Below are 57671 nucleotides of genomic sequence, written 5' to 3'. Positions count from 1 at the left end.
CCAGCACCGCGGCACAGGCGAGCAGGAACTGAAGGCGCCCGATGCCGTGACCCGCGTCCAGCGGCAGCAGTCCGGATCCGGCCACCGCCACGTTGGGCAGGGCACCGAGGCCCAGTGCGACGGCCGACCCCCGGTCGTCGTACACCCGGGCCCGTACCGCGGCGAGGGTGACGAGCAGGATGCCGGCGACGGCGCCGAGGATGCCGGGCAGGCCGTGCATGTCGTGGCCCGGCCGGGTGATCCACAGCATGAAGGCGAGCAGCGCCGGCAGGACGCCGCCGGCGATCAGGCCGGCGCCGCGGGTGAGGCTCTCGTTCCACAGCGTGCTGTCGCGGGAGACGGCGGAGGCGACCGCGTCGGAGACGTCGTCGTAGACCGCGGGCGGCAGGGAGTCGGCGAACGGGCGCAGGCTCAGCAGCTCGCCGTCGAGGACGCCCTGTGCGGCGAAGCTGCGCGCGCTCTCCAGCACGGAGCCGTCGCGGCGCACCAGGTGGTAGCCGACGGGGGCGCCCTCGGCCGGGCTCTGCGCGGACAGCCGCAGCACCTCGGGGTACAGGTCGGCGACCGGGACGTCGTCGGGCAGGGCCACGTCGACGCGGCTGTCGGGGGCGACGATGGTGACGCGGCAGAAACCGAGTTCCGACCGGACGGTGGACTGTGCCGCCAGGCCCGGACCGCCGGGACCGGCGCCCGTCATCGAGGACACCATGCTCACCTGCTTCTCCCCCTCACGGGTCGTGGGCCCCTTGTCCCCGCACGGGCCAAGGCCGCCTGTCCGGCCACCACTTCCTCGCCTGCCCGCGATCCGGCCGCCGCTGCCGGGCCGGCCGCTGCCACCCGTGGGTGCGTGCGGTCCGCGTACCGCCCGCCCGGGGCGTCCTTCGACGGTTTGCGGCAGGCCGTGTCCCGCCGGCCGGACGGCGGGACGACGACCCGCCGTTCGAAAACCGGGCAGCTGGCCCGGGGCCACCGGGCGTCCCACCTGCCCCGCTTTCGACGGCGAGTTCGCGTCTGCGCAGGCATGCGGAGTACACCCTACCGTCCGCACACCCGGTCATATGTCAGTAGGATCAGGCGGCAGTCGGCGTCCGTCCGACACCACACAGGGCGCCTGCCGACTTCCGCATCCGGCACGGAATGGACGAGCAGTGAGCCAGATCATCGTCAAGCGCCCATCGCGGGTTCTGCCGTCGGAAGTGCCGACGGAGGAGATCGAGCTACAGCCGCCGCCCGAGCTGCCCCGGGGCCAGCAGGAGGGCGCGCTCATGCAGCTGCTGCCCATGCTCGGCATGGGCGGTTCCGTGGTGTTCTACTTCATGCCCACCACCCAGCCCTTCATGAAGGTGATGGGTGGCGTGATGGTGGCGTCGTCGGTGGCCATGGCGATCGCGATGATCGTCCGCTACCGCCGCGGCACCCAGGGCGAACTGGCGGGCATGCGCCGCGACTACCTGCTCTATCTCGCCCAGACCCGGCAGGCCGTGCGGGAGACCGCGCGTGCGCAGCGCGACGCGCAGTACTACCTGCACCCCTCCCCGGAACAGCTGTGGGCGCTGGTCGCCGAGGGCAGCAGGGTGTGGGAACGGCGGCCCGCCGACGAGGACTTCGCGCAGGTCCGCATCGGGCTCGGCCCGCAGTCCCTGGCCTCCCCGCTGATCGCGCCGCAGACCAAGCCGGTGGAGCAGCTCGAGCCCCTCACCGCGGATGCCATGCAGCGCTTCCTCGCGCTGCACAGCACTCTGGACGCGCTGCCCATGGCGGTCTCGCTGCGCGCCTTCTACCACCTGACCATCAGCGGCGACCCTGACTCGGCGCGCGCCACCGCGCGTGCCCTGGCGGCCTCGCTCGCCTCGCTGCACTCGCCCGAGGACCTGATGATCGCGGTGGCGGCCGGGCGGAACGCGACGGCCGAGTGGGACTGGGCGAAGTGGCTGCCGCACACCCAGCTCGCCGGCTTCACGGACGGCGCCGGCAGCCGGCGGTTGATCTCCACCGACACGATGGAGATCGAGGAGTTGCTGGCCGCCCGTCTCGACGGCCGGCCCCGCTTCCATCCGGCCGGTGCGCCGCTGCCGGAGCAGCCGCACATCGTCGTCATCCTGGACGGTGTCTCCCTGCTGCCGGTCTCCCGGCTGGCGTCGCCGGAGGGTCTCCAGGGCGTGACGGTGGTCGAGGTCGTGGCCGGCGAGTTGTCCGGTGCGCGCGGCGGCCTGTCGGTCGTGGTGCACCCGCAGTCGGTCCGCCTGGAGTCGGACGACGGCCTGGTCTACGAGGGCTCTCCCGACCTGATGTCCTACCCGGCGGCCGAGGCGCTGGGCCGCCAGCTCGCCCCGCTGCGGGTGGCCACCGGTGCCGACGACGACGAGCCCCTGCTGGCCAACCTGGAGTTCACCGACCTGCTGGGCCTCGGCGACCCGGCCTCGGTGGACACCAAGCGCACCTGGCGCCCGCGGGCCCTGGCGGAGCGGCTGAGGGTGCCCATCGGGCTCGGTGAGGACGGCCGCCCGGTGATGCTCGACCTGAAGGAGGCCGCCCAGGAGGGCATGGGCCCGCACGGGCTGTGCGTCGGCGCCACCGGGTCCGGCAAGTCGGAGCTGCTGCGCACCCTGGTGCTCGGCCTTGCGGTCACCCACTCGTCGGAGACGTTGAACTTCGTGCTCGCGGACTTCAAGGGTGGTGCGACCTTCGCCGGCATGGCGCAGATGCCGCACGTCGCCGCGGTGATCACCAACCTGGCGGACGACCTGACCCTGGTCGACCGCATGGGCGACTCGATCCGCGGTGAGCTCAACCGCCGCCAGGAGATGCTGCGGGACGCCGGCAACTACGCGAACATCCACGACTACGAGAAGGCCCGCGCCGCGGGTGCCCCGCTCCAGCCCGTTCCGTCGCTGGTGCTCGTCATCGACGAGTTCAGCGAGCTGCTGACCGCCAAGCCCGACTTCATCGAGATGTTCGTGCAGATCGGCCGTATCGGCCGGTCGCTCGGCGTGCACCTGCTGCTCGCCTCGCAGCGCCTGGAGGAGGGCCGGCTGCGCGGCCTGGAGACGTACCTGTCCTACCGGGTGGGTCTGCGGACCTTCTCGGCCGCCGAGTCCCGCGCCGCGCTCGGCGTCCCCGACGCGTACCACCTGCCCAACGTGCCCGGTTCCGGCTACCTGAAGTTCGGTACCGACGAGATGGTGCGGTTCAAGGCGGCGTACGTCTCCGGGGTGTACCGCTCGGGCGCCGAGCAGGTGGTGCAGGGCGGGCCGGTGCCGATCGACCGGCGGCCGGTGCTGTTCACCGCGGCGCCGGTGCCCGTGCGCTACCTCGAACAGCCTCGGCAGGAGGAGGCGGCCCCCGAGCGCGACCCGGCCTCCGACGCGCTCGCCGACACCGTTCTCGACGTGATCGTGCGCCGGTTGGAGGCGCAGGGTCCGGCGGCGCACCAGGTGTGGCTGCCGCCGCTGGACAGCCCGCCGCCGCTGGACGCCCTGCTGCCCGGTCTGACGCCGGTGCAGGGCCGCGGCCTGACCCAGCCGGGCTACGAGGGCGCCGGCCGGCTCGTCGTCCCCGCCGGCCTGGTGGACAAGCCGTACGAGCAGCGCCGTGACCCGCTCTGGCTGGACTTCTCGGGCGCGGCCGGCCACATGCAGCTCATCGGCGGTCCGCAGTCCGGCAAGTCGACCCTGCTGCGCACCATCATCGCCTCCTTCGCCCTCACCCACACCCCGCACGAGGTGCAGTTCTACGGGCTCGACTTCGGCGGTGGCGGCATGTCGGCGGTCGCCGGCCTGCCGCACGTCGGCGGGGTCGCCTCCCGTCTCGACCCGGAGAAGGTGCGGCGCACCGTCTCCGAGGTGTACGGGGTGCTGACCGGCCGCGAGGAGTACTTCCGGGCCACCGGCATCAGCTCCATAGCGGAGTACCGCACCCGGCGTGCCCGTGGCGAGATCTCGGTGACCGACCAGCCGTTCGGCGATGTCTTCCTGATCATCGACGGCTGGGGGAACTTCCGCTCCGACTACGAGCCCCTGGAGGACTTCGTCCTCGACATCGCGGCTCGCGGGCTCGGCTACGGGATCCACCTGATCCTGTCCGCGTCCCGTTCGATGGAGGTCCGCTCCAACCTGAAGGACCAGCTCGGCAACCGGCTGGAGCTGCGGCTGGGTGACCCGATGGACTCCGAGTTCGACCGCAAGGCCGCGGCGAACGTGCCGACCGGGGTGCCGGGCCGTGGCCAGTCACCGCAGAAGCTGCACTTCATGGCGGCGGTGCCGCGGATCGACGGGCTGACCTCCGACACCGAGCTCGCCGAGGCCACCACCTCGCTGGCCGCCGAGGTCGCCCGGCACTGGACGGTGCCCGGGGCGCCCGAGGTACGGCTGCTGCCGCGCGAGTTCTCCGCGGCGGAGCTGCCCGCCGGCCATCTGCACCCCGAGCGCGGTGTCGCCTTCGCCCTCGACGAGAACAACCTGGCGCCGGTCTTCGTCGACTTCGACCAGGACCCGTTCCTCGTCGTCTACGGCGAGAGCGAGTCGGGCAAGTCGAACCTGCTGCGGTTGCTGATCAAGCAGCTCTGCGAGCGCTACACGGGCGACGCCTGCAAGTTCTTCGTCGTCGACAACCGCCGTGCCCTGCTGGACGTCACACCGCACACGCACCTGGCCGAGTACGTGCCCATGTCGAACGCGATGGGCCACCACGTGCAGGCCCTGGTGGACCTGATGCAGCGCCGCACCCCCACGGCCGAGGTCACCGCCGAGCAGCTGCGCACCCGTAGCTGGTGGCGCGGCCCGACGGTGTTCGTGGTGGTCGACGACTACGACCTGGTCTCCACCTCCAGCGGCAACCCGCTGTCCGAACTCACCGAGCTGCTGCCGTTCGCCCGCGACGTCGGGGTCCGGTTCATCATCGCCCGCAGCTCGGCGGGTGCCGGACGGGCCACCTACGAGCCGTTCATCCAGCGCATGACGGAGCTCGGCTCCCAGGGCCTGGTGCTCGCGGGCGACCCCAGCGAGGGTGACCTGCTGGGCGGCGTCCGCCCCCGGCCGATGCCGGCGGGACGCGGCATCTTCGTCTCGCGTCGCCGCGGCAAGCCGCTGGTTCAGATCGGCCTGCTGCCCCAGCAGCACTGAGAGTGCTCGTTCTCGTCGCCACTGCCCCGGTTCGGCGAACCGGGGCAGTGGCCACTTTTCGGACTCCACCGCACTCGCTCGGGTGTCGGGGAACCGTACGCGGCCCGGCGCAGTCTTGGATTCGTGCGGCCCTGGCCCAACCAGCCCCCTTACCGGGAGCATTGGTAGGTTGACGGCTGCCTCGCGCATTCTGAGGCTAATCGGCTGAGCATAAGATTTGCGCCAGGTGGCGAACGCGGGGGACGACGGGAGCCGCGGAGGTCCACCGGGTGCGCAGTGACGAGGGTGACAACGGGGAAGGGGTTGCGGGATGGCGTGGGACGAGTGGGAGCAGTTGAAGGCGGACGCCGCCGGTAAACAATCGGCGCACATGGAGCTGAACCAGCTGCCGAGCGAGCCCGGCGCCGGCCCGCCACCGCAGGGCGACCTCGAGGTCAGCCAGAAGGACCTGGCGGCAGTCGGTGATGCCGCCTACCGGCTGTACAACGACTTCCACAAGTACAGCGACCACGCCCGCGGTGCCTCGCAGGCCGCCGCCGGCGGCCTTCAGCAGGAGGGCTTCGCCATCGGTGGCGCCCTCGACCATGTCGCCTCGCACTGGATCGACCAGTGCCAGACGCTGCTGGACGCCTGCGCGCACATCTCCAACCACCTCGACTACACGAAGAACGCACACGCCGGCGACGAGATCTACATCGCCGGCACCATCAGCAGCATTTCCCAGCTCGACCACGGCTTCGACGAGAGGAAGGGCTGATGGACCTCGACGCGCTGCGCTTTGCTAAGTTCGGCAAGCTCGGAGACGCGATCTCCGACTGGGACGAGATGATGAAGAAGCTCCAGACGATCAGTCGGGACGCGGACACCAATCTCAAGGGGAAGGCGCACAAGGCCAAGTGGGCCGGTGTGAACGCCACGGTGTCCCGCGACTTCATCGACAAGACCGCCGGCGAGTTCGACGACGCCCACACCCAGGCGAGCACCATCCACGCCATCCTCAAGGACACCCACGGGGAGCTGACGAGCTACCAGAAGCAGCTCACGGACGCCATCGACCGCGGCCTGAAGAAGAACCTCACGGTGATGGACACCGGCGACGGCGGCTTCACCGTGACGATGAACATCCACCCCGACCGCGCCGCCAAGGGCACCAAGGTCCCCGAGCACAGCCAGCAGGACGTCGACGACCTCCGCGACGAGGTGCAGCGGATCCTGAAGGGCGCCACCACCAGCGACACCACCGCGGCCAAGGCGCTGAAGCTCATCGTCGACCAGGCCAAGTACGGATTCTCGGACGCCAACTACAAGAACCGTGACGACGCGGCCAAGGCCATCAAGGCGGCGGACGACATGGCCAAGCTGATGAAGAAGGATCCGCACAAGCTCAGCAACACCGAGCTGACCCAGCTCAACAGCTACCTGAAGCAGTACGGAAAGGACCCGCTCTTCGCCGAGGAGCTGGCCACCAGCGTCGGCCCGAAGAAGACCCTCGAGTTCTACGCGGGCATCGCCGACCCGTACCAGGGCCAGGGCTTGGGCACCGACCCGAAGGCACGCCTGGAACTGGCGAAGCAGCTCCAGAAGAACCTGGGCATCACGCTCGGCACCGCGACGATCTCCGACTCTGCGAACATGCAGAAGTGGGAGAACGACATGATCAAGCTGGGTCCCGAGCGTCTCGAGATCGACGACGCGGGCAATCCGTACGGCTTCCAGGTCATGAGCGCCCTCATGCGCAACGGCGACTACGACGACGACTTCCTCAATTCGTACGGCAACAAGCTCATCGACCTCGACAAGAAGGTCAACGGCGATGGGCAGATGAACTACTGGATCAACAACGCCAACATGGACACGGACCTGAACTTCTATGGCAAGGGCGACCGTGGCCGTGACCCGATGACCGGATTCCTCGAAGCGCTCGGGCACAATCCGGACGCGTCGACGGAGTTCTTCGCGCAGCCCGACAACGACCCCAATCACCCCATGAAGCAGAGCGACTCGGCGCTCAACGACCACCTGAAGTACCTGACCAAGGAACGCCACTGGTGGTCAGACGACCCCCAGACGGACCACGGCTACATGGCCGGCCAGGACGCACTGGGCCACGCACTGGAATCGGCCACCACCGGCTACTCGTTCGACCACAAGGGCCCCCTCAGCCCCGGTGACGGTGACCGCCGCAACGCCGACATGGCGGGCGTCATGGAGCAGGTCTCGTACATCTACGGTGGCGAGGACGGGCCGAAGATGCTCAAGGACCACCCGGAGCTCGGCGACAGCCTGGGCAAGATGGCGGCCAGCTACATCGACGACATCGACTACAGCATGTCGGGCATCGGCGACCACGGCAGGGACGCCGCCAACTTCCCCGCGCAGTACGCGGGCCGCGCGGACTTCGGCAACCAGGGAGCCATCAACTTCCTGAGCGTCCTCGGCCAGAACGAGGACTCGCACAGGATCACGTCGGGGGCACAGCACATCTACACGCTGAGCCTGCTCCAGCAGAATCCCCCCACGGACCAGGAGCACTACGACCGTGGCCGGGACGCGCTGATGATGGAGGCCGAGACACGCGGCGTGCTGGACCACTCCCGGGTCGCTCAGGCGGCAGCCGACATCGGCGCCAAGGCCGACGACGCCAACAAGAGCCTCAGCCTGAAGACGGACTGGATCAAGTGGGGCGTCGGCACGGTCATCGGCGGCGGCGTAGCGCTCATTCCGGGCGGTGAGGGAGCGGGCGCCGCCCTCGTCCCGCTCGCCGCGAACACGGCGGGCTCCGCGGTGCAGCAGTTCATCACCGGGGGCATCGACAACGCGGCCGAGGGCTACCAGGACGACCCGGCCCACCAGTCGCAGATGACGAGCCAGGAGTACTACAACAAGGGCGCGGACGCGCTGGGCAAGGACTACGACTACTACTTCAAGGGCCACGGCGAGAAGGCCGACTACGACGACATCACAGGCGACCTGCGCGACAAGTACCTCGCCACCGGTTCCAATGAGGACCAGTTCCGTGGTCGCGGGCCGGCCAAGGACTGAGGGAGCCATGCGTCATTCGCCTTCTGCCGGTTCTGCCGGTTCTGCCGGGCTCGAGCCCGGCACCGCGCCCGAGCGCGTACACCACCGTCGGCGCCGACGTCTGGTGACGCGTTCGGTGGCCGCGGCGGCGACGATCGCGGCCCTGGCCGGTCTGTCGGCATGCTCGGACGACAAGGACGACAGCCCGGACGCGTCGGCCACACCGGCCGGCCGGATCTGCGACGGCGCCCTGGACGAGCCCGCGGTGGCGGCGCTCAAGCGGCTCGGCGGAACCGACGCGTTCGAGGAACTCACCGGAAAGACCGCCGGGGGGCAGCCCAACCGGTTCTCCCTCAGCAGGGCCGCGGCACACCTGCATGACGGCACGGAACTCCGCAGCAGATGCACCGTGTACGTGCCGGGCGACAACAGCGGCGCCCCGCTGGTCCAGCTGGACTTCCAGGCTGCCGACAAGCCCCCCACCAGGTCCGGGGTCGAGAAGGCGGATCCGGACAAGCAGCGCACCTACTATCCGCTGGGCGCCTACGCCGCCACCACCGAGGAGAACTCCACCGTCCTGTACTTCGCCTGCCCGACCAAGGGCAAGGACGGCACGAAGCCGTATGTGGACGCCGGCGTCTTCAGCTCCGCAAACCAGCTGAAGGGCCACTCCACCAGCAAGGACAGGATGGTCATCCTCAATTCCGTGGCACGCCACCTGGCGGAGAAGCTCGGCTGCGCGGACAAGGCACAGCTACCGTCGACGGTCCCCGACGGCGAGTCCGTGACACCGTAGACATCCAGCCCGGGCGCATACGCCCCCGGGACCGCGACGCCAGGTACCCCCCGAGCCGTCTCCACGGCTCGGGGGCACCTGCTTTCCCGCTTCTCCCGCGCGGTCCCGCGTTTGCGAGTTCCCGAGTTCCCACGCTCCGCTGGGTCGCCTCAGTCTTCGGAGTTCTGGCGGAAGTACGCCCAGACGCAGATGCCGATGAGGACGATGACCAGCAGGATGATCCAGCCCCAGGAGTCCCCGCCCCCGCCACCGGACGAGCCGTAACCGGTGTGGGAGTGGTAGTGGTAGTGAGAGCCGCCATGAGACCCGCCGCGGTACGCGGGCATGGCGAGCGTGAGTGCGTGATCGAAGCGCATGGGCCGACACCCTAGTGACGGGTCCCCGCCGGCGGATACGCCCATGACGGCCCACGACGGGAGTGTGACAATACCGTGGCGCACCGGCCGAAAGGACCGAAACGGCCGAACATGATCGGCCGATCGGACGAGCCCAGTAGGCTGACCGGGCAACACGATCCGAACAGGGTGAAAGGTGGCCGCCCCATGGCCGACGCTCGGAACGAGGCGCGGGACGAGGCGCACGACGCGCAGCACCCAGCCCGGGACACGGAGAGCGAAGCGGAGCTCAAGGCCCGCAAGGAACGCGAGAAGAACGAGCTCTACGCGCTGGACATCTCCGACGTCGAATGGCACAGCGCCCCCGGCACCGAGGAGCACAAGGAGCGCGTCGAGATCGCCTACCTCCCCGACGGCGCCGTCGCCATGCGTTCCAGCATCGACCCGGACACCGTCCTGCGGTACACCGAAGCCGAGTGGAACGCCTTCGTGCTGGGCGCGCGTGACGGCGAGTTCGACCTGGAGCCGGCCCCGCACAACGGGGGGATGGCGGCGCAGTAGTCGAGCGCCGGCGGTGCTGTGCCCCGGTCCGCTCCGGCGGGTCGGGGCACTCTCCTGGCCGGCCGGGGTCTCGTCCTCAGAACACCGACATGACGAACAACGTGTGGTCGTTCATGAAGAAGACACGGTTTCCGTCGGCGGCCATGGCGGTGTACTGGGACTCGTCGAAGGTGTACGACCCCACCTCTTCGCCGTTCTCCACATGGCCGGCACGCAGCCGGGGCTTCCCGTCGTCCATGTACTCGCTGTCCACCCACCAGACCCCGTCGCCCTGGCAGAGCATGGGGCTGGTGCCTGACCGGTCGTTCTCCCACACGGTCTTGCCGTCCATCGTGCTCAGCCGCGAGGGAGCCTTGGTGTTCGTGGCATAGATCCCGAGCCCCGACAGAACGGGCGCCCCCCACACCTGGGGCTCGTCATCCGACCAGTGGAAGGCCTTGTGGCTCCACAGCCTGGTGCCGTCACTGAGGTTGCTGACGCTCAGCGTCAGGCCGTTGAGGCACACCGTGTCGCCGATGATGACGGGTCGCACCACGGTGGCCGACTGCTCCTGGCGATCCCACGCATGGCGTCCGTTGGCGGTGTCCACCGCCAGGACGTTGCCGTCGTCGCTTCCCATGACCAGCCGGCCCTTGCCCACCGCGGCCGAGGGCCCCAGCTTCTCCCGGAAGCCCGCCGGCACCTGAGCCGTCCAGCGGATCCGGGCGTCGGAGCGCCGCACGCTGCGCAGCCGGCCGTCCTTCGTCACCAGGTAGACGGCGGTCGCGTCGGCCGCCAACAGGGTCGCCGCCTCGGCGTCGCAGGTCCACTTGGGCTCGCCGGTGGACGCCACGTAGGTGCGGAGCGTGCCGTGCGCGTCGACGGCAGCGACCAGCCGGTCCGACAGGGAGAGGTAGCCGCCTTTCACCCGGGCCTCGCGTGCGGTCCAGCGGAGGTCGCCCTTCCGCACGTCGTACGCCGCGATGCCGCCGTCCATCGACCCGAAGACGACGACGTCGCGCACCGGCAACAAGGCCGGCGAGTCGGTGTCGGCCTTGTCGGCCGCCCACAGCACCTTCGGCTCCCAGTACTCCTCATCCGCGCCGTCCTTGCTGATGGTTTCCTTCCGCGCCATCGGTGTCCTCGCTGCGGGCGGGATGGCGAACGGGTCACTGGACGGCTTTCGGAGGTACAGCCAGCCGGCCGTGCCTCCGGCGGCCAGGACCGTGCCCGAAGCGGCCAGGCCGGTGAGCAGCCGGCGTCGTGACACCCCCTGCCGGGTGCCACCGACGTCCGTCGTGAGCGTGGTGAGCGTGGTGAGCTGCCGTACCTGCTCCTCGCGTTCCTTGATGGCGGCCGCCACCGGGCCGCGCCGCCAGGCCCGGTCGGCGCCGCGCGGCGCGGCGCAGGCGGACACGATCTGGGCGGGTGCGGGCCGCGCCGCCGGGTCCCCGGCCAGGCACGGTGCCACGAGCGGCTGCAACGGCGCCGGCAGACCGTCGAGCCGCGGCGCGCCGTGCACCACCTCGTACTGCACCGCGGCCACATGGGGCCCTTCGTACGCGGGCCGGCCGCTGCCCGCGTACACCAGGACCGCGCCCAGCGAGAACACGTCGGCGGACGGGGTGACACGCTGTCCCAGCACCTGTTCCGGGGCTCCGTAGCCGGGGCTGACCGGCGCCTGCCCCGTGGTGGTGAGGGTGAGGCCGTGCTCGGGGCGGGCGATGCCGAAGTCGATGATGCGGGGACCGCCGGCGGTCAGGACGATGTTCGCCGGTTTCAGGTCACGGTGGATGAAGCCGGCGGCGTGGATGTCGATCAGGGTGCGCGCGATGGCCACGGCGAGCGCGCGTACGGCCACCTCGTCGAAGGGCCCGTGTGCATCGACGGTCTCGTCGAGGGTGAGGCCGGCCAGGTACTCGGTCGCGATCCAGGGCCGGCCGCCCTCGGTCTGCGCGCCCAGCACCATGGCGACGCCCTTGCTGCGCACGGCCTGCGCCGCATGCGCCTCCCGCACGAAGCGCTGCGCGAGATGGGTGTCATGGGAGAGTTCGGGCCGTAGCACCTTCACCGCCGCGATGACGCCGGCGGAGTCCCGGCCGACGTACACCTTGCCCATGCCGCCTTCGCCGAGCACGCCGAACAGACGGTACGGGCCGAGACGGAGCGGGTCTCCGGGGCCTAGCGGATTCATGGCTGGGGGCTTTCTGCCGACGTCATTGGAGAAGGATGCCGCTGATGCCGTCATCGGTCACGGCGAAGATCACCTGGCGCAGAGCATCGACGAAGATGCGGTTGCCGGCGTTGATGTACGTGAACGCGGCGGTGCGGGACGCCAGGCTGATGGCCTTCAGGTCCAGACCCCGCTTGCAGTAGGCGTAACGGGCCCCGACGGCGGGCGGGGAGGTGAGGTCGGCCTTTTCCGCGTCACCGTCCTTCTCGGCCCACAGCCGCTTTCCGCTGCGGGCGTCGACCGCGATGAGGCCCACACCCTGCTCCAGGGCGTAGACGACCCCGTCCACCACGGCCGGTGGGCCGAACAACGCGCCGTCGTGCAGCGGGTGGACGGCCCAGTCGTCATGCCCGTCGCTCAGGCGCAGCGCCCGCAGGGTGCCGCGCCACACGTAGAAGTGCGTGCCGTCGACCGCGAGCGGAACGGTCTGAAGGTCCAGGTCCAGCTTCTTGTCCCACCGGACGTTCCCCGTGCGGGTATCGCGTATCACGCCGTGCACGGCGTCGTCCTCGTCCCGCTGAAGCAGAACGAGGTGCTTGCCGATCACCCGAGAGCTGACGAAGCGCATCTTCTGGGTCTGGTCCACCCCGCGGGGTGGCAGTGGCTTGGACCACGCTCGCTTTCCCGACGCGGTGTCCACGGCCTGGAGGGTCCAGTCCGGACCGGCGTAGTTGTTCGAGGAGTAGGTGCCCCGTCCGGCTGCCAGGTACAGCACGCCCTCGGCCGCACAGAGCACCTGGTTCTCGTTGAGGTTGCCGTTGAGGTCGTGGAAACGGGCGATGGGCTTGTCCGAGCCGTCCGGGAGCAGGCTGGCGAGGGCAAGCGGCGAGACGTCGTCGTCGCTGAACTCCGCCATCCGGTAGACGGCGCCGCCGGCCGCGGCTACCTCCCAGGAGTAGGCCCCCTCGTCGGCCTCGAACTTCAGGCGCCCGGTCTTGGCCTCGTATCCCTTGAGTCCGCCGTCTGCGACCAGCACCGTGTGTTTGACGCTGATGGGCGTCACCCATTCGGTCTCGTCCCTGCTCGGGTGCTCGAAACTCTGTGACCATTGCGGATTGCGCCGCTCCTGGGTCGGCGCCTCCACCGCGGGTTCCTCTTCCTGCCGGCCCCACTCGCGCCACCCCCACACCCCCGCCCCGGCCAGCGCCGCCGCGCCCCCGAGGCCGGCGCCCAGGGTCAGCATGCGGCGCCGGGTCGTCCGGCCGGCGGCAGGCGCGGGTGCAGCTGCTGGGGCCGTCTCGTCCTCCGGCGGCGGGAGACGCTGCGGCACGGTCTGCCAGACCTCGCTCGCCCGCCGGCCGATGTCGGCGAGCACGGCGTCGGGAAGGTGATCGGCGAACGCGCCGTCGCCGTCGTGCAGTTCGGCCGCCAGTTGGGAGGTCGTGGGGCGGTGTGCCGGGTCCTTGGCGAGGCAGCGGGCCAGGACCGGGGCGAGGGCGGGCGGCACGCGGCTCAGCTCCGGTTCCTGGTAGCGGACCCGGTACAGCAGGTCGGCCGCCTGACCGTAACCGAAGGGTCCGGCGCCGGTGGCGGCGAACACCAGCACACCGGCAAGCGCGAAGACGTCTCCCGCGGGGGTGTGTTCCTGCCCGGTGGCCTGCTCCGGCGACATGAACGCCGGCGTGCCGACCGCGGAGCCGGTGTAGGTGAGCCGCTCGTCGCCGATGGCCCGTGCGATGCCGAAGTCGATGACCTTCGGCCCGTACGCGGTGACCATGATGTTGGACGGTTTGAGGTCTCGGTGCACGACGTCGGAGCGGTGCAACTGGCCGAGGGCCATGCACAGCGCGGCGCCGAGCGCCCGCACCGAGGGCTCGGCCAGCGGCCCCGCCAGCTCCACGGCGTCGTCCAGTGGCGGCCCGAGCACGTACTCGGTGGCCAGCCACGGTGTCTCCGCGAGCGGATCGGCGTCGACGACCTGCGCACCGAACTGCCCACCGATGACGCGCGCCGCGTCGGACTCGAGCCGGAACCGGGTACGGAACGCTGGTTCGGAGGCGATCCGCGCGTGCATGGTCTTCAACGCAACGGTGCGGCCGCCGGGCGAGCGCGCCAGGTAGACGGTGCCCATGCCGCCGCTGCCGAGCCGCGCGATGAGCCGGTACGCCCCCAGGGCCTGGGGGTCGTCGTGGGTGAGGGGCGTGGGCATGGGGGTGTCGGCTCTTGAGTGGTGGGTTTTTTGAAGTTCAGTACTGCCGCTGGGCGGGAGTGGCCTGGGGAGGCGTCCCGTACGGAGGCATCTGGTGGGCAGGGGTGGGGGGCGGCGGGGTGGATGCCGGTCCCTGGCCCGGCTGGGATGACGCGGCCTGGGGGATGCCTCCGGAGGCGGACGGGGGCGGCCACGCCTGCTGCGGCTGGGCCGTTACAGGGATCTCAGCGGCGAGCACCGCGGCTGACTGGTGGGCGAGGGCCGCGACGACTCGGGCGGGCAGCCAGCCGGGGCCCAGCAGGGCGGTGGCGCGACCGGCGGTCGTGGCGTGCGGGTCCAGCACGGTGGCGCCATGTGGTACCGCCCCGGCCTGCGCCGATGGCGTCTCGGCGGCGGAGGCCAGGACATCGAGCAACTCCCGCGGCATGGGCCGGTTCGTGGGGTCCTGGGACAGGCACTTCAGGATGACGGGGCGCAGGGCAGGCGGCAGGGCATCCGGATCCGGGTTCGTGTGACCCGTGGACGCATAGGCGAGGGTCGCGCCGAGCGCGTAGACGTCACCCAGCGGGCGCGGTCGACCTCCGGCGGCCTGCTCGGGCGGCAGGGTGCCGGAGTCGAGCCCGCGAAGACCAGTGCGTGACGTGCCATCAGGTGCGGCGGCACGTACCGAGCCGAAGCAACCGAGTCGTGGTCCGTCGGCGGCAAGCAGCACGGCGGAGGGCGAGACACCCGCGTGGGTCAGGTTCTGCCCATGGCCGATGTGCAGCGTCTCGGCCAGCGCCAGGCCGACGGCTCGAACGGTGTGCTCGGGCAGCGGTCCGCCGTGGACGCGGAGGGCGGTGGGAAGCGGCAGCACGGGAAGGTACGGGCGCGCGTGCCAGGGTTCCTCGCCAGGGCCGGCGACTTCGGTGGTCGGCAGGGCCCAGGTGCCGAGGTGGTAGCGGGCGGCCTCGGCCTCGATCATGAAGGCTTGTGGGTCGGCACCGTCGAGCGGAGTGCTGACCAGCATCGTCCGTTCGCCGTCCACGCTCCGTGCGATGAACCGCCGCTCGGGCACGGCCGCTGCGAAGGCTCGGTCGTCCAGCCGGGTGATCACCGTGTACGGGCCGGCTTGGCGCGCGGCGCGATCGGAGCCGGTGGAGGGCTGAACGGGCCCGGGAGGAGGTGGAGTGTGAGGGGTGTTCCCTGCGGAGGCCATGGCGCCCGGGTTCGGCACGCCGGGGTACGGCGTGTCTGCCCCCTGGGGCGTGTGCATGGACAAGAGATCTCCGCGGGATCGCCGACTTCAGGCTGCCTGACCTGCTTGGGAGCAGCGCAGAAGGTGGGGTGGGGTGGGCATCTCCCGTGCATGCCCACCCCAGTGCGACGTGCTGTGCCTGTCAGGTGAAGTAGCTGGCGGCCTTCTTGTCGCCGCCGCGGTAGTCACCACCGGCGTTGTGGACGAGGCGGGTGATGTCGGCCAGCGCCTTGTGGATGACCTGGGCGTCCTTGTCCCACGCCTGCTGCACTTCCCGGTACGTGGTGTGGGCGTCGCCCTCCCACCCCTGGGCGGCGGCGTGCACGGCCGACCGGATGTCGTGCAGGTCCTGCTCGAGCTTGTTGGCCTGGTTGCCGAGCTCGGTGGCCATCGCGTCGAGGCCGCCGTACTTCACCGCAAGTTCATCGTAATGCGGGTTCGCCATGGTGATCGATCTCCTTGAAGTTCTTGCTAAGTCGCAGGCGAGAAAACGCGCCCCGTCAGTAGCTGCTGAGGGCCGACGTCTGGTTGCCCAGCCCCGGGTCGATGGACTTCATGTCCGCGAGGATCTTGTCTTCGGAGTCGTTCTTGATGTTCCGGGTGGCGTTGATGGCGTCCAGGAACTTCGCGAGCGTCTTGCCCATGTGGACCAGGCTCTCGTTGATCTCTTCCTGCTTCTTGCCGAACGCGTTGGCTCCGAGGCCGACCCAGTGCGCCTCGAGCTGGTCGATGGTGCCCTGGAGGCGCTTGACCTGGCCCTTGATGGAGTCGTACTTCTCGACGATGTGCTGCTCGAGCTTGATGAGGTGTTGATCTGAGACCTTCTGGCCGCCTGCCATGACTGGCCTTCCCTTCGTGAGCCTCTTGCTGTCTGTGCTGCGGTCTTTTCAGTTGTCGAGCACTTCTGGCCCTTGTGGTGGGGCTGGGAAGCGCACAGTCCGGCTATCTCGTCCTACCGGACGCCGGGCCTCGATCGGCACGTCGCCCGTGCCGCTCACCCGGCCCGCCGCCTGGTGAAGGCGAACACCGCACCGCCGATCACCACTACGGCGGCCACCGCACCGATGATGGTCCACAGCTGTCCGTTGCCACCGGAGTCATCCTTGTCCGAGGCGGCCGCGGAGGTCTGCCCTCCGGACTTGTCCGACGGCGTTTTGTCACCTGGAGCTTGGGACGCGTCCCCGGGCTCCGAGGTTGCAGTGGAGGCGGTCGGGGTCTTCTTGTTGGTGATGGGGTCGACGTCGGCGGGGCCCGGATCACCCTCCCCATGCAGGAGGTTACGCGTGGGGCGGGCGAATCCGTAACCGAGATACTCGCTCGGATCGTTCTTCGCCCAGCTGCGCCCAGCAGTGTCGATCATGACGCGCAGGACCTGATTGGCGGTCCAGTCCGGGTGGGCGGACCAGATGAGGGCTGCGGAGGCGGAGGCTAGGGCGGTGGCCTGGCTGGTGCCTTGCGTATCGGGGCAGTACTTCGCGAGGGTTTTGTCGCACCACGTGGGTACCTCGACGCCGGGGGCGGCAAGATCGACGGTGGAATTGTGCTCGGAGAACTTACCGACAGTGCCATTCTTGTCGACTGCGGCTACACCTACGACGCCATGAAGGGCGGCGGGATATTCCTCTTTGGTCTTGCCTTCATTCCCCACAGCCGCGAAAAGCAATTTCCCTTTACCGAGTGCGTATTTAACCGCAGCCGCCACATCGTCGTAGTAGTATGGAGATCCGAACGACATATTGATGATGCGGGCATCGCTGTCTGCAGCTGCTCTAATGCCTTTCTCGCTATCATCGGTACTTTTAGTATCACTCTCTCCGGCAGAGTGGCCACTAACGCGATAGGGGATGATCTTGGCGCCTGGCGCCAGGCCTTTGATTCCCCCGCCTTTACCAGATCCGGCGATGAGCTCTGCCATCGAAGTCCCATGCCCAGAGGTGTCGTCGTTGGCATCTCCCGACTGCGGCGTAACGTCCCTACCAGGGAGGAGACGGCCCTGAAGGGACGGCGTCTCAGAGACACCACTGTCGACCACCGCAACAGTGATCCCCTTGCCGGTGCTGACCTTCCAGATCTGGTCGGCACTCATGGCATCCAGGTACCACTGCTGCGACTGGATGTCCTGAGCCACCGCCGCAGGAGCGAATCCTGCAAGTGCGATAGCCCAGGCACCCAGCGCAGCCGCTATGGAGCCCGAAGTCCATCCTCTGCGCCCTCGGATCCGCACAGCCGAACTGGCGCTTCGGTCGGTGCCTGACTTCATGCCTCTGTACATCCTCGCTCGAAGGGCCTATTCGGTCGCTGGTGGTGCGTGCGGTGTCTCGTGTTGGGTCGTGTGCTCAGCACCATTGACGTCCTGATGTTGCGGACGTTCGGTCGCCCTTTCGGGGTGATGGCGGTCGGCAGCGTGGTTTTGCTCTCCATTACCACGTACCAGCCCGGATCCACCCTGCGTGAACCCGGCCCGCTCTCCCTTGGGACCTGTAGTGCGCTCCGTTGGGGCCCCGACAACTCCCTCGGGTGCACCCGGTGCGGGCCGCACGGACGGCGTCTTGGGGCTCGCGGGTTTCTGAGCGCCGATCACGCCGCGCTGTCCCAGCTTGCCCCCGGTCCCCGAGGTACGACCACCGTTTTGCTGCTGGCCACCGATGACGGTGCCACGAGGCACACGGGAGGTCGCTCCGGGTGTCTGGCTGTTGGGCCGGCCACCCACGACGCCGCCCTTGCGGACCGCGCCTGCCTGCGATGACTTCGCCGGACCCGCGGCCCGCGGGGTGCCACCAGAAACAGCACGGCCCATGGGCATGCGACCGGTCGTGCCACCACGCCCCGTGGCCCGTGCCTGACTGGTCAGTCCACGCCCCATCGGGTTATTGGTGGTACCGCGTGCTGTGGGGTTGACATTTCGGTTTCCCGAAATCGCCTCACGGCCCATCGGTCCCGGGGTCTTACCGAATGCCTTCGGAGGGGTGCCGTTCTGACTCGTGTTCAGCGGCCCCGGCCCGGTGGTAAACGGATTCACCGGGTTGGTCTGTCCGTGCGAGGGTGAAATCGGCCCAGGGTCCGTCACGGTTGGTGGGGCCTGCGTGAGCGGCGGAGGGGCGCTGTCGATCTCCGTGCTCACATTTTGGTGTGGCAGGTCAGAGATCGTCCCATGTGCCTTCAGATCAGGACGGTCGCCTCCGTGAGCGACAGCGTGGCCATGGGCACTTGAATCCGGTACGCCACCCTCCCGTTCGAGTGTGCCGGTGTTGGTACGGCCGGTCCCCCCGGTGTCTTTCCAACCACCCACCGGCTGAGGAATCCCCGGATCCTTCATCGGCGTAAACGTAGGCGGGTCCTTCGGCATCGAAGTGGCCGCAACCGTATAGAAGGAGGCCAGCCGATTCACCTGATTGATGGCCTCTTGGCGGTGGCCCTCGACCTTGACCGCCTCGTCGTACTCGGGGTTCCCCTCGACCCGCTTGTGCTCGGGAATCTCCTCGACGGTCTTCTTGTGCGCCCGGGTGTCCGGCGGGGGCATGGAGCCTTTGACCGAGGACAGGCCCGAGCCGGCGACGTGGAGTTGGGTACCGGCCTTACTGGCGTAGTCGGACAGCTTGTGAGCGTTCGAGACGAGCTCACCAGCCCATTTGCCGAAACTCCTGCCGCCCTCACCGTCCCAGTCGACGTTGGCGACGTGCCCGCGGAGTTCCTCGGCGGCGTCGCTGATGGCGTCGCGCGCATCCCAGAGTGCCTGACCCGCACGCGTGAGGTGACCCGGGTCGGCATGCTCGACGAGGTCGATCAACTCGTTGAGCTTGCGTCCTTCGAAATCAGTCGGACCGTTCTTCCCGTTAGGGACACGAAACGGATCGCCCAACCCGGGAAAGAACGCGTGGAGGAGGCCGCGCACGGCAGCTTCCTGACCGGCATCCTTGTTCGTCTTCGCGACTTCGCCGGCCGCGTCCTTGGACGCCTTTGCACTCCGGTCATCGGTGACCTTCGCGTGGTGCGGGCCGTGCGGACCGTGGTTACCGTGAAGGCTCATGACATCGTGTCCTTGGGCTTGCCGGCATTCTTGGACTTGTTGCCAGCGCCGTGATCATCCTCAGTGTTCATCTTCTGGATCTGCGTCTGCAACGCGTGGAACCGCCGGCGCTGATCGTCATCCAGGTTGTCGTAGCCGATGTCCGCGCCGTGCACCGCGATACCCATGGCTTCGATCTGGAGACCGAGCATCTTGGAGAGGTGCTTCAGTTCCTCGTGAACCCTGGCGTACTGGGTGTAGAGGTGGTCCGCCTCATGGAACTCGCCAGCACCCTTGAGGGCGGTGGGAGGCAGTTCGTGCTGGGCGACCTGCTTCGCGCTCCCCGGTGACCCGTCAAGCTTGTCGAGGACACCGTCGACCCGCTTCTTGAAGGTCTTCAGCGCCCCCGCTCCGCGCCTCAGATCGCTCGCTTCGGACATCGGGTCTTCCCTCCCCGTCTCCCCTGCCTCTGCTCGACTACCCCTCGCCGAACCGGCGACAGCCACGGCTCACCGCGTCTTTATTACTTTAGTCTTGCCCCAGAGGCGGGCCAACTGATCTATGTACTAGCTCAGTTACGAATCAACCAAGATCACATCGTTCAGTGCCGCTTTGCCCCGTTTTCCACCCCGAACTCAGCGGCGAGAGCCAATAGTGCCACGCCGCTCACAGGGCGGTGGCCAACCCCCCGTCAAGTCTTCACAACCGGAGCCCGGTCCACTGTCAACGGCAGCTCGCCGCGGCCCGAAATCTCACTCCTGCCCCCGCACCCTGCGCCTGCGTCGCCGCGCGTCTCGGACCGCCACTCCCGTGCCGGACAGGACGGCGACCGCTATCACCGCGCTCAGGGCGACGTACGTCCCCAGGCGGGCGGAGCGCTCGGCCTCGGTCTCGCCGATGTGGAGGGGGGCGGGCTCGGGGGCCTGGGCGTTGGTGAGGCCTTGGTGGGAGACGGGCTTCTCGATCGGGTGGTCGTCTTCCGTCAGGGCGCGCACCGGGTCGACGACGCCCCAGCCGACGTTGATGTTCCAGCCGTTGGTGGTGCGGTCCGCGGTCTGTTCGATCTGGGCGATGATCTCCTTGGGGGTCCAGTCCCTGTGCTTGGCCACGATGAGCGCGGCGACGCCGGAGACGTAGGGTGCGGAGAAGCTCGTGCCGTCGTCGGAGCAGTGGCCCTTGCCCGGGACCGTCGACACCATGTCCACGCCGGGGGCCGCGACGCCCAGTTCGCCGCTGCGTTGGGAGAACAGCGCGCGTTCGTTGTTGCGATCCGACGCGCCCACCGCGAGGACGCCCGGGTAGGAGGCTGGGTACGTCTTCTCCTTCCCGGTCTTGGCGCCGTTGTTGCCGGCCGAGGCGACGACCACGACACCGTGCCGGATGGCGTCCTCGACTGCGTTCTCCAGGCTGGGTGCGGGTTTGACGCCGCCCGCGGTGTCCTGGGAGATGTTGATGACGTCGGCCTTCTTCTGCACCGCGTACGCGATGGCATCGGCCAACAGCTCCGCCTTGCCGTGGCCCTCGGCGTCGTTCTGTTTGATCGGGATGATCGTGGCTTCCCGCGCCAGGCCCACGAAGCCGGTGCCCTTGGCGCGGCGGGCGGCGATGATGCCCGCGGCCTTGGTGCCATGGCCGACGGTGTCGGTGGTGCCATGTTCGTTGCCGCGGTCCTGGATGGCCTCGCCCTTGTCGTCCTTCTTGGGCAGGAAGTTGTTGCCCGCCGCGACGTCGACGGCGCCTTTCAGCTGTTTGTTCTTCGTGTCCACGCCGGTGTCGATGACCGCGACGCGGACCCCTTTGCCGGTGGACTGCGCCCAGAGCTCGTCCAGCAGCACCCGTTGGAGGGACCACGGCGTACCCGGGTACATGTCGTTGTCCGGGAAGGAGTTGCACTCACCGGCCGCGACCGCCGGTGTACCGGTGGCGGTGAGCAGGCCGGCGGTCGCGACCGTGGCGAGCAGTGCGGCAGCGGCGGTGCGTGCGTACGAGGACACGCGGGCGCGCCGGGGGCGCGGGCGGTGCGCTGCTGGAGGTGTCCGTCGCGTGGCGGTCATGGGTGTCACCTCACGAGCCCTGCGGTTGGCAGGCGGCGGCGGTCGACAGTCCGGGGCCGGTCGGCAGGAACCTGGACCAGACGTCGGGGATGGGGTCCGGCTTGACGTTCTCGTAGCCGAGCCGCTGCCTGGCCTCCTGGCTCTGCTGCTCCTTGTTCTTGCTCGTCCCGCCGACGCATGAGCCCTCCGTGGAGCTGTCGCCGTTGGCCTGGAGCACATAGCGGAGACCGGTGTCGGTGACGAGGAAGACGGGGCCGCTCGTGGGGTTCGAGCCCGTGAACTCACGGAACAGCTGGCCGGACCCGGGGGTGACGTAGGCGCTGCTCGAACCCGTCGGGAGCGCTGCGGGGAACGCGGTACCCGCCCAGGTGCTCAGGGTCATGGCGCCGCTGTTGCCGTCAACCGAGCGAAGCACGTTGCAGATGGTGTTGGTGGCACCGGACTGGGCCCCGGAGTCGTTCACCCGCTTGGGCTGGTTCTCGGGCCACTTCTTGTCGCCACCGTACGGGGTGGTGCTGGCGGTGATGGCGCCACGGTTGACCGAACGGGGCTGCCCGTTGGGATTCACGGACACCAGCGCCGAGTCACCCAGCAACAGTTGCGCCATGAAGTCCGACACGGGCGCCACCGACGAGCGCAGCACCACGTAGAACTGGTCCGCGCCCGCCACCGAAGCCTTCAGTACGGTGCCCACCTTGCTGGCGTCCTCGTCGAGCTGCCCGCCGACGTTGGCGGGCATGCCGGCGCCCTCGATGGTCGGATAGCCGATCTTGTCGCCCAGGTGGAGGGTGGCCAGCCATTCCTTCGACACCTGCTGGGGTTGCGGGTTCTCGCCCAGCAGGGAGCTGAGCATTCCCTGCTCGTCGTCGAGCGGATACGCCCAGCCGCGGGCGTCGACCAGGTAGAGGATCTTGTCCGGCCCCTGGACGTACAGCACTTCACCGCCCTTCAACCGTCCGCTGGCGTCGATGCGCCGGTAGCCCTTGTCGCTGGACGCGAAGACGAAGGCGGCCTTCTGGATGCTGGTGCCGGACTCCTTGCCGGCGGGGCGCTGGCAGACCGCCCAGCGCTTGTCCTTCTTCGCCTCGTCCTTGTCGGGCAGCCGGTCCGGGGCGTAAGGGATGCCGATGGTCACGCCGTGCGGGATGTCGCCGTTGTCCAGCACGGACTCGTCGACCTTGATGACCTCGCCCTTGTCGGGGTCCAGGAGGAGCTTCGCCGAGGCCATGTTCAGGACGGGGTGGAGCTGGACCTTGCCGTCGGTCTTCAGGACGACGTAGCGCGTGGTGGAGTCGCTGGCGATGATCACCTTCTCGCCAGGGGTGTCCCAGTCCTGCGGGGCGGTCGGCTTGATCATGCCCCAGGCGCCGAAGGCGGCCAGGATGACCACCGCGATGATGACGCTGGGGACCACGGATCGCAGCGGTCGCGGGGCGTTCTCCTCGGAGCCGGTGGCCGAGGGCTGCACGAAGGCGGCGAGCATGCGGCGCTTCGCGAAGGTGTAGGCGTTGAGTTCATCCCGTCGTGATGCCATCTGCGTCCGCCGCTCCCCCTTGCTCCCTTGACGCCGCCCGAACCCCGGGCGGGCGCCGGGTTGCTGCCGCCCCGTCTTGGTTGTCGGACCCGACCCCTACTATGCCTGTTGAGTGATCGCTCGTGGGACGCGGGTAGGCTGCAGATCGGGAAACCGCCTGCCCGCAGGGGCGTATCGAGGGATACGGACGGAATTCGGGGGTTTGAGCAGTGACTTCCGCTACGCGGGCACGGCCCCGGTCGAGGTCCCGGTCCGGTGCGCCGTCCGGTTCGGGGCAGCAGGGCCACCGGCAGGCGTCGTCGTCCGCGGACGATCGCGGCCCCACGTCCGTCTCGTTCCGTCTCACCAGCCGTTCCGGGCAGTTCATCTCGTTCCGCCTCCAGCAGTTGGTGCTGTTGGAGACGGCCGCGGCCATCCTGCTCGGAGCCTGGGTCACCAAGAACTATCTGGTGATGGCGCCGGGCGTGGTCGTCGCCGGGGTGCTGGTACTGCTGGCGGTGGCCAGGCGCCGCGGCCGTTCGCTTCCGGAGTGGCTCGGCACGGCCCGCGCCCTGCGCGCCCGCCGGCACCACGCGGCGAACTCGTCGATACCGCCCGGCACCGAGCCCGGTTTCGCCCCCGCACTGGAGTGCGACCCGGCGTTGCGCACCTACGCCTACGGCGGTCAGGACCGGCGCCCGGTCGGCCTGGTCGGTGACGGCACCTTCCTGACGGCCGTCCTCCAGGTCGAGTCCGACGCGACCGCGCTGCGCAATGAGCGCGACCGTCGCCCGCTGCCCCTGAAGCTGGTCCGCGAGGCGCTCGACGTCGACGACATCCATCTGGAGTCGGCGCAGATCGTGCTGCACACCCAGCCGGCACCCGCGCTGCACCTCCCCCAGGAGTCCGTGGCGGTCAGCAACTACGCGCCCCTCCAGGCGCAGACCGGTGCGCCCGCGGTCCGGATCACCTGGATCGCCCTCAAGCTGGATCCGGAGCTGTGCCCCGAGGCCGTGGCCGCGCGCGGTGGCGGCCTCGTCGGGGCGCAGAAGTGCGTGGTGCGTTCGGCGGACCAGCTGGCCAGCCGGCTGACCGGCGAGGGGTTCCGCGCGACGCTGCTCACCGAGGAAGAACTGACGGCCGCCGTCGCGACCTCCGCCTGCGCCAACCCGATGGTCACCGCGCAGGCCGGGCGTGCGGAAGCACCGCAGCGCAGGACCGAGGAGACCAGCCGCACCTGGCGCTGCGACAACCGCAGGCACACCACCTACTGGATACGCCGCTGGCCCCACCTCGACCGCTCGGGCGCCGCGTCGCTGCCGCAGCTGGTCGCCCTCATCACCGCCGTCCCGGCACTGGCCACGACGTTCAGCATCACCCTGGGCCGCGGCGAGCACCAGGGCATGACGGTGCGCGGCTTCGTGCGGGTGACCGGACGCGGCGACACCGAGCTGGTCTCCGCGCGCCGCAAGCTCCAGCAGGCCGCCCGGCACACCCGGACGGGCCTGGTGCGGCTCGACCGCGAGCAGTTGCCCGGTGTGCTCGCCACCATGCCGCTGGGAGGCACCCGCTGATGGCCATGACCACACCTCCGGGCGCCCCCGGGATGCCGGGCGGCGTGAGCGGCCGGCCGGTGAACGCGGCCCATTCGGGCATGCCGGGGCCGGGTGTGCCCGGGCAGGGCGGCATGGGTGTCCCGCTCGGGGCGGCGGCCCAGGGTGGTGCCGTGGCACCGAGGGGCCTCCGGGGGCGGATGCGGGCCGGATTCGGTCTGATGGGGCCGCGGCACGGCCGGCACGCGGTGTCCGCCGAGGACCTGGACGCGCTGTCGCTGCCCGTCGGCGACGACGGCGTGGTGATAGGGGTCGACGCCCAGTCCCGCCCCGCCGTCCTCGGACTGCACCGTCCCACGCCGTACGACATCTTGCTGATCGGCGGCCTGTGGACGGCCCAGGTGATCGCGCTACGGGCGGCCGCGACCGGTGCCCGGGTCGCCGTGGAGACCGGCCGCGCCCCGGAGTGGGCGACCCTCGCGCAGGCCGCAGGCGGTGCACAGCAGTGCATCACCCTGCATGACGTCGGTCGGGTGCCGCCGCTTGGCCCGTCAGCGGGCAGTCCCGTTCTCGTCCTGCGCGACTGCGGCATGCAGCCGCCGCGCGGGCGCGTGGTGTCGGGCCCCTGGCAGTCCGTGCTGACCCTGCTGCCCTACATGAGTCCGGTGGCGCCCCGGCTGATGCGCCAGTGCCGGCTGGTGGGCGTCCAGCGGCTGTCGCCGCAGGAGGCGGCCCAGCTCGGGCGGCGGCTGGCGCTGCCCCGGGCGGACGTGGACTCCCTGCCGACCCTCGCCGACGGCGTCACCCTGTGGTGCGCCGGCCGGGACCGGCAGTACGTGATGACCCAGGCCACCGACGCCGAGACCGGACTGCTGGGCATGCCCCGGCGGATGGACCGGCCGTAAGTCCGGGCGAGCAGACGGGACGGCGCACGGCAGGGCCATCTGTGCGGCGGTCAGCCCATGACAGTGCGGCGGTCGGCGCCGCGCGGTGAAGACCCTGTACGGAAAGTGCGACCGCACGTCATGCGAACGAATGTCTGACCCTGGTAGCGGAGTGCCGCATCCGCTCTGCGAACGCACCGCGCAGGAGCACGCCTACGATCCGACCGGGTATGTAAAGGCAAGTCCGGATTGACATGCCCGACAGGGGCAGTCCGGCTATAAAGGGGCATACGCGCTGACGTCATCAACACAACGAAGGATGGGGCGACTTCGTCCGGCCCATCCGGATCTCGTCCCACCTGGTGCGGAGTATGTCGCTCCGGTCTGGCCGTGGTATCGAGCGGACGGCCATATGCAGGTCCGCGGACGGGCCTGCCCCCGAGGCCGTTCTGATGATTAGGCTGGGTCCTGGGTGCGACTGAAGAATCCGTGAGCGAGCGGTGGCATCCAGGGGGAGCCGTGCGGGGCCGGACGGTCTGGGACACGGTGGAGTGGCCACGGTCGGCTCAGGTCGTCCGCGGGCAGCTTCAAACGACCTCGGACCAGCGGACCACTGAGACCGGCCGGGCAACCGCGGCGGCCGAGGCGGCCGACGAGGAAGCGGTCGCCCGACACGGCACGAGGGTGCTCGACCACACCAGGAGGAATTGTGAGCAGCGATCGGGACGGTATGCGCGGGGGCTGGGAGACACCCGACGACGACCAGTCCGACGCCGAGTCCGCCTTCGAGGCGACGGGAGAGTTCACCATCGACTACGCCCCGCCCGCCTGGTACACGCAGAACGCCTCCGGCAGTTCGCAGGACGTGTCCTACGCCCCGGGCTCGACGCCCCCGCCTGCTGCCCCCGTCCCTCCGGTCGGCTCGGCGCCTCCCCCCGCACCGACCGGCGAGCCGGTGGACCAGCTGCGGCTGCCCGAGAACAGCGGCTTCGAGCCCCGCTGGGGAGCGCCGGGCGCCGACGCCGGGCAGGCCCCAGGGGCGGGCTACGGCCCCGGCCAAGGACAGGGATACGGGTCCGGCGCGGCGGGCGGCTACGGCCAGGGGGCGCAGGGCGGGGCTGACCCCAGCTCAGGCGCCCCGGCCACTCCGGACTACGGCGGGTCTGCATGGGCGAACGCGGCTCCGGCAGGCGGCCCCGGTGCCGCGGCACCTCCTGGCAGCGGGTACGACTCCGGTGCAGGCGGCGGGTACGGCTCGGGGTACGACGGCGCTTCCGGTGCCGGTCAGGGCGCGGGTCAGGGCGCCAGCCAGGGCGCGGGTCAAGGCGCCGGTCATGGTGGCGGTCCTGGTGCCGGATACGGCACGGAGCAGGCGCCCGGTGCCGGTTCCGGATTCGATCAGACCGGGGGCGCGCCCCCGGGTGACGGCTCCGGGAACGCAGGTGCGGGTGCGGGTGCGCCTAATGCTTCCGGTGCGCCCGGTGCCGGCTTCGATGCCTCCGATGCCTCCGATGCCTCCGATGCCTCCGCGGCCGGGACGGACGACTCCTGGCGTGGTAGCAGCGATGTCGAGAGCAGCACGACGATGCGGTTCTCCTCGGTGGCCCTCCGGCGTCAGCTCGCCGAACTCGCCGCGCAGCACGGCAACACGGCGCAGGAGGACGGCTCCACCGCGGACCCCGAAGCGCCACGGCCCCTTCCCGGCGTGGTCCCTGCCGACGGGTCCGGAAGCGCCGATGCTGCCCGCTCCGGCGAGGCGGCGAACGGCACCCTGAGCGGCGCGGAGTCCCCGTACGGCGGCGAGAGCGACGAGGGCTTCGGCGCGGGCGAATCCTCCGAAGAGGCCTCGTCTGCCGCGGAGACCTCCCCGGAAGACGCCGTCCCCTCCGACGACGAGCACTCGAGCTGGTCGCTGGGCAAGCCCGGAGCGGGCGACGCACCATCCGGCACGGACACAGACGGGGACGGCTTCCCCGGCACGGAACAGGGCGCCGAGGACACGGCCCGAGGCGGTGACGGCACGTCCGGTGACGGCGCGGACGACGACGGGCAGCGGGCGGCGTTCGGCACCGAGGACTCGGGCGACCCGACGGCCCACGCCGACGACGGCGGACCGACCGACGGCACGCGTGACACCGACGACGCGGCCGAGCACGCACACGCGGACGCCGGCACCGACGGCGTCCCGGCCGGGGCATCGGACGTGGGCACCGACACCGACACGGACGGCGGCCCCCAGGACGCGGTCGCGCACGGCGACATGGCCGGCGGCAGCACGCCCCAGGCCGCCTCGGAGGGCGGGCAGGGCTTCCCCTCCCCCTGGGCGCCCGGCGCACAGGCCGGGCTTCCGCCGCTGCCCGACGCGTTCCAGCCGGCCACCCCCGCCGAGGGCACACCGCAGCCCGCACCGCCCGCGTCGGCGCAGCCGGCGACGTCGTACCAGTTGCAGGCGCCCCTCCCCCCGCAGCAGCCCGGCGCACAGCAGCCGGCACCGCCCGCGTGGCCCGGTCAGGATCCGGCGTCGGGCGGCCCGCAGGGTCCGGCCCCAGGCCAGGGCGGAACGCCCGGCACCCCGCAGGGCGGCTACGGCTTCCCCCAGGGCCAGGGCCAGGGGCCCACACCCCCTCAGACCCCGGACCAGCAGGGCGGCTACGGCTTCCCGCCAGCAGGCACGCCAGCACAGCCGGGCGGCTACGGCTTCCCCCAGCAAGGCGCCCAAGGACAGCAAGGCAGCTACGGCTTCCCCCAGGGCCAGAGCCAGGGCCAGGGGCCCACACCCCCTCAGGCCCCGGACCAGCAGGGCGGCTACGGCTTCCCGCCAGCAGGCACGCCAGCACAGCCGGGCGGCTACGGCTTCCCTCAGGGAGGGGCCCAGGGACAGCAGGGCGGCTACGGCTTCCCGCAGCCCCCCGTGCCCGGGCAGCCGGACCCCAGGAACCCCGCCCCCGGGGCGCCCCACCTGCCCGTACCGGCACAGCCGGCGGCGGGTCAGCAGCCTCCGGCACCAGGGCAAGGAGGGCCCCAGGGCCAGCCGCCCGGGCCGGGCGGCCAGGGTGGCCTGCCTCCGCAGGCGACACCGGGCCAACCGCCGACGATGCCGGGCCAGCCCGGCGCCTTCCCGCCCGGCGGACCGCAGGGCCCCGGCGCGCCGGGTCAGGCCTCGGGAGCACCCCAGGGACCGGGCGGCGCGCAGGGCCCCGGCGCACCGTTCGCGCCGCAGGGACCGGGCGGACCGCAGGGACCCGGCGGACCGCAGGGACCCGGCGGGCCGCAGGACCCCGCACACCCGCAGGGACCGGGGGCGCCGGGCGCACCGCAGTTCCCGGGTGCGCCGCAGGGCATGGGCGCCCCCGGCACGCAGGCACCGGCCGGCCCGCCCGCCGGGCAGCCGGGCGCGCCGGGGCAACCGGGCGCCCCGGGCCAGCCGGGTGTGCCGTATCCGCAGACCATGCAGCACGACCAGCGGCAGCCCACCAACCCGGGTGCGCCGCTCGGGTACACCGCGGCGGTCGAGCTCTCCTCCGACCGGCTGGTGAACGCCAAGCGGCAGAAGGCCAAGAGTTCGCGGCCGGCCGCGGGCGGCGGGCGGTTCAAGCTCGGTGGCAAGAAGGAGGAGGCGGAGCGGCTGCGGAAGCTCGAGCTGATCCGCACCCCGGTGCTGTCGTGCTACCGGATCGCGGTGATCAGCCTCAAGGGCGGGGTCGGCAAGACGACCACGACCACGGCCCTCGGCTCCACGCTGGCCATCGAGCGGCAGGACAAGATCCTCGCCATCGACGCCAACCCGGACGCCGGCACGCTCGGCCGCCGGGTGCGGCGCGAGACCGGCGCCACGATCCGTGACCTGGTCCAGGCGATTCCGTACCTCAACAACTACATGGACATCCGGCGGTTCACCTCGCAGGCGCCGTCCGGTCTGGAGATCATCGCCAACGACGTCGACCCCGCCGTCTCGACGACCTTCAACGACGAGGACTACCGGCGCGCCATCGATGTGCTCGGACAGCAGTACCCGGTCATCCTGACCGACTCGGGCACCGGTCTGCTGTACAGCGCGATGCGCGGGGTCCTGGACCTGGCCGATCAGCTGATCATCATCTCCACGCCGTCCGTGGACGGTGCGAGCAGCGCGTCGACGACGCTCGACTGGCTGTCCGCGCACGGGTACGCGGAGCTGGTGCGACGCTCGATCACGGTGATCTCCGGGGTCCGCGAGACCGGCAAGATGATCAAGGTCGAGGACATCGTCGGCCACTTCGAGACCCGCTGCCGCGGGGTGATCGTCGTCCCGTTCGACGAGCACCTGTCGGCGGGCGCCGAGGTCGACCTCGACATGATGCGGCCCAAGGTGCGCGAGGCGTACTTCAACCTGGCCGCGATGGTGGCGGAGGACTTCGCGCGGCACCAGCAGTCGCACGGCCTGTGGACGGCGGACGGCAACCCTCCGCCGCAGGTGGCACCGCCCATGCCGGGGCAGCAGATGCCCGGTCAGCCGATGCCCGGGCAGCCTATGCCGGGTCAGCCGATGCCCGGCCAGCCGGCTCCGGGGCAGCCGGGAATGCCTCCCCCCGGACAGCCCGGAGGGTGGCAGGCGCAGGCGCAACCACAGCCGCCGGGCGGCGGAGCACCGGGGCACCCCGCACAAGGGACGCCCGGACCAGGCGCGCCCGGGCAGGGCATCCCCGGGCAAGGCGTTCCCGGCCAGGGCATCCCCGGCCAGGGCATCCCCGGACAGGGGACCCCCGCACAGGGCGTTCCCGGGATGCCGCCCGGACCCGGGGCACCCGCAGGGCCCCCGCAGCCGAACGGACTGCCCCAGGGCTGGACCCAGAGGTAGCGGCAACCCACCTCACGACCACCCACGACGAACAACCACAACCACCCGGCCGACCAAGGCCCACCACCGCACCCCAGACCGCGCCACACGCCGGCGCGATCTGGGGTGCTCCCGTCCCGGCCCCCGCTGGCCGAAAGTCGCATCCCGCTCGAATACCGCGGAAGCGGCCTGGTCGGTGATCTGGGCGGTGTCGGCCGCCATGACCGCGTCCGTGGCCGTCAGGCTCTGGCCTGGCAGTTTTCAGTGGTCTTGACCAATGCGTGAGAAATCCGGTTCAACTCGTTATTTCCGCAGGCCACATGGGGTCCGTGGGACGTTGACTCGTACTGACTCGCGCTGATAAACACACTCATCTACCCAGCTGGCGCACCATGATCAAAAAGCCATCTCTGCGCGAGCGACGAGGCGAGGTCGGACCCATGGACAGACAAGATCAGCACGGCCGGCGCTGGCCCGGCCGACCCCTCTACAGCCGCGTATCGGCCCGGGCCCTCGCGCGCGCGGCCCGGCGCACCGCCCGGTGGGTGACCCGGCGCGCCGACTCTCCGGGCGCCCGTGACGCCGCGCCACTGGCCGGGCGTCCCGCGCCCCGCCGCCGTATCCAGGTGGTGCTGGCCGCCGGCGCCGGCGCCCTGGCGATGACCGCCGGTCTTGCGACCCCGCTGAACCCCGCCCCGCAGACGGCGACGGCGGCGTCCTCCGGCGGCTCGAAGACCCTCACCGTCGCGGTCGACCAGAGCGTCGACTCGCTCAGCCCGTTCCTGGCGGTGCGCCTGGTCAGTACGAGCATCCACCGGCTGACGTACGAGTACCTGACGAACTACGACGCGAAGGACGCGCACGCCATCCCGGGCCTGGCCACCAGCTGGAAGCCCTCGTCGGACAAGCTGACCTGGACCTACACGATCCGCAAGAACGCCAAGTGGTCCGACGGCAAGCCGGTCACCGCCGAGGACGCGGCCTGGACGTACACCAAGATGATGACGGACCCGGGCGCCGCCACGGCCAACGGCTCCTACGTCGGCAACTTCAAGAAGGTGACCGCACCCAGCCCGACGCAGCTGGTCATCCAGCTGAAGAAGCCGCAGGCCACGATGGAGGCCATCGACGTACCCATCGTGCCCAAGCACGTCTGGGAGAAGGTCAAGGACTTCACCAAGTTCAACAACGACAAGTCCTTCCCCATCGTCGGTGACGGGCCGTTCATCATCACGGACTTCAAGCCCGACAGGTACCTGAAGCTCAAGGCCAACAAGGACTTCTGGCGCGGTGCCCCCAAGTTCGACCAGTTGATCTTCAAGTACTACAAGGACAACGACGCGGCCGTCGAGGCACTGCGCAAGGGCGAGGTCTCCTTCGTCCAGGGGCTGACCCCGGCGCAGGCCACCTCCCTGGGCAGCGCGGAGAACATCAAGGTCAACGACGCCCCGGGCCGCCGCTTCTACGCGCTGGCCACCAACCCCGGCGCCCAGGCGAAGAACGGCAAGAAGTTCGGCAACGGCGACCCCTCGCTGCTCGACGAGCGGGTGCGACACGCGCTCTTCCTCGCCATCGACCGCAAGACCATCCTCGACAAGGTCTTCCAGGGCCACGCGGTCATGGGCGAGGGCTACATCCCGCCGCGGTTCTCCACGTACTACTGGAAGCCGTCCGCCGGTCAGGCGATGGGGTACGACCCCAAGGAGGCGGCGAAGCTGCTGGACGAGGCGGGCTACAAGAAGAACGCCCAGGGCAAGCGCGTCGGCAAGGACGGCAAGCCCCTGAACTACCGCCTCCTGTGCCATGCCACCGACCCCGAGGACAAGGCCAGCGCCAAGTACATGAAGGAGTGGTACGGCGACCTCGGCATCGGCCTCACCGTCGACTGCCTGGACAACGTCACCGACCCCTGGCTCGCCGGTGAGTACGACCTGGCCTTCGACGGCTGGTCGGTCAACCCCGACCCGGACTTCGTCCTGTCGATACACACCTGCAACGCGCTGCCGGCGACTCCCAAGGACACCGGTCAGACGGACAACTTCATCTGCGACAAGAAGTACGACGACCTGTACGCCAAGCAGCTCGCCGAGTACGACGCGGGCAAGCGGGCCGACCTCGTCAAGCAGATGGAGTCGCGGCTCTACGACACCGGGTACATGAACGTCATGGCGTACCCGAACGCCGTCGAGGCCTACCGCACCGACCAGATCAAGTCGATCACCACCATGCCGTCGGCCGCGGGCAACATCTACGGCCAGGACGGTTACTGGAGCTGGTGGTCGGCGACCCCGGCCGACGCCGGCGACTCCTCGGACTCGTCCAGCTCCACCGGGGTGATCATCGGAATCGTCGTGGCCGTCGTCGTGGTCGCGGGCATCGGCGGGTTCGTCATGCTGCGCCGCCGCTCCACCGCGGAAGACCGCGAATAGCGGTCGCCCCTTCGCGTCCCCGCCTTCCCCGCCGCCCCGAGGGCGTGTGGGAGGGCGGGGACGCGCGTAACGTCAGGACAGAACGCGACACAGGGGCCCGCGATCCGGCCCCGGGAGAGCACGGTATGGCAGCTGACAGCACCCCGGCGCTCGTGGAGAGCGTGGCGAGCGAGGGACCGGCCGAAGCCGGTCCCGCGGCCCGCGGCCCACGGGCGCGCAACACCGTGGCGTATCTGCGCTATGTGGCCCTCAAAGTGGCGGGCGCGCTGGTTTCCCTGTTCGCCGTGCTGGTGACCAGCTTCTTCCTGTTCCGGCTGATCCCGGGCGACCCGGTCAAGTTCATGACCGGGGGCCGCCAGGTCTCCGCCGCACAGCTGGCCGCCTACCGCCGCGAATTCGGGCTCGACCTGCCGATGTGGCAGCAGTTCACCGACTACTGCGGCAAGGCGCTCACCGGCGACCTGGGCACGTCATACCAGTTCCACACCGCCGTCATCGACAAGATCACCGAGGCGCTGCCCAACACCCTGCTGCTCACCGGCACCTCCTTCGTGCTCTACACCGCGCTCGGCATCGCCCTCGGCACCCGGTCCGCATGGCGCAACGGCAAGCTCGGCGACCGGGTCCACACCGGCCTGGCGCTGACGCTGTTCTCCGTGCCGTCCTTCTGGCTCGGTCTGGTGCTGATCATCATCTTCTCCGTCGGCATCGGCCCGATCCCCGGTCTCTTCCCCACCGGCGGCATGGATTCCGGCAACACCCACGGCTTCGCCCACGTGACCGACGTCATCCACCATCTCGTGCTGCCGGTGATCACGCTGGTCGCGGTGCAGTACGGCGAAACGTTGCTCGTCACCCGTTCGGCGCTGCTGGACGAGATGGGCAGCGACTATCTGACGACGGCACGCGCCAAGGGCCTCAAGGACGACCTGGTGCGCCGCAAGCACGCGGTGCCCAACGCGATGCTGCCGACGATGACGCTGATCTTCGTCAACCTGGGGCGGGTGGTGGCCGGCACCGTGCTGGTCGAGACCGTCTTCTCCTGGCCGGGCCTCGGCGGCCTGTTCTACCAGGCGCTGAGCGTGCCGGACCTGCCCCTGGTGCAGGGGCTCTTCCTGGTGTTCTCGGCGGCCGTGATCGTGATGAACACGCTCGCCGACCTGATCTATCCGCTGCTCGATCCCCGGGTGGGCCGATGACGACCGACACGACCACCAGCAACGCCCCCGCAGGCCCTCCCGCGCCACCCGCGCCGCAGAGTCCCCGGGCGCTCGCCTGGCAGCGCAGACGGGGTTCCGTGGCGCGATTCTGGCAGCAGTACCGCGCCCACCGGGCCGGCGTCGTCGGACTGATCGCGCTGGTGCTGTTCGCGCTGATCGCGATCACCGCACCGCTGACCGTCGGCGCGGACGTGCAGAGCGTCACCAAGGCGCCGGGCAACCCCATGGAGAGCCCGAGTGGTGAGTTCTGGTTCGGCACCGACCAGTTCGGGCGCGACCTGCTCGGCCTGGTGCTGTGGGGTGCCCGGGTGTCGCTGGTGGTGGGCCTGCTGGCGGCGGTGCTCTCGGTCGCCATCGGTGCGGTCGTCGGCATCACCGCCGGCCACTTCCGCAGCGCCTACGCGACCGTGATCATGCGGATCACCGACTGGTTCCTCGTCATGCCGACGCTGGTGCTGGCGATCGCGCTGGCCACCGTGATGTCCCGCTCGCTGAGCACCATCATCCTGGCCATCGGCGTGACGACCTGGCCGACCACGGCCCGGCTGGTGCGCGCCCAGACGCTCGCCGTGGAGTCCCGGCCGTACATCGAACGGGCCAAGGCGCTCGGCGGCGGCCACAGCCACATCATGTCCCGGCACGTGCTGCCGAACGTGATGCCGCTGATCCTGGCGCAGACCACCCTCGGCATCTCCAACGCCATCCTCTCCGAGGCGACCCTGGCCTTCCTCGGCCTGGGCGACCCGACCACCACCACCTGGGGCGGCCTCCTCCAGGACGCCCGCGAGGCGGGCGCGGTCAGCTCCGGCCACTGGTGGTACCTGGTACCGCCGGGCCTGGCGATCGGCGCCGTCGCGCTGGCGTTCACCCTGTGCGGCCGCGCCGTGGAGTCCGTACTCAACCCCAAGCTGGGGGCGAAGCGATGACCAGCACCAACGGGACCGGCACGGCCGGGAAGCAGCACGCGGACGCCCCGGCGCAGCCGGGCGGGAAGGCGCGGCTGCTGGAGGTACGGGACCTCCATGTGACGTATCCGGGCGGAGCCGCCGCGGTGCGCGGGGTGGACCTCAGCGTGGCCGCCGGTCAGAAACTGGGCATCGCAGGCGAGTCGGGCTGTGGCAAGTCCACCCTGGCGATGGCGATGCTGCGGCTGCTGCCCGCCGGGACACGGGTGACCGGACAGGTCCTGCTGGACGGCGAGGACCTGCTCGGCATGAAATGGGGCCGGGTCCGGGCGGTGCGCTGGGCGGGTGCCTCCATCATCTTCCAGGGCGCCATGCACTCGCTGAACGCGGTCCACCGCATCGGCGACCAGATCGCCGAGCCGATCCTGCTGCACCGCCTGGCGACACCCGGGGCCGCGAAGAAGAAGGTCGGCGAGCTGCTGGAGCACGTGGGGCTGCCCGCCGCACGCGCGGACGCGTATCCGCACGAACTCTCCGGCGGGCAGCGGCAGCGCGTGATGATCGCGATGTCGCTGGCCTGCGACCCGCAGCTGATCGTCGCCGACGAGCCGACGACGGCGCTCGACGTGATGATCCAGGCCCAGATCCTGCGCCTGATCGAGCAGCTCGTGGCCGAGCAGGACATCGGCCTGATCATGATCAGCCACGATCTGGCGGTGCTGGCCGACACCTGCGACCGGCTCGCGGTCATGTACGCGGGCCGGGTCGTCGAGGAGGGCCCGGCACGCCAGGTCTACGAGAACGCCCGGCACCCGTACGGGCAGGCGCTGTCCGCGGCGTTCCCGCGCATCGGCGACCGGGCGTCCCGGTTCGCACCGCGCGGCCTGCCCGGCGACCCACCCGACCCCTCGGACCTGCCGACCGGCTGCACCTTCCACCCGCGCTGCCCCGTGGCACTGGACTCGTGCAAGGTGGACGACCAGTCACTGCGCCCGGCGGGCCCGGCCCGTGCCGCGGCGTGCGTGCACGTGGCGGACACGGCCGGCGAGTCGTCCGGCGAGGGTACGGAGTCCGGTTCAGGTACGGCGCCCGGTGCCGGTGCAGGTACGGAGTCCGCCGCGGGTGCGGCGTCCGGTGACACGGCGGAAGAAGCGAGGAGCAGCACATCATGACCACCTCCGGCTCCCCCGGTTCCACCGGCCCCGTGACATCGGCGGACTCGCCGGCGCCGGCCGCCACCGTGGCGCCCGAACCGGCCGCCACGTCTCCCGCCGCCGACGCCACGTCCGCCGAACCGTTGCTGAGCGCGTCCGGCCTGCATGTCACGTTCCCCGGCCGGCACGGTGCCGCGCCCGCCCGCGCCGTCGACGGTGTCGACCTGGACATCAAGCCCGGCGAGATCGTCGCCCTGGTCGGCGAGTCAGGCTGCGGCAAGACGACGCTGGCACGGTCGCTCCTGGGTCTGGTGCCGCCGACGTCCGGTCGGATCACCTTCGGCGGCCGGCCGCTCGACTACTCCGCCCGGGGCCTGAAGAAGTACCGCAAGCGGGTGCAGCTGGTCCTCCAGGACCCCAGCGGTTCCCTCAACCCGCGCCACACCGTCTACGACGCGGTGGCCGAAGGGCTGCGGATCCACGGCTACCCGGGCGACGAGCGGGCCGCGGTCGCGGACGCCCTGGCGCGGGCCGGGCTGCGCCCGCCGGAGCGGTTCTTCCTGCGCTATCCGCACGAGCTGTCCGGAGGCCAGCGCCAGCGCGTGGTGATCGCGGGCGCGCTGGTCCTCGATCCTGAACTGATCGTCGCCGACGAGCCGGTGGCCTCGCTGGACGCCTCGGTACGCGGCGAGATCCTCGCGCTGCTGCTGCGGCTGCGCACCGAACTGGGCCTCGCCGCGCTGGTGGTGACCCATGACCTCGGTCTCGCCTGGAACATCGCCGACCGGGTGGCCGTCATGTACCTGGGCCGGATCGTGGAGACCGGCGACGTGGAGCAGATCCTGACCGCGCCGCGGCATCCCTACACCCAGGCGCTGCTGTCCGTGCTGCCGGAGGCCGGGGGCGACGAGATCGTGCTCACCGGCGAGCCGCCCGACCCGTCCCGCGTTCCGCGCGGGTGCCGCTTCCACGCGCGGTGCCAGGTGCTCGCCGGCGGCGAGGCGGAACGGGTCGGCGTCGCCGACGCCTGCCGTACCCGGGACCTGCCGGTCCTGGATGGGGGTGGTGCGTCGCAGGTGGCCTGCCACTGGGCCGAGGCGCTGGGGGCCTCGGCCCGATGAGGGGGCGCGTGGCCGCGGCTCCCCTCGCCCCGGGGGCGTGCCCTGCGCCTCCCCTCCCGTCCATCTGCCGGTGGGTCGGACACGGTCCATCTGCCGGTGGGTCGGGCTCGACAGAAACAGCCCCTTCAGGACGGTGACGACCTGACGGTTTCGTCGTGGTTGTTCGCGCAGTTCCCCGCGCCCCTTAAAAAGCGGGCCACTACGTGCCCCCCAGGGCGCGCCGGAGTGACGATGGCGCCCACCGGGCGCCCTCCCAGGGGCGCGGGGAACTGCGCGCGCAACCACCCACGCACCGGTGGACCGGACGCGACCGGAACCACCCCGCCCGGACGGCGAACGGCGCCTCACCCAAGAGGCGCGCACGCCGGGCCAGAGAAACCCCCGCGCGGGGCTAGCGCCCCGCGGGCTCGTAGGTCTCGATGAGTTCGCGTGAGCGCTTCACGTCGTCCGCGATCGCGTCGAGGAGTTCGTCGATGGAGTCGAAGCGGGCCTGGCCGCGGACGAAGGAGAGGAACTCGACGGCGACGTGGAGGCCGTAGAGTTCCAGCCCGACGCGGTCGATGGCGTATGCCTCGACGGTCCGTTCCGTGCCGTCGAACTGCGGGTTCGTGCCGATGGAGATCGCCGCGGGCATCACCTCGCCGTCGGCGTGCAGCCAGCCGGCGTAGACACCGTCCGCGGGGATCGCACTGTGCGGCAGCGTCTCCACGTTGGCGGTGGGAAAGCCCAGCTCACGGCCGCGCTGGGCGCCGCGCACCACGACGCCTTCCACGCGGTGCGGGCGGCCCAGGATCTCCGCCGCGCCGGCCACGTCGCCCTCGGCGATCAGTCGCCGGACGAGCGTCGACGAGAACGGCTCGCCGCCGCCCGCCTCGCCCCTGACGAACAGGTCGACGACCTGCACGTCGAAGTCGTAGGTCCGGCCGAGTTCGGCGAGCAGGTCGACGTTGCCCGCGGCCCGGTGGCCGAAGCGGAAGTTGGGGCCCTCCACGACGACCTTGGCGTGCAGCCGGTCGACCAGCACCTTCGCGACGAACTCGGCGGGCGCCAGCTTCGAGAAGTCGGCGGTGAACGGCAGGATCAGCACCGCGTCGACGCCGAGGTCCGCCATCAGGTCGGCGCGCCGGTGGTGCGGGGCGAGCAGCGGCGGGTGGCTGCCGGGGCGGACCACCTCGCTCGGGTGCGGATCGAAGGTGACGACGACCGACGGAAGCCCTCGTTCCCGCGCGCTCCGCACGGCACTACCGATGATCAGCTGATGGCCACGGTGTACGCCGTCGTAGGAGCCGATGGTGACGACGCTGCGTCCCCAGTCCTGGGGAATGTCCTCCAAGCCGCGCCAGCGGTGCACTGTGTCGCTCCTTGCTGAGTCCTCGTCGAGACGTGTCGTCGGTGGCTTCTTCAAGACATGGCATCGGTGGCCGGATATGTGACGTTGCCAATCACATCCGCCGATTCCGCAGGTCCAAGAGTGCCATGCCGGGCACGCTCGGCCCGCATCGGCATGGGGCCGTGACACCGGGCTGTGACGAGACGCACGTCGCGTACCGCGCGTTCCGCAACGACACGCGGGCCGACCGGTGCCGATCGGGTGCCCGCCGGCCCCCGCCGGCCGGTGTCACCCCTCCGGCGCGAAGACGACCAGGCTCTTCGCCCGGCCCTTCAGCTCCTCCACCAGGGCCACGAACCGCCCCTCGGGTCCGAAGACCGCCACGGGCCCGGCACCTTCGTACCCGGACGGCATGTCGATGCGCACGCCGTGGCCGAGCAGCCCGGCGCGCTTCGCGTCGGTGTCCCAGCGGGGGAAGGCAGCCGCGGCTGCCTCGCCGATGGGCAGCACGGTCAGCTCCTGCTGGAGCTGGTCGAGGGTGCGGGCCGCGTCCAGGCCGTACGGGCCGACCCGGGTACGGCGCAGCGCGGTGAGGTGTCCCCCGACACCGAGGCCGGCGCCGAGGTCACGGGCGAGCGCCCTGATGTACGTGCCCGACGAGCACACCACGGAGACGACCAGGTCGAGCGCGGGCGAGCCGTCCTGCGTGACGGCCTCGCGACGGTCGTGCACGGCGAACGAGGAGACGGTCACGGGCCGGGCGGGCAGCTCGAAGTCCTCGCCCTCGCGGGCCCGCTTGTAGGACCGCTTGCCGTCGACCTTGATGGCGCTGACCTTGGACGGCACCTGCATGATGTCGCCGGTCAGCTCCGCGATCCGGTCGTCGATGTCCTCCTGGGCCAGCCCACTCGGATCCGTGTACGAGGTGATCTCGCCCTCGGCGTCGTCGGTGACGGTGTCCTGACCGAGCCGGATGGTGCCGAGGTACTCCTTCTCGGTGAGCGCGAGGTGGCCGAGCAGCTTGGTCGCCCGCTGCACGCCGAGCACGAGGACTCCGGTGGCCATCGGGTCGAGGGTGCCGGCGTGTCCGACGCGGCGGGTGCCGGCGATGCCGCGCATCTTCGCCACCACGTCATGCGAGGTGAAGCCCGACGGCTTGTCGACGATGACAAGGCCGTCGGGCACGGTGGACTTACGGTTCATTCCGCGGCGTCGCCGCCCGTCCGCTGCTCACGGGTCGCCTCGGCCGGCTCGGCAGGCTCGTCGACGTCTTCGCCCTCGGCCGGCTTGCGGTAGGGGTCGGAGTCGCCGGCGTAGCTGGCGCCCGCGGCGTTCTGGCGCACCTCGGCGTCCGAGGCGCGGGCCCGGTCGAGGAGGTCCTCGATGGTGCGGGCGTTCTCCGGGAGCGCGTCGGCGACGAAGGCCAGGCTGGGGGTGAACTTCACGCCCGCGGCCCGGCCCACCTCCGAGCGCAGCACGCCCTTGGCGCTCTCCAGGCCCGCCGCGGCGGCGGCACGGTCCTCGTCGTCGCCGTAGACGGTGTAGAAGACGGTCGCCTCCCTGAGGTCGCCGGTGACCCGGGTGTCCGTGATGGTGATGTGCGAACCGAGCCGCGGGTCCTTGATCCCGCGCTGTAGCTTCTGGGCCACCACCTCTCGGATGAGGTCCGCCAGCCTTTTCGCTCGCGCGTTGTCGGCCACTGGTCCGTCTCCCTTTTCTTCCTGTGCTCACTGCTCGATGGTTGTGCGGCGCGCCGTGGTGGCCGTCGGGCCGGGGCGCCGCCACGGCCTGGGCTCGGGTACCCCGCGCCGGTGGGTCCGTCTCCGGCACCGGCTGCCCGGTTCGCCTCACCCGTGGTGCCGACGCCTGGCCATGGCGTCGGTTCAGTCGTCGTCACCGTGGAAGCGCCGTCTGGTGGACAGCAGCTCCACTTCGGGTCGGCCGGCGACGAGCCGTTCGCACCTGTCCAGTACGTCCGTGACGTGCCCGGCGTCCGCGGAGACCATGGCCAGGCCGATACCGGCCCTGCGGTGCAGGTCCAGATGGTCGACCTCGGCCGCGCTCACCGCGTACTTGCGCTGGAGTTCGGCGACGATCGGGCGGACGACGGAGCGCTTCTCCTTCAGCGACCGTACGTCGCCGAGCAGGAGATCGAAGGACAGCGTCCCCACATACATGTGTGTAACCGGTTCACCCGCCGGTACGGGATCGTGTGGCTCCGCCGTCGGAAGAGGCGGGCACGGGAACCGTACAACGAACCTCGCGGCGCGTTCGACGGAGTTTCGCCCTTCCCGTGCGCGGGGGCGCCGAAGGCGCACTCAAGGGGCGCGGGGAACTGCGCGACCAGCCCACCACCGGCATGGGGGTACCTCCCGCTCGAGCGAAGCCGAGAGTGGGGGAGGTCCGGACACGACAGAAACAGCCCCACCGGGACGGTGACGATCAAACGGCTTCGTCGTGGCTGGTCGCGCAGTTCCCCGCGCCCCTTTTCAGGGCGCTACGCGCCCAGCCCCCACCGCCCCTTTACGGGGGCACCCGGCGGGGGGTTCGGGGCAGCCGGGCGGGACACCGTCCGGCCGACCCGAACCGGGTGGATCGGCGTAGCCGATCACACCCTGGGCTTCTCCCGCATCTCGTACGTCGCGATGACGTCATCGATCTTGATGTCGTTGAAGTTGCCGAGGTTGATACCGCCCTCGAACCCTTCGCGGATCTCGGTGACGTCGTCCTTGAAGCGACGCAGGCCCTCGATGTTGAGGTTCTCCGCGACGACCTTGCCGTCGCGCAGCACCCGGGCCTTGGTGTTCCGCTTGACCTCGCCGGAGCGGATCAGGACACCGGCGATGTTGCCCAGCTTGGACGAGCGGAAGATCTCGCGGATCTCCGCGGTGCCGAGCTCGACCTCCTCGTACTCCGGCTTGAGCATGCCCTTCAGGGCCGCCTCGATCTCCTCGATCGCCTGGTAGATGACCGAGTAGTACCGGACGTCGACACCCTCGCGCTCGGCCATCTGCGTCGCGCGCCCTGCGGCGCGGACGTTGAAGCCGATGACGATGGCGTCGGAGCCCATGGCCAGGTCGATGTCCGACTCGGTGACCGCACCCACACCGCGGTGCAGGACGCGGATGTCGACCTCTTCGCCGACGTCGAGCTGGACCAGCGAGGACTCCAGGGCCTCGACGGAACCGGACGCATCGCCCTTGATGATGAGGTTGAGCTGCTGGACCTCGCCCGCCTTGAGCACCTTGTCCAGGTCTTCCAGGGAGACCCGGCGGGTGCGCTTGGCGAACGCGGCGTTGCGCTCACGGGCGGCGCGCTTCTCGGCGATCTGGCGGGCCGTGCGGTCCTCGTCGACGACGATGAAGTTGTCGCCGGCGCCCGGCACGTTCGTCAGGCCGAGGACCTGGACGGGGGTCGACGGGCCGGCTTCCTCGACGGTGTTGCCGAGGTCGTCGAGCATGGCGCGGACTCGGCCGTAGGCGTCGCCGACGACCATCGTCTCGCCGACCCGCAGGGTGCCGCGCTGCACCAGGACGGTCGCGGTGGCACCGCGGCCCTTGTCCAGGTGGGCCTCGATCGCGATGCCCTGCGCGTCCTGGTCCGGGTTGGCACGCAGGTCGAGCGAGGCGTCGGCGGTGAGGATGACGGCCTCCAGGAGGCTGTCGATGTGCAGGCCCTGCTTGGCGGAGATGTCGACGAACATGGTGTCGCCGCCGTACTCCTCGGCCACCAGGCCGTACTCGGTCAGCTGACCGCGGACCTTGGTGGGATCGGCGCCCTCGACGTCGATCTTGTTGACCGCGACCACGATCGGCACGTCGGCCGCCTTGGCGTGGTTCAGCGCTTCGACCGTCTGCGGCATCACACCGTCGTTGGCCGCCACCACGAGGATCGCGATGTCGGTCGACTTGGCACCACGGGCACGCATGGCGGTGAACGCCTCGTGACCGGGGGTGTCGATGAAGGTGATCCTGCGGTCGTCGCCGTTGACCTCGGTCGTGACCTGGTAGGCACCGATGTGCTGGGTGATGCCACCGGCCTCGCCCGCGATGACGTTGGTCTTGCGGATGGCGTCGAGCAGGCGGGTCTTACCGTGGTCGACGTGACCCATGACGGTGACCACCGGCGGGCGCGCGACCAGGTTCTCCTCGCCGCCCTCGTCCTCGCCGAACTCGAGGTCGAAGGACTCCAGGAGCTCGCGGTCCTCCTCCTCGGGGCTGACGATCTGAACGGTGTAGTTCATCTCGCCGGCGAGCAGCTGGAGGGTCTCGTCGGAGACGGACTGGGTCGCGGTGACCATCTCGCCGAGGTTCATCATGACCGCGACGAGCGACGCCGGGTTGGCGTTGATCTTCTCGGCGAAGTCGGTGAGCGACGCGCCGCGCGACAGGCGAATGGTCTCGCCGCTGCCGCGGGGCAGCATCACGCCGCCGACCGACGGGGCCTGCATGGCCTCGTACTCCTGGCGACGCTGCCGCTTCGACTTGCGGCCACGACGCGCCGGACCACCCGGACGGCCGAAGGCACCCTGGGTGCCACCGCGGCCACCGGGACCGCCGGGACGGCCACCGAAGCCGGGACGGCCACCGCCGCCACCGCCACCGAAGCCACCGCCGCCGGGACGGGCGCCGAAGCCGCCGCCACCACCGGGACGACCGCCGCCACCGCCGCCACCGGGACGACCGGCGAAGCCGCCGCCGGGACGACCGCCGCCGCCACCGGGACGCCCACCGGGGCCACCGCCGGGACGGCCGCCGGGGCCACCGCCGGGACGCGGACCTGCGGCGGGACGCTGCGGCATCATGCCCGGGTTCGGGCGGTTACCGCCGGGGCCAGCGCCGGGACGCGGCGCCTGCGGGCGGGGCATGCCGCCCGGGGTCGGACGCGGACCGGGACGCGGACCGCCCTGGCCCGCACCCTGGGGACGCGGGCCGCCGGGCGCACCGGCGCCGCCGGGGCGCGGCGCACCGCCGGGACGGGGCGCCTGCGGGCGCGCCATGCCGGTGGAGCCGCCGGAGGTGAAGGGGTTGTTCCCCGGGCGCGGGCCCGCGGGACGACCGCCGGGACGGGGTGCCGCTGCGCCGGGGCGCTGGCCTCCCTGCCGGTCACCACGACCCTGACCCTGACCGGGGGCCGGACGGCCACCGGGCTTGGGCGCGCCGGGGCGCGCACCGGGCTTGGGCCCGGACGGTGCCGGCTGCGCCGGCGCCGGGGTGGCCGGTGCCGTGAATTCGGGTGCCGCGGGTGCCGCTGGCGCGGGCTTGGGGCCCGGCCGGGGGCCGGGCGTCGGGCGCGGACCCGAGCTGGGTGCCGCCGCCGCGGGCTTCTCGGCCGCGGCGGGCCGCGGCGCGGGCTTCGGGGCAGCCGGACGGACGTCTCCCGTCGGCCTGTTTCCCCCGGCCGAAGGCGCCGGCGTGGGCGCCGCTGGCCTGGGGGCTGCCTTCCTGGGTGCCGAGGGTTTGGCGGCGCCGCGGCCGGGGCCGCTGCCGTTGCCGCCACCCTGCTGGAAAGCGTCGGTTAGTTTGCGTACTACGGGCGCCTCAATGGTGGAGGACGCCGAACGGACGAATTCACCGAGTTCCTGGAGCTTGGCCATGACGACCTTGCTCTCCACACCGAACTCCTTGGCGAGTTCGTATACCCGGACCTTAGCCACTTCGCTCCTTTTAGGTCCGGGTTACCGCCGGACCGTCGCTACTTCATGGGCGTACTCATCGCGTACTCATCGAGTGCTCATCGCAATCTCGACCTACTTCCGACTCGCGAGGTACCAGGGCCGCACGGGGCCGTGCGACGCGTCTTACGGTGTTGCCCCCTTTCAGGGGCGGTCTTGGATGACCAGGCGCAACGCCTCGATGTCAAGCTGACCCCGGGCGCGGAAGGCCCGGGGAAAAGCCCGACGGCGCTCCGCCAGGTCCAGACAGACCAGGGCGGGGTGCACATATGCACCCCGGCCGGGCAGCGTACCGCGCCGATCGGGGACACAGCGATCCTCGATCTTCACGATCCGCAGCAGATCGCGCTTGGCCGCTCGCTCCCGGCATCCCACACACATGCGTTCCGGGCATGCGCGGGCAGACGTTTGGCCAGACACCCTTAAGTCTACCTCCCCGCACCGACCTCACCCGATTGGGGCAGAAATCGAACACGTGTCCTCTTGCGCTTCGCTGGTCTTGTCCCGTTCCGGGCGGTATCCGCTCCGTCGGGGACGCCGCTCCGGGGGCGCGCGTCAGCCGCGCCCGCCGGAGCCGCCGGGACCGCTGGGCGCAGCGTCGCGCCCGGCGCCACGCTGCTCCCCGGCCTCGCCGGTCTGCTCGGTGTCCGGACGGATGTCGATCCGCCAGCCGGTGAGCCGGGCGGCGAGCCGGGCGTTCTGCCCTTCCTTGCCGATGGCCAGGGAGAGCTGGTAGTCCGGCACGGTGACCCGGGCCGAGCGGGCGGCGAGGTCGACGACCTCGACCTTGGAGACCCGGGCCGGCGACAGAGCGTTCGCGACCATCTCGGCCGGGTCCTCCGACCAGTCCACGATGTCGATCTTCTCGCCGTTCAGCTCGCCCATCACGTTGCGTACCCGGCCGCCCATGGGGCCGATGCAGGCGCCCTTCGCGTTCAGCCCGGAGCGCACCGAGCGGACGGCGATCTTGGTGCGGTGGCCCGCCTCACGGGCGATCGCGGCGATCTCGACGGATCCGTCGGCGATCTCCGGGACCTCCAGCGAGAAGAGCTTCTTCACCAGGTTCGGGTGGGTCCGGGAGAGCGTGACGGACGGCCCGCGCACTCCCTTGGCGACTCTGACCACGTATGACCTCAGTCGCATGCCGTGCTGGTACGACTCGCCCGGTACCTGCTCCTGCACCGGCAGGATGGCCTCCAGACGGCCGATGTCGACCAGCACGTTCTTCGGGTCGCGGCCCTGCTGGACCACGCCCGTGACGATGTCGCCCTCGCGGCCGGCGTACTCACCGAGCGTGGCGTCGTCCTCGGCGTCCCTGAGGCGCTGGAGGATGACCTGCTTGGCGGTGGTCGCCGCGATCCGGCCGAAGCCGCTCGGGGTGTCGTCGAACTCGCGGGGCTTCTGGCCCTCTTCGAGCTCCTCGCGGTCCTCCTCGGCCCACACCGTCACATGACCGCTCTCGCGGTTCAGTTCCACGCGCGCGTGGCGGTGGCTTCCCTCGGTGCGGTGGTAGGCGATGAGGAGGGCCGACTCGATCGCCTCCACGAGCAGGTCGAAGGAGATCTCCTTCTCCCTGACCAGGCCCCGCAGGGCACTCATGTCGATATCCACGGCTACGCCTCCTTAAGCGTTTCCGGGGCCGTGAGCGTCGCCCGTGCCCGCGACGCCCGGGGCCTCCTGGGTGCTCTGGCTCCTGGGATTGAACTCGATCTCCACACGGGCCTTGGCGATGTCGCGGAAGGCGAGCCTGCGGGTGGTGGGCCGGCGGCCCTTGACGCCCGGCACCGTCACGTCGAGGCCGTCCTCGTCGACCTTCGTGATCCGGGCGGTCAGCTCCTGCGCACCCGTCTCTGCCGCCGCCTCGTCGGTCAGCCGGAACCTGACCAGGCGGTCGACGGCCCGCACGTAGTGGCTGTGGCGGGTGAGCGGCCGTTCGGCGCCGGGGGACGTCACCTCGAGGACGTACTCGCCTTCGCCCATGGCGTCCGTGGCGTCGAGCTTGCCGGAGATCTCCCTGCTCAACTCGGCGCAGGTGTCGAGCTGCACGCCCGAGTCGGAGTCCACCACGACACGGAGCACACGCCGCCTGCCTGCCGGGGTCACGGTGATCTCTTCGAGGTCCAGCTCCCTGGAGTCGACCAGCGGCTCCAGCAGTTCTCGCAGCCTCTCGCTCTGGGTGGTGCTCATCCGGGTGACTCCTCGGCCGCGTGTGCTGTTGTGGGAGAACGGTGGGTGGGTGCAGGGGGGTGTGTCGGGTCAAAGGGTATCCGGTCCTCGGGAGTGTTGCCGTCCACCGGGGCGCGACGGGTGTTAGGGGGCAGGTTCGGAGCGCGGGTCCAGCACGACTTGGGATGTCGTGCGCCCGGCGCGCGGAACCCCCGGCGGCCTGGTGCGGACGGACCGAGCCGATCCGGTGCGGAGGAACCGAGCCGATGAGGGGTGGCGGAGTGCCCCGCGGGTACGGTGATCAAGTCCCGCCTCCGGCTCGTCCGCAGGACGAGTCCCGCACCTCACAAGGACGTGTGCCGTGCCCCTTGCGCCACCCCCCGCCCCGCATCGGTCGCCGTTCGGCCCACCCCCGCAGGCCCGCAGCGGGCCGCACCGCCGCACGGTGTTGCTGAGCGCCGCGGGTGTCGTCACCGGCGCCGCGCTGGCCACGGGCTGCACGGACGACAGCGCGCCGGCCGGCAGCACACCGCAGGAGCGCTCGGCCGCCGACCGGACCCGTGCGCGTGCGGCCCAGGACAGTGCCGATCTCGTCGCACGGTACGACGCGGTGGTCGCGGCCCATCCGCCGCTCGGCGCGCGCCTTGCGCCGCTGCGCGCCGAGGTGGCCCGCCACGCGACGGCCTTCGGCGGCGCACATGCGTCGCCGGCACCGTCGAAGACGCCTTCGAAGACCGCTGCGACAGGCAGTGCGACGGGCAACGGTGCCGGGAGCACGGCGAAGCCGCGGCAGGCGTCGCAGGTGCCGGCGAGCGAGAAGGACGCACTGACCATGCTGGCCTCGGCCGAGCGCACGCTCGCCGACCGGCGCGTCACCCAGCTGCTCGACGCGCCGGGCGAGCTGGCGCGGTTGCTGGCCTCGGTCGCCGCGGCCGGCGCGGCACACGCATATCTGCTGGCGGAGGACGACAAGTGAACGGCAGACATCCCACGGACGCGGACGACGCCGACGTTCTGAAGGCCGTGCAGGCCGCGCTGGCCGCGGAACACGCCGCGGTGTACGGCTACGGAGTCGTCGGCGGAAAGATCGACGAGCCCCGGCGCAAGGAGGCGCGTGCGGCCTATGACGCACACCGAGCGCGCCGCGACGACCTGGCACGCACCGCCCGCGACCTGGGGGCCACGCCGCGCGCTGCGGCCGCCGGCTACGCCCTGCCGTTCGCGGTGAGCGACGGCGCGTCGGCCGGCCGGCTCGCCGCTGAGCTGGAGGAACGGGTCGCCGGAGCCTACGCCGATCTCGTGCGGGCCACCTCGGGGGCGCGGCGGCATGCGGCGGCGGACGCGCTGCGGGACACGGCGGTGCGGGCGGTGCGCTGGCGCGGCGGCAGCGTAGCCTTCCCTGGTCTCGCCGAACGGGCCGGCGAGGCGTCGGCGCCGGGCGGTACGGCCGGGCCCACCGCACCCCCGCCGTGACCCGCGCGGCGGCGCCTGTGGCCCCCGTCCCGCGCCGCTCGGCGGACCGCTGCCGACCGAAGCCGGGGCGGTAGCCGATCCAGCCAAGTTCTGTTCTTTTCCGTTCCGTTCAGGTCAGGTCAGGTCAGGTCAGTTTTCACTTCAGCCAGCCAGCCAGCCACGAAAGGACGACGTTCGCATGGCGATCGAACCGCCGGAACGCCTGGTCAAGGCGCTCGACGAGGAACGGCGGGACGAGGGCGAACCGGTCGGGAGCGGGACCGGTGCGGCCTGGCTCACGATGCTGCCGGAACTGCTGCGGCAGGCCGTGGACCGGCGGGGGCTGACCGTGGAGCGGGTGCACGCGCCCGGCGGGCGCAGCAGTCTCGTCGTCCTGGTTCGCCGGGCGGACGGCGGCCCCGCGGTGCTCAAGCTGGCTCCCCCTCAGGCCCGTCCTGCCGACGAGCGGGCGGCCCTGGCGCACTGGAACGCCCGCGGTGCGGTCCGGCTGCTGGACGATCCGGACGGCACTGGCACTGGGGCCGGTGCCGGTGCCGGTGCCGGTGCCGGTGCCGGTGAGGATGGTGCGCTGCTGCTGGAGCGGCTGCGGCCCGATGTCTCCGTGCGCTCGCTGCCGGAGGCCAAGTCCATGCTGGAGGCCGCGGACACGCTGCACCGGCTGTGGAACGAGCCGCCCGCCGGCCACGCCTTCGAGACGGTCGCCGAGCGCACCGGGCGGCAGGCGGAGGCCATGCGCCGGACGGCCGACACCTCGGCGGACACGGAGGTCGCCGCGCTCGTGGACGCGGCGCTCGATGCGCGCGGGGCACTGGTGGCCGAGCCCCCCGGTGCGCTGCTGCTGCACGGAGCGTTCCGGCAGAGCAAGGTGCTCGGGGCCGAGCGGATGCCGTGGCTGGCGGTGGGCCCCGAACCGCTGGTCGGCGAGCGCGCCTTCGACCTGGCGCGGCTGGTGCGCGACCGTGTCGAGGACCTGATCGCCGCGCCGTCCGGTCCGGCGATCACCCGGCGCCGGGTGAAACGCCTCGCCGAGTCCCTGGAAGTCGATCGGGAACGGCTCACCGGGTGGACGCTCTTTCGGGCGGTGGAGTCCGGGGTGCGGGCGCGGCGGGTGGGGCGGGAGCCGGATGCGGAGATGTTGTTGGAGTTCGCCACGTGGTTGTGAGGTGCCGAGGGGGGTCCCTCGGTCACCCTTTTATGCGGGTTTATGCGGGTTCGCCGCGTGCCTGCGACTCTTGCGGCTTTCGCCGCGCCATGCGACAGAGGGTGCCCCCTCTGGATCGTGACCACCTGACGGTCTCGTCGTGGCTCAGCGCGCAGTTCCCCGCGCCCCTTACGAGGCGCCCCTTCAGGCGCCACTCCTGCGGCTTCGCCACGCCATGCGACAGAGAGTGGCCCCACCGGATCGTGACTACCCGACGGTCTCGTCGTGGCTCAACGCGCAGTTCCCCGCGCCCCTTACGAGGCGCCCCTTCAGGCGCGACTCCTGCGGCTTCGCCACGCCACGCGACAGAGAGTGGCCCCACCGGATCGTGACTACCCGGCGGTCTCGTCGTGGCTCAGCGCGCAGTTCCCCGCGCCCCTTACAGGGCGCCCTATGCGCCTATCGCAGTTCGCCTGGAGGGATTACTCCCCCACGATGCGGGCGATCGCGTCGTCCACGGGGAGTTCCTCGCGGGCGCCGGACTTGCGGTCCTTGAGTTCCACTACGCCCTCGCCGGAGCGCCGGCCGGCGATGAGGATCGTCGGCACCCCGATCAGCTCGGCGTCGGTGAACTTGACGCCGGGCGAGACGCCGGCCCGATCGTCCACCAGTACCCGCACCCCGGCGGTGCCCAGCCGGTCGGCCAGCGAAAGCGCGAGTTCGATCTGCTGGGCCTTGCCCGCCGCGACGATGTGCACGTCGGCGGGTGCGACCTCGCGCGGCCAGCACAGTCCGTGCTCGTCGGCGGACTGCTCGGCCAGCGCGGCCACCGCGCGGGAGACCCCGATGCCGTACGAGCCCATGGTCACCCGCACCGGCTTGCCGTTCTGGCCGAGCACGTCGAGCTGGAAGGCGTCCGCGTACTTGCGGCCCAGCTGGAAGATGTGGCCGATCTCGATGGCACGGCCGAGCTCGAGGCCTGCGCCGCAGCTCGGGCAGGGGTCGCCGGCCTGCACGACGACCACGTCAAGGTACTCGTCGACCGTGAAGTCCCGGCCGACGACGACGTTCTTGGCGTGGGTGTCCGGCTTGTTGGCACCGGTGATCCAGGCGGTGCCGGGCGCCACCCGCGGGTCGGCGATGTAGCGGACCTTCTCCAGGCCCTGCGGGCCGACGTAGCCGCGCACCAGGTCGGGGCGGCCCTCGAAGTCCTCCGCGGTGACCACCTCGACGGCGGCGGGCGTCAGGTGCTCGCCGAGCTTGCCGAGGTCCACCTCGCGGTCGCCCGGCACGCCCACGGCGACGATCTCGCCGTCGACCTTGACCAGCAGGTTCTTCAACGTGGCGGAGGCGGGCACGCCGAGGTGCTGGGCGAGGGTCTCGATGGTCGGCGTGTCGGGGGTGTCCAGCTCCTCGACCGGGCCGTGGTCGATCACGTCGGTGGCGGGCGCCTTGAAGGTGACGGCCTCGGTGTTCGCCGCGTAGTCGCAGTTCGGGCAGTCCACGAAGGTGTCCTCGCCGGCCGCCGCCGGGGCCAGGAACTCCTCGGACGCGGAGCCGCCCATCGCGCCGGAGACCGCGGAGACGATGCGGTAGTCGAAGCCGAGCCGGGTGAAGATCCGCTGGTAGGCGGCGCGGTGCAGGGCGTACGACTCGGCCAGGCCTGCGTCGTCCAGGTCGAAGGAGTACGAGTCCTTCATCTGGAACTCGCGGCCGCGCAGTACGCCGGCGCGCGGCCGGGCCTCGTCCCGGTACTTGGTCTGGATCTGGTAGACGATCACCGGCAGGTCCTTGTAGGACGCGCACTGGTCCTTGACGATCTGGGTGAAGATCTCCTCGTGGGTGGGCCCGAGCAGGTAGTCGCCACCCTTGCGGTCCTTCAGGCGGAAGAGCAGGTCGCCGTATTCGTCCCAGCGGCCGGAGACCTCGTAGGGCTCCTTGGGCAGCAGGGCCGGGAGCAGCACCTCCTGGCCGCCGATGGCGTCCATCTCCTCGCGGACGATCCGCGCGACGTTCTCGAAGACCTTCTTGCCGAGCGGCAGCCAGGTCCAGATGCCCGCGGCGTTGCGGCGCACGTATCCGGCGCGTACCAGCAGCTTGTGGTTGAGCGTCTCGGCGTCCGCCGGGTCGTCGCGCAGTGTCTTGATCATCAACCGGGACATGCGCTGGACCTGGGCCATGGTGATCTCCTGCAACGAAAGGGTGATGGGCAGGAGGTTAGCCGGGTTGCACGGGCCGGCGGAAATCGATAGCCGCGCCGGGGCCCGGCCGGCGCGCGGCGGCTACCGGAGCAGCGGCAGCGGCGCGCCCATGACCGCGTACGGCTTGGGTGCGCTCGGGAAGTGCACCTGCCGGGCCAGGTCCTGGTAGCCGAGCGAGCGGTAGAGGGCGCGGGCGGGGCTGTCCGTGTCGATGGCCGACAGGATCGAGCGGGGCTGGTCGGCGGCGTCCGTGAGGGTGGTGATCAGGGCCCGGCCGATGCCGCGGTTCTGGTACCCCGGCAGCACATGCAGCTCGGTGATGACGAAGGAGTCGTCCAGCCAGCCGTCCCGGCCCGTGCTGCGCAGATACGGTGCCACGACCGTCGACCACCAGTGGGCGCGGTCGTTGGGCATGCCGTAGACGAAGCCGACCAGCCGGCCGTCGGCCCGGGTGGCGCCGAGCGTCCGGGCGCCGGGATAGGTGATGTGGCGGAGCACGATCTGCCGCCGTACGTTGATCTCGTCGGTGCTGAGACCGAAGGCTTCGGCCTGTACGGCGAGGGCGTCGTCGACGCGCGCGGCCAGGTCCAAGGGCCCGATCATCACGTCGTCGTCGGGCGTGTGGGAGGAGCGGCCGGGGATGCGGAGCATGCCGGGGAGAGTACCCCGCGCGGGGCAGGCTCCGGACGGCGCACCGGCCAAACCGTGCATGGGCGCCCGGCCGGCGCGGCACCGGTCAGAACAGCACGCTCATGAAGGCGCCGATCTCCTGGAAGCCGACCCTGCGGTACGCGGCGCGCGCGGCGACGTTGAAGTCGTTCACGTACAGGCTGGCGACCGGAGAGGTGTCCGCCAGGGCGTAGCGCAGCACGGCCGCCAGGCCGGGGGCGGCGAGGCCGCGGCCACGGTACTCGGGTGCGACCCAGACGCCCTGGATCTGGCAGGTCTGCGGGGTGGCGGCGCCGATCTCGGCCTTGAAGATCACTCGGCCGCCGGGGTCGAGGCGGGCGAAGGAGCGCCCGGACCCGACGAGTTCGGCGACCCGGGCCTGGTAGAGCAGTCCGCCGTCGCCGGCGAGCGGGGAGATGCCGACCTCTTCGGTGAACATCGCCACGCAGGCCGGCATGATCGTCTCGAGCTCGTCCTTGCGTACCCGGCGCACGTAGGGGTCGGGCGCGATGTCGTCCGGCAGCCGGTCGGTGACCATGAGGGGCTGGTGGGCGCGCACCTCGCGGGCGGGGCCCCAGCAGGGTTCGAGATGGCGCCAGAGCTCGGCGGTGGGGCCGGACGGGCCGACGATGGAGGAGCACCGCCGGCCGGCCTTGCGGGCGCGGGCCGCGAAGGCCCGTACGGCGTCGCTGGTGGCGCAGATGGGGACCAGGTTGGCGCCCGCGTAGCAGAGTGACTGGAGTATGCCGTCGGCATACCAGCCCCACATCTCGCCGCCGAGTCGCCAGGGGTCGAGGCCGGCGACCTGGACCCGGGACGTGACAAACGCATTGGCGACCGGCTCGCGGCCGAGCACGGCCAGTGCGGCGTCCAGGTCGCTCGGTTCGAGGACCCGGGTGGTGGTCTGCGTCAACACAAGTGCGGCGGCCTTCACCAGACGGGCTGTTGGTCCTGGCACTGTACCCGCAGGTGGCACGGGACGCTTCCCCGGCGGGACGGTCGGCGGCCGGCCCCCCGGCCCCGGGCGGCTTTCGACCGGAATCCGGACGGTCGCCGACCGGATTCCGGCGGTTTGGGGGGTGGCCGGTCAGGGCATCAGGGCGGGCCCGGCCGGCGTGGCTGCCCGCCCGGGACGGACCGCCGGCCGGCGCGAGCAGCGGCGCCGGCCGGCGGACGAGCCTCCCGCGGTGTCACCCCGCGTCCGGCTGCCGCGGAGTCTCGTCCCGCACCCGGGTCACCAGCTGGGTCGGATTGACGAACCGCAGCGCGATGACCAGCAGGATCAGCATGGACAACGTGTACATCACGGCCATCGCGTCGATGGACTGCTGCGTGCGGATACCGGCCGAGAACACCGCGTAGTAGAGCGCCACGACCAGGGTCTGGCTGTGCGGTCCCGCGGTGAGGAAGGTGAGCTCGAACATGCCGACGGTGCGCACCAGGACCAGCACCGAAGCGGCGAGGATGCCGGGCACCAGCAGGGGCGCCAGCACCCGCAGCAGCACCGCCCCGGTGCGCGCCCCGCACATCCGGGCGGCCGCCTCGATACGCGGGTCGATCTGCTCGATGAACGGGGTCATGGTGAGCACCACGAACGGCACCGACGGCACCAGGTTGGCCAGCACCACCCCGGTGAGCGTGCCGGCCAGGTGGAACTTGTACAGGACGGTCGCCAGCGGGATGCCGTACGTCAGCGGTGGCACGAGGATCGGCAGCAGGAAGAGCAGCAGGACGATCTTCTTGCCGGGGAAGTCGCGCCGGGCCAGACCGTAGGCGGCGGCCACCCCGAGCACCACCGACACGGCCACCACGAGGATCGCCACCAGGGCCGTGGTCCAGAAGACCTGCCCGAGGTCGAACTCCTTCCAGGCGGACCCGTACCACTTGGTGGTCCAGCCGTCCGGCAGCCAGCTGGTGAACCAGCGGGTGCCCAGCGAGTCGGCGACCGGTACGCCGATGATGCCGGCCAGGTTGACGAAGAAGAAGCCGAAGACGGCGAGGGCGACCCAGTTGCCGGGGCGCCGGTACCACGGGACGGGGCGTGCCGTGGCGGGGTCGGCGTCGGTCTCGGGTGCCTTGTGCAGGTCGGTCGTCAGGTCGGTCATCAGCCCTTGCCCCCCGTCGCGCCCCGGTACAGCAGGGACCGCCAGGCCAGTACGAGGACGACGACCGCGAGCATCACGGCGGCCATGATCATCGCGATGGCGGAGCCCATCGAGTAGTCGAACTTCTGGAAGGCGGCCTGGTAGGCCTCGATGGAGATGACGTGGGTGCTGCCGCGCGGGTCGCCGACCAGCTGTGCGGACGGGAAGACCGCGAAGGCCAGCACGAAGGACAGGCAGAAGGTGATGGCGAGCCCCGGTGCGAGCAACGGCAGCAGGATGTGCCGGAAGCGGTCCCACCGTCCGGCCCCGAGGGTGGCGGCGGCCTGCTCCAGGCTGGGGTCGATCCCGGTCAGATACGACAGGGTGAGCAGGTAGGAGAACGGGAATCCGGTGATCAGCAGGGACGCGAGCACACCCCAGTAGTTGTGCACCAGGTCCAGCGGCTGGTCGATGAGGCCGATGCCGCGCAGCACCTTGTTGAACCAGCCGTTCGGCCCGAGGTAGCCGAGCAGGCCCTCGGCGGTGAGCACGGTACCCAGGGTGATCGGCATGACCAGCAGGGTGGTGACCAGGCGCCGGCCGCGGAACGGGCCACGGGTGCGGAAGGCCACCGGCACCGCCGCCAGGCAGTTGATCAGTGCGGCGGGCACGGCGAGCTCGAGCGTGGTCCAGATGGTGCCGCGCAGGTACCCGTCGCTGAAGAACGTCCGGTAGTTGGCGAACGCCCCGCCGCCCTGCTGCGGCTGGAAGGACAGCCCGACGCCGTACAGCAGGGGGTAGCAGAACAGCAGGACGAGGAAGAGGAGGCCGGGCACGACCAGCAGCAGGGTGCGGTCCACGCCGCGCTCGGCGAGCCGGTGCCGCAGCGCCGGCCGGTCACCCGGGCGGCCGGCCCTCCTTCCGCCCTCCGCCGCCTCCGCCGTGCCGTTTCCGGCGCTCATGTCGCCACCGTCTGCGGGGCGGCCGGAGCGGTGGCCGGAGCGTCGTCGGGCGCGAAGACCAGCACCCGCTCGGGCGGTGCGGCCAGGCGCACCTCGTCGTCGGGGGCGAGCCGGGTGCCGGTGCGGAAGTGCACCGCCTGCCCGTCCGCCAGGCGGGCCTGCACGGCGAGCTCCCGGCCGTGGTACTCGACGACCTCCACCGTCGCGGTCAGGGCGCCGCCGGACGGGGCGCCGTCACCTTCGGCGATCACGTCGATGTCCTCGGGGCGTATCGCGGCCGTGGCACGGGCGCCGGCCGGCAGCCGGTCGCGGTCGGCGCCGGTGAGCCGGGCGCCGGCGACCTCGATGACCGGCCGGTCGCCGCCGGTGACGACGGTGGCGTCCAGCAGGGTGCGGTAGCCCATGAAGGAGGCGACGTAGCGGTTGGCCGGGGTGGCGTAGACCTCTTCGGGGGTGCCGATCTGCTGGGTGCGCCCGTCGCGCAGCACGACGAGCCGGTCGGCCAGCGACAGGGCCTCTTCCTGGTCGTGGGTGACGTAGACCGTGGTGAGGCCCAGGCGTTGGTGCAGGCGGCGTATCTCCGCGCGCATCTCCAGCCGTAGCGCCGCGTCCAGGTTCGACAGCGGCTCGTCCATCAGGACCAGGCGTGGCTCCAGCACGACGGCGCGGGCGATCGCGACGCGCTGCTGCTGGCCGCCGGAGAGCTGCCCGGGCCGTTTGCCCGCCTGGTCGGCGAGGTGGACGAGGTCCAGCGCCGCGTCGACCCGCCGGGCGGCCTCGGCCTTGGGCACCTTGGCCATCTTCAGGCCGAAGGCGACATTGCCGCGCACCGTCATGTGCGGGAACAGCGCGTAGTTCTGGAAGACCATGCCGAAGCCGCGCCGTTCGGGTGCCAGCCGGTCGATGCGCTCGCCGTCGAGCAGGATCCGGCCGCCGGTGAGCGGCAGCAGGCCGGCGAGGCAGTTGAGCGCGGTGGACTTGCCGCATCCGGAGGGCCCCAGGAGCGCGATGAACTCGCCGCCGGTGATCTCCAGGTCCAGGCCGAACAGGGCTCGGTGGCGACCGAAGGTGCGGGAGACACCGTCGAGCCGCAGGGTGCTGAAGTGGGTCATCGTCGCCTGCTCACCTGACCGGTCGCCGCCTGCACAGGGTCGCTCGCTCCGCGCCCGGGGCCGGGCGCGACCCGCCCGGGCGAGCGGTACCACGCTCCGCCGGCCCGGGCGGCCGGTATCCGTGTGGGGGTCACTTGCCCGCCACCTGGCGGTTCCACAGGTCGAACGCGCTGACCTGCGCGTCGGACGGCAGCGACGGCTTCTTCGGGAACTGGTCGATCCACTTGTCGAAGTCCGGGACGCCGTACTCCTTGACGACCTGCTGGGACTTCGCGGGCGCCATGGACAGCGGGACGTCCTTGATGGCGGGGCCGGGGTAGAAGTAGCCGTCGTCGTAGGCCTTGGCCTGCTGCTTCGGCGTCAGGATCCACTTGATGAGGTTCAGGTCGGCGGACATGGTGTCCGCGTCGACGCCCTTCGGGACGACCGCGTACTGGGCGTCCGTCACCCAGGTCATGTCGTCGAAGTGGGAGGCCTTGACCTTCTTCGGGACGGTGCCCAGCGCGCGCGGGTTGATGTACCAGCCGGTGGTGCTCATGATGATGTCGGTCTGGCCGCTGGCCATGTTCTTCATGGTCTCGGAGGTGCCCGAGGCGTAGACCGCCGCGTACTTGTCGAGCTCCTTCAGGTACGCCCAGGTCTTGTCCCAGCCGTGCTCGGGGTCCGTGGGGTCCTTGTCGCCCAGCAGGTACGGCAGGCCCATCAGGAAGGTGCGCCCGGGACCCGAGTTGGCCGGGTCGGCGTACTGGAACCGCTTGGGGTGGGCCTTGGCCCAGGCGAGGAGTTCCTGGGGCGTCTTGGGCGGGTTCTTGACCTTGTCCGGGTTGTACTCGAGGAGCGGCCCGGACGGGTAGTACACGATGGCGGTGCCCTTGCCCTGTGCGAGCTTGGCCATGTCCGCGGCCGGCGCCAGGTAGTCGGGGTCGCCGATGGCCTTCTGATGGCTGCTCATGTCGGCCCACAGGTTCTGCGAGAGACCGGCGGCGAGGCCGTCGGTACCCGTGAGGACCAGGTCGATGTCGACCTGGTCGGCCTGCTGCTGGGCCTTGATCTTGCCGGCCAGGTCGGGCGCCGGGGCCTTGGAGTAGGTGACCTTCTTGACGATGTCCGGGTGCTGCTTGACGAAGTCGTCGATCATGCCCTGGGTGAGCTGGAGGTTTCCGGCGACGTCGAGGATCTCCAGCGAGACGGGCTTGCTCGGCTTGTCCGGGATCGACTGGGACTTGCCCGTGTCGTCGGATGGGTTGTCGGGGGCTCCGCAGCCGAAGGCCGCGGCAGCCAGCAGCAGTCCGGTGATCACCAGACTCTGCGAACGGTGTCGGAGGGGACGGGTTTCCTGGTGCGTACCGATGGTCACGACGGCTCCCTGCGGTGCACCTGCCGGTGCATGACGCATCCTCGTAAATGAAGAGTCGCCCGGGTCGCCCCTACCCTGCGGCTCTTGGTTGCCGCAAAGATCCCCTCAGACATCCGACCTGTCAAGACCGAACCTCCCAGGAGGCACGCTCCCGCAGGTCACCACCGGTGCCACAGCGGCCTACGGCCGCCACGAAAGGGGCGCGGGGAACTGCGCGAAGGGCCACGACGAGGCTGTCAGGTCGTCACCGTCCCGATGGGGCCGTTTCTGTCGTGTCCGGACCACCGGGCGGTGGTGGGCTGGTCGCGCAGTTCCCCGCGCCCCTTAGTAGGCGCCTTCGGCGCCACCACAGGGCGCGCGCCCCTGACGGGGCGCCCCTGTCAGCTGACGGAGACCGCGGGCTCGCCCGAGGCGAC

The 57671-nt window shown here is 71.0% G+C and carries 43 protein-coding genes (1 of these 43 running past the window's edge); 16 read left to right on the top strand and 27 right to left on the bottom strand.

The window, feature by feature from the left end:
* On the bottom strand, positions 1-709 hold the 5' end (the start) of the coding sequence (eccD, locus tag NQO67_RS40380) for a type VII secretion integral membrane protein EccD (protein WP_374119286.1). Its footprint begins 803 nt before the window's first position; 709 of the gene's 1512 nt are visible here — the first part of the coding sequence; it begins with the start codon at positions 707-709; the stop codon falls past the left edge of the window.
* A 439-nt stretch (positions 710-1148) separates the two neighbouring features.
* Between eccD and eccCa the strand changes: the two genes are divergently transcribed.
* The 4 genes from eccCa (at position 1149) to NQO67_RS40360 (ending at position 8937) form a co-directional block, all read left to right on the top strand.
* Positions 1149-5120, top strand: coding sequence for a type VII secretion protein EccCa (gene eccCa, locus NQO67_RS40375; RefSeq protein WP_255955542.1), 3972 nt, complete (start codon positions 1149-1151; stop codon positions 5118-5120).
* A 310-nt stretch (positions 5121-5430) separates the two neighbouring features.
* Positions 5431-5877, top strand: a complete 447-nt coding sequence (locus NQO67_RS40370) for a hypothetical protein (RefSeq protein ID WP_255955541.1) — start codon at positions 5431-5433, stop codon at positions 5875-5877.
* Positions 5877-8162 (top strand): DUF6571 family protein, encoded by a 2286-nt coding sequence (locus NQO67_RS40365; protein ID WP_255955540.1) that lies wholly within the window; start codon positions 5877-5879, stop codon positions 8160-8162. Before NQO67_RS40370 ends, NQO67_RS40365 begins: the two co-directional genes overlap by 1 nt.
* A gap of 103 nt (positions 8163-8265) precedes the next feature.
* Entirely contained in the window at positions 8266-8937 is a 672-nt protein-coding gene (locus NQO67_RS40360) for a hypothetical protein (RefSeq protein ID WP_255955539.1), read from the top strand.
* A gap of 149 nt (positions 8938-9086) precedes the next feature.
* On the opposite strand, the gene NQO67_RS40355 is transcribed toward NQO67_RS40360, so the two are convergent.
* On the bottom strand, positions 9087-9293 hold the full coding sequence (locus NQO67_RS40355; protein ID WP_255955538.1) for a hypothetical protein: 207 nt from the start codon (positions 9291-9293) through the stop codon (positions 9087-9089).
* A 186-nt stretch (positions 9294-9479) separates the two neighbouring features.
* Between NQO67_RS40355 and NQO67_RS40350 the strand changes: the two genes are divergently transcribed.
* Complete coding sequence (locus tag NQO67_RS40350; RefSeq protein ID WP_255955536.1) at positions 9480-9833, top strand: DUF397 domain-containing protein; 354 nt, start codon at positions 9480-9482, stop codon at positions 9831-9833.
* Between the two features lie 76 nt (positions 9834-9909).
* On the opposite strand, the gene NQO67_RS40345 is transcribed toward NQO67_RS40350, so the two are convergent.
* The 10 genes from NQO67_RS40345 to eccB form a co-directional block, all read right to left on the bottom strand.
* Positions 9910-12006: a serine/threonine-protein kinase gene (locus NQO67_RS40345; RefSeq protein WP_255955535.1), complete on the bottom strand. Its 2097-nt coding sequence runs from the start codon at positions 12004-12006 to the stop codon at positions 9910-9912.
* A gap of 22 nt (positions 12007-12028) precedes the next feature.
* The gene (locus NQO67_RS40340) at positions 12029-14194 is read right to left on the bottom strand and encodes a serine/threonine-protein kinase (protein ID WP_255955534.1); all 2166 of its coding nucleotides are present in this window, start codon (positions 14192-14194) and stop codon (positions 12029-12031) included.
* A gap of 37 nt (positions 14195-14231) precedes the next feature.
* Positions 14232-15392, bottom strand: a complete 1161-nt coding sequence (locus NQO67_RS40335; RefSeq protein WP_374119285.1) for a protein kinase family protein — start codon at positions 15390-15392, stop codon at positions 14232-14234.
* A gap of 181 nt (positions 15393-15573) precedes the next feature.
* A complete protein-coding gene (locus NQO67_RS40330) occupies positions 15574-15876 on the bottom strand; it encodes a WXG100 family type VII secretion target (protein ID WP_255955533.1) in 303 nt (100 codons plus the stop codon).
* A gap of 55 nt (positions 15877-15931) precedes the next feature.
* Positions 15932-16270: a WXG100 family type VII secretion target gene (locus NQO67_RS40325; RefSeq protein ID WP_255955532.1), complete on the bottom strand. Its 339-nt coding sequence runs from the start codon at positions 16268-16270 to the stop codon at positions 15932-15934.
* 155 nt (positions 16271-16425) lie between these two features.
* On the bottom strand, positions 16426-17559 hold the full coding sequence (locus NQO67_RS40320; RefSeq protein WP_255955531.1) for a S8 family serine peptidase: 1134 nt from the start codon (positions 17557-17559) through the stop codon (positions 16426-16428).
* A gap of 159 nt (positions 17560-17718) precedes the next feature.
* Positions 17719-19458: a hypothetical protein gene (locus NQO67_RS40315; RefSeq protein ID WP_255955530.1), complete on the bottom strand. Its 1740-nt coding sequence runs from the start codon at positions 19456-19458 to the stop codon at positions 17719-17721.
* Positions 19455-19877, bottom strand: coding sequence for a DUF2563 family protein (locus NQO67_RS40310; RefSeq protein WP_255955529.1), 423 nt, complete (start codon positions 19875-19877; stop codon positions 19455-19457). Before NQO67_RS40310 ends, NQO67_RS40315 begins: the two co-directional genes overlap by 4 nt.
* A 312-nt stretch (positions 19878-20189) precedes the next feature.
* Positions 20190-21491: a type VII secretion-associated serine protease mycosin gene (mycP, locus tag NQO67_RS40305; protein WP_255955528.1), complete on the bottom strand. Its 1302-nt coding sequence runs from the start codon at positions 21489-21491 to the stop codon at positions 20190-20192.
* A gap of 10 nt (positions 21492-21501) precedes the next feature.
* Positions 21502-23025 carry a type VII secretion protein EccB gene (gene eccB, locus NQO67_RS40300; RefSeq protein WP_255955526.1) on the bottom strand — a complete coding sequence of 508 codons (1524 nt, stop codon included), beginning with the start codon at positions 23023-23025 and terminating at the stop codon, positions 21502-21504.
* A 209-nt stretch (positions 23026-23234) separates the two neighbouring features.
* Here eccB and eccE point away from each other — a divergent pair, with 209 nt between their 5' ends.
* The 8 genes from eccE to NQO67_RS40260 all read left to right on the top strand — a co-directional run bounded on the left by eccE (position 23235) and on the right by NQO67_RS40260 (position 37086).
* Complete coding sequence (eccE, locus tag NQO67_RS40295; RefSeq protein ID WP_255955525.1) at positions 23235-24578, top strand: type VII secretion protein EccE; 1344 nt, start codon at positions 23235-23237, stop codon at positions 24576-24578.
* A gap of 5 nt (positions 24579-24583) precedes the next feature.
* Positions 24584-25462, top strand: a complete 879-nt coding sequence (locus NQO67_RS40290) for a hypothetical protein (RefSeq protein ID WP_374119284.1) — start codon at positions 24584-24586, stop codon at positions 25460-25462.
* 688 nt (positions 25463-26150) lie between these two features.
* Entirely contained in the window at positions 26151-30278 is a 4128-nt protein-coding gene (locus NQO67_RS40285) for an SCO5717 family growth-regulating ATPase (protein ID WP_255955524.1), read from the top strand.
* Positions 30279-30916: 638 nt separating this feature from the next.
* Positions 30917-32686, top strand: a complete 1770-nt coding sequence (locus NQO67_RS40280) for an ABC transporter substrate-binding protein (RefSeq protein ID WP_255955556.1) — start codon at positions 30917-30919, stop codon at positions 32684-32686.
* A gap of 125 nt (positions 32687-32811) precedes the next feature.
* Complete coding sequence (locus NQO67_RS40275; RefSeq protein WP_255955523.1) at positions 32812-33885, top strand: ABC transporter permease; 1074 nt, start codon at positions 32812-32814, stop codon at positions 33883-33885.
* Positions 33882-34832 carry an ABC transporter permease gene (locus NQO67_RS40270; RefSeq protein WP_255955522.1) on the top strand — a complete coding sequence of 317 codons (951 nt, stop codon included), beginning with the start codon at positions 33882-33884 and terminating at the stop codon, positions 34830-34832. The genes NQO67_RS40275 and NQO67_RS40270 overlap by 4 nt, the downstream gene beginning before the upstream one ends.
* Positions 34829-35983 (top strand): ABC transporter ATP-binding protein, encoded by a 1155-nt coding sequence (locus tag NQO67_RS40265; protein WP_255955521.1) that lies wholly within the window; start codon positions 34829-34831, stop codon positions 35981-35983. The genes NQO67_RS40270 and NQO67_RS40265 overlap by 4 nt, the downstream gene beginning before the upstream one ends.
* Positions 35980-37086: an ABC transporter ATP-binding protein gene (locus NQO67_RS40260; protein ID WP_255955520.1), complete on the top strand. Its 1107-nt coding sequence runs from the start codon at positions 35980-35982 to the stop codon at positions 37084-37086. The genes NQO67_RS40265 and NQO67_RS40260 overlap by 4 nt, the downstream gene beginning before the upstream one ends.
* Positions 37087-37477: 391 nt before the next feature.
* Here NQO67_RS40260 and NQO67_RS40255 read toward each other — a convergent pair whose 3' ends face one another.
* The 8 genes from NQO67_RS40255 to rimP form a co-directional block, all read right to left on the bottom strand.
* Positions 37478-38437, bottom strand: coding sequence for a bifunctional riboflavin kinase/FAD synthetase (locus NQO67_RS40255; protein ID WP_255955519.1), 960 nt, complete (start codon positions 38435-38437; stop codon positions 37478-37480).
* 267 nt (positions 38438-38704) lie between these two features.
* A complete protein-coding gene (gene truB / locus NQO67_RS40250) occupies positions 38705-39619 on the bottom strand; it encodes a tRNA pseudouridine(55) synthase TruB (protein ID WP_255955518.1) in 915 nt (304 codons plus the stop codon).
* A complete protein-coding gene (gene rbfA / locus NQO67_RS40245) occupies positions 39616-40116 on the bottom strand; it encodes a 30S ribosome-binding factor RbfA (protein ID WP_255955517.1) in 501 nt (166 codons plus the stop codon). Before rbfA ends, truB begins: the two co-directional genes overlap by 4 nt.
* A 183-nt stretch (positions 40117-40299) precedes the next feature.
* On the bottom strand, positions 40300-40593 hold the full coding sequence (locus NQO67_RS40240) for a DUF503 domain-containing protein (RefSeq protein WP_255955516.1): 294 nt from the start codon (positions 40591-40593) through the stop codon (positions 40300-40302).
* Positions 40594-41024: 431 nt separating this feature from the next.
* Positions 41025-44072 (bottom strand): translation initiation factor IF-2, encoded by a 3048-nt coding sequence (infB, locus tag NQO67_RS40235; RefSeq protein ID WP_255955515.1) that lies wholly within the window; start codon positions 44070-44072, stop codon positions 41025-41027.
* Between the two features lie 162 nt (positions 44073-44234).
* On the bottom strand, positions 44235-44510 hold the full coding sequence (locus tag NQO67_RS40230; protein WP_255955514.1) for a YlxR family protein: 276 nt from the start codon (positions 44508-44510) through the stop codon (positions 44235-44237).
* 135 nt (positions 44511-44645) lie between these two features.
* Positions 44646-45701, bottom strand: coding sequence for a transcription termination factor NusA (gene nusA / locus NQO67_RS40225; RefSeq protein ID WP_255955513.1), 1056 nt, complete (start codon positions 45699-45701; stop codon positions 44646-44648).
* A 12-nt stretch (positions 45702-45713) separates the two neighbouring features.
* Complete coding sequence (rimP, locus tag NQO67_RS40220; RefSeq protein ID WP_255955512.1) at positions 45714-46277, bottom strand: ribosome maturation factor RimP; 564 nt, start codon at positions 46275-46277, stop codon at positions 45714-45716.
* Positions 46278-46617: 340 nt separating this feature from the next.
* Here rimP and NQO67_RS40215 point away from each other — a divergent pair, with 340 nt between their 5' ends.
* The 3 genes from NQO67_RS40215 to NQO67_RS40205 all read left to right on the top strand — a co-directional run bounded on the left by NQO67_RS40215 (position 46618) and on the right by NQO67_RS40205 (position 48891).
* Entirely contained in the window at positions 46618-47232 is a 615-nt protein-coding gene (locus tag NQO67_RS40215) for a hypothetical protein (RefSeq protein ID WP_255955511.1), read from the top strand.
* Positions 47229-47729, top strand: a complete 501-nt coding sequence (locus NQO67_RS40210; RefSeq protein ID WP_255955510.1) for a ferritin-like domain-containing protein — start codon at positions 47229-47231, stop codon at positions 47727-47729. Before NQO67_RS40215 ends, NQO67_RS40210 begins: the two co-directional genes overlap by 4 nt.
* A gap of 178 nt (positions 47730-47907) precedes the next feature.
* Positions 47908-48891: an aminoglycoside phosphotransferase family protein gene (locus NQO67_RS40205; protein WP_255955509.1), complete on the top strand. Its 984-nt coding sequence runs from the start codon at positions 47908-47910 to the stop codon at positions 48889-48891.
* A 461-nt stretch (positions 48892-49352) separates the two neighbouring features.
* Here the strand turns inward: NQO67_RS40205 and NQO67_RS40200 are convergent, their stop codons facing one another.
* From NQO67_RS40200 to NQO67_RS40170, 7 genes are all read right to left on the bottom strand, one after another.
* Positions 49353-51050 carry a proline--tRNA ligase gene (locus tag NQO67_RS40200; protein WP_255955508.1) on the bottom strand — a complete coding sequence of 566 codons (1698 nt, stop codon included), beginning with the start codon at positions 51048-51050 and terminating at the stop codon, positions 49353-49355.
* Between the two features lie 102 nt (positions 51051-51152).
* The gene (locus NQO67_RS40195) at positions 51153-51722 is read right to left on the bottom strand and encodes a GNAT family N-acetyltransferase (RefSeq protein ID WP_255955507.1); all 570 of its coding nucleotides are present in this window, start codon (positions 51720-51722) and stop codon (positions 51153-51155) included.
* 85 nt (positions 51723-51807) lie between these two features.
* Positions 51808-52656: a GNAT family N-acetyltransferase gene (locus NQO67_RS40190; RefSeq protein ID WP_255955505.1), complete on the bottom strand. Its 849-nt coding sequence runs from the start codon at positions 52654-52656 to the stop codon at positions 51808-51810.
* Positions 52657-52930: 274 nt separating this feature from the next.
* Positions 52931-53845 carry an ABC transporter permease gene (locus NQO67_RS40185; RefSeq protein WP_255955504.1) on the bottom strand — a complete coding sequence of 305 codons (915 nt, stop codon included), beginning with the start codon at positions 53843-53845 and terminating at the stop codon, positions 52931-52933.
* The gene (locus NQO67_RS40180) at positions 53845-54786 is read right to left on the bottom strand and encodes an ABC transporter permease (protein WP_255955503.1); all 942 of its coding nucleotides are present in this window, start codon (positions 54784-54786) and stop codon (positions 53845-53847) included. The genes NQO67_RS40185 and NQO67_RS40180 overlap by 1 nt, the downstream gene beginning before the upstream one ends.
* Positions 54783-55898 carry an ABC transporter ATP-binding protein gene (locus tag NQO67_RS40175; protein ID WP_255955502.1) on the bottom strand — a complete coding sequence of 372 codons (1116 nt, stop codon included), beginning with the start codon at positions 55896-55898 and terminating at the stop codon, positions 54783-54785. Before NQO67_RS40175 ends, NQO67_RS40180 begins: the two co-directional genes overlap by 4 nt.
* Before the next feature lie 130 nt (positions 55899-56028).
* The gene (locus NQO67_RS40170; protein WP_255955501.1) at positions 56029-57255 is read right to left on the bottom strand and encodes an ABC transporter substrate-binding protein; all 1227 of its coding nucleotides are present in this window, start codon (positions 57253-57255) and stop codon (positions 56029-56031) included.
* Positions 57256-57671 lie beyond the last annotated feature (416 nt).

It is taken from the genome of Streptomyces odontomachi, assembly GCF_024435355.1.
Taxonomy (GTDB): Bacteria; Actinomycetota; Actinomycetes; order Streptomycetales; family Streptomycetaceae; genus Streptomyces; species Streptomyces odontomachi.
Note: the sequence above shows the minus strand (reverse complement) of the source record. Positions and strands in the feature narration are given on the sequence as shown.

Excerpts from the sequence above, each read along its gene's own strand:
- NQO67_RS40370 (WP_255955541.1), top strand. The coding sequence starts at position 5,431 with ATGGCGTGGGACGAGTGGGAGCAGTTGAAGGCGGACGCCGCCGGTAAA.
- NQO67_RS40365 (WP_255955540.1), top strand. The coding sequence starts at position 5,877 with ATGGACCTCGACGCGCTGCGCTTTGCTAAGTTCGGCAAGCTCGGAGAC.
- NQO67_RS40355 (WP_255955538.1), bottom strand. The coding sequence starts at position 9,293 with ATGCGCTTCGATCACGCACTCACGCTCGCCATGCCCGCGTACCGCGGC.
- NQO67_RS40350 (WP_255955536.1), top strand. The coding sequence starts at position 9,480 with ATGGCCGACGCTCGGAACGAGGCGCGGGACGAGGCGCACGACGCGCAG.
- NQO67_RS40345 (WP_255955535.1), bottom strand. The coding sequence starts at position 12,006 with ATGAATCCGCTAGGCCCCGGAGACCCGCTCCGTCTCGGCCCGTACCGT.
- NQO67_RS40340 (WP_255955534.1), bottom strand. The coding sequence starts at position 14,194 with ATGCCCACGCCCCTCACCCACGACGACCCCCAGGCCCTGGGGGCGTAC.
- NQO67_RS40335 (WP_374119285.1), bottom strand. The coding sequence starts at position 15,392 with ATGGCCTCCGCAGGGAACACCCCTCACACTCCACCTCCTCCCGGGCCC.
- NQO67_RS40330 (WP_255955533.1), bottom strand. The coding sequence starts at position 15,876 with ATGGCGAACCCGCATTACGATGAACTTGCGGTGAAGTACGGCGGCCTC.
- NQO67_RS40325 (WP_255955532.1), bottom strand. The coding sequence starts at position 16,270 with ATGGCAGGCGGCCAGAAGGTCTCAGATCAACACCTCATCAAGCTCGAG.
- NQO67_RS40315 (WP_255955530.1), bottom strand. The coding sequence starts at position 19,458 with ATGAGCCTTCACGGTAACCACGGTCCGCACGGCCCGCACCACGCGAAG.
- NQO67_RS40310 (WP_255955529.1), bottom strand. The coding sequence starts at position 19,877 with ATGTCCGAAGCGAGCGATCTGAGGCGCGGAGCGGGGGCGCTGAAGACC.
- mycP (WP_255955528.1), bottom strand. The coding sequence starts at position 21,491 with ATGACCGCCACGCGACGGACACCTCCAGCAGCGCACCGCCCGCGCCCC.
- eccB (WP_255955526.1), bottom strand. The coding sequence starts at position 23,025 with ATGGCATCACGACGGGATGAACTCAACGCCTACACCTTCGCGAAGCGC.
- NQO67_RS40290 (WP_374119284.1), top strand. The coding sequence starts at position 24,584 with ATGACCACACCTCCGGGCGCCCCCGGGATGCCGGGCGGCGTGAGCGGC.
- NQO67_RS40280 (WP_255955556.1), top strand. The coding sequence starts at position 30,917 with ATGACCGCCGGTCTTGCGACCCCGCTGAACCCCGCCCCGCAGACGGCG.
- NQO67_RS40275 (WP_255955523.1), top strand. The coding sequence starts at position 32,812 with ATGGCAGCTGACAGCACCCCGGCGCTCGTGGAGAGCGTGGCGAGCGAG.
- NQO67_RS40270 (WP_255955522.1), top strand. The coding sequence starts at position 33,882 with ATGACGACCGACACGACCACCAGCAACGCCCCCGCAGGCCCTCCCGCG.
- NQO67_RS40265 (WP_255955521.1), top strand. The coding sequence starts at position 34,829 with ATGACCAGCACCAACGGGACCGGCACGGCCGGGAAGCAGCACGCGGAC.
- NQO67_RS40260 (WP_255955520.1), top strand. The coding sequence starts at position 35,980 with ATGACCACCTCCGGCTCCCCCGGTTCCACCGGCCCCGTGACATCGGCG.
- truB (WP_255955518.1), bottom strand. The coding sequence starts at position 39,619 with ATGAACCGTAAGTCCACCGTGCCCGACGGCCTTGTCATCGTCGACAAG.
- NQO67_RS40240 (WP_255955516.1), bottom strand. The coding sequence starts at position 40,593 with ATGTATGTGGGGACGCTGTCCTTCGATCTCCTGCTCGGCGACGTACGG.
- rimP (WP_255955512.1), bottom strand. The coding sequence starts at position 46,277 with ATGAGCACCACCCAGAGCGAGAGGCTGCGAGAACTGCTGGAGCCGCTG.
- NQO67_RS40205 (WP_255955509.1), top strand. The coding sequence starts at position 47,908 with ATGGCGATCGAACCGCCGGAACGCCTGGTCAAGGCGCTCGACGAGGAA.
- NQO67_RS40200 (WP_255955508.1), bottom strand. The coding sequence starts at position 51,050 with ATGGCCCAGGTCCAGCGCATGTCCCGGTTGATGATCAAGACACTGCGC.
- NQO67_RS40195 (WP_255955507.1), bottom strand. The coding sequence starts at position 51,722 with ATGCTCCGCATCCCCGGCCGCTCCTCCCACACGCCCGACGACGACGTG.
- NQO67_RS40185 (WP_255955504.1), bottom strand. The coding sequence starts at position 53,845 with ATGACCGACCTGACGACCGACCTGCACAAGGCACCCGAGACCGACGCC.
- NQO67_RS40180 (WP_255955503.1), bottom strand. The coding sequence starts at position 54,786 with ATGAGCGCCGGAAACGGCACGGCGGAGGCGGCGGAGGGCGGAAGGAGG.
- NQO67_RS40175 (WP_255955502.1), bottom strand. The coding sequence starts at position 55,898 with ATGACCCACTTCAGCACCCTGCGGCTCGACGGTGTCTCCCGCACCTTC.